The 40829-nt window shown below is 54.5% G+C and carries 42 protein-coding genes and 2 pseudogenes; 19 read left to right on the plus strand and 25 right to left on the minus strand.

The annotated features are described in order from the left end of the window. Positions 1 to 530, plus strand: a 530-nt coding sequence (locus M8010_RS19495; RefSeq protein WP_250094372.1) for a recombinase family protein, incomplete at its 5' end; no start/stop codon positions are given. 343 nt (positions 531 to 873) lie between these two features. Here M8010_RS19495 and M8010_RS19500 read toward each other — a convergent pair. From M8010_RS19500 to M8010_RS19555, 12 genes and pseudogenes are all read right to left on the minus strand, one after another. After that, positions 874 to 1317 carry a MerR family transcriptional regulator gene (locus M8010_RS19500; RefSeq protein WP_284048225.1) on the minus strand — a complete coding sequence of 148 codons (444 nt, stop codon included), beginning with the start codon at positions 1315 to 1317 and terminating at the stop codon, positions 874 to 876. Positions 1318 to 1321: 4 nt separating this feature from the next. Next, positions 1322 to 1543, minus strand: a pseudogene (locus tag M8010_RS19505) (electron transfer flavoprotein subunit beta/FixA family protein); the annotation flags it as partial. Positions 1544 to 2261: 718 nt separating this feature from the next. After that, positions 2262 to 2588, minus strand: a complete 327-nt coding sequence (locus tag M8010_RS19510) for a histidine triad nucleotide-binding protein (RefSeq protein ID WP_250094373.1) — start codon at positions 2586 to 2588, stop codon at positions 2262 to 2264. Between the two features lie 388 nt (positions 2589 to 2976). Continuing rightward, positions 2977 to 4161, minus strand: coding sequence for a phenylacetate--CoA ligase family protein (locus M8010_RS19515; RefSeq protein WP_250094374.1), 1185 nt, complete (start codon positions 4159 to 4161; stop codon positions 2977 to 2979). After that, positions 4158 to 4952, minus strand: a complete 795-nt coding sequence (locus M8010_RS19520; RefSeq protein WP_250094375.1) for an ABC transporter ATP-binding protein — start codon at positions 4950 to 4952, stop codon at positions 4158 to 4160. Before M8010_RS19520 ends, M8010_RS19515 begins: the two co-directional genes overlap by 4 nt. 7 nt (positions 4953 to 4959) lie before the next feature. Beyond that, complete coding sequence (locus M8010_RS19525; RefSeq protein WP_250094376.1) at positions 4960 to 6153, minus strand: ABC transporter substrate-binding protein; 1194 nt, start codon at positions 6151 to 6153, stop codon at positions 4960 to 4962. Positions 6154 to 6207: 54 nt separating this feature from the next. After that, complete coding sequence (locus M8010_RS19530) at positions 6208 to 7266, minus strand: branched-chain amino acid ABC transporter permease (protein ID WP_250094377.1); 1059 nt, start codon at positions 7264 to 7266, stop codon at positions 6208 to 6210. Position 7267: 1 nt separating this feature from the next. After that, complete coding sequence (locus M8010_RS19535) at positions 7268 to 8167, minus strand: branched-chain amino acid ABC transporter permease (protein ID WP_250094378.1); 900 nt, start codon at positions 8165 to 8167, stop codon at positions 7268 to 7270. Then, the gene (locus M8010_RS19540) at positions 8164 to 10113 is read right to left on the minus strand and encodes an AMP-dependent synthetase/ligase (RefSeq protein ID WP_250094379.1); all 1950 of its coding nucleotides are present in this window, start codon (positions 10111 to 10113) and stop codon (positions 8164 to 8166) included. Before M8010_RS19540 ends, M8010_RS19535 begins: the two co-directional genes overlap by 4 nt. Then, positions 10110 to 10898 (minus strand): ABC transporter ATP-binding protein, encoded by a 789-nt coding sequence (locus M8010_RS19545; RefSeq protein ID WP_250094380.1) that lies wholly within the window; start codon positions 10896 to 10898, stop codon positions 10110 to 10112. The genes M8010_RS19540 and M8010_RS19545 overlap by 4 nt, the downstream gene beginning before the upstream one ends. Positions 10899 to 10948: 50 nt before the next feature. Next, positions 10949 to 12112 carry an acyl-CoA dehydrogenase family protein gene (locus M8010_RS19550; RefSeq protein WP_250094381.1) on the minus strand — a complete coding sequence of 388 codons (1164 nt, stop codon included), beginning with the start codon at positions 12110 to 12112 and terminating at the stop codon, positions 10949 to 10951. 294 nt (positions 12113 to 12406) lie between these two features. Continuing rightward, positions 12407 to 13264 (minus strand): PaaI family thioesterase, encoded by an 858-nt coding sequence (locus tag M8010_RS19555; protein WP_250094382.1) that lies wholly within the window; start codon positions 13262 to 13264, stop codon positions 12407 to 12409. A gap of 491 nt (positions 13265 to 13755) precedes the next feature. Between M8010_RS19555 and M8010_RS19560 the strand changes: the two genes are divergently transcribed. The 6 genes from M8010_RS19560 to M8010_RS19585 all read left to right on the plus strand — a co-directional run bounded on the left by M8010_RS19560 (position 13756) and on the right by M8010_RS19585 (position 20102). Then, positions 13756 to 15357 carry an acyl-CoA carboxylase subunit beta gene (locus M8010_RS19560; RefSeq protein ID WP_250094383.1) on the plus strand — a complete coding sequence of 534 codons (1602 nt, stop codon included), beginning with the start codon at positions 13756 to 13758 and terminating at the stop codon, positions 15355 to 15357. A gap of 3 nt (positions 15358 to 15360) precedes the next feature. Further along, positions 15361 to 17310: an acetyl/propionyl/methylcrotonyl-CoA carboxylase subunit alpha gene (locus tag M8010_RS19565; RefSeq protein WP_250094384.1), complete on the plus strand. Its 1950-nt coding sequence runs from the start codon at positions 15361 to 15363 to the stop codon at positions 17308 to 17310. Next, positions 17310 to 17771, plus strand: coding sequence for a MaoC family dehydratase (locus M8010_RS19570; RefSeq protein WP_250094385.1), 462 nt, complete (start codon positions 17310 to 17312; stop codon positions 17769 to 17771). The genes M8010_RS19565 and M8010_RS19570 overlap by 1 nt, the downstream gene beginning before the upstream one ends. Then, the gene (locus M8010_RS19575) at positions 17771 to 18523 is read left to right on the plus strand and encodes an SDR family NAD(P)-dependent oxidoreductase (protein ID WP_250094386.1); all 753 of its coding nucleotides are present in this window, start codon (positions 17771 to 17773) and stop codon (positions 18521 to 18523) included. Before M8010_RS19570 ends, M8010_RS19575 begins: the two co-directional genes overlap by 1 nt. A 92-nt stretch (positions 18524 to 18615) precedes the next feature. Next, complete coding sequence (locus M8010_RS19580) at positions 18616 to 19233, plus strand: TetR/AcrR family transcriptional regulator (RefSeq protein ID WP_250094387.1); 618 nt, start codon at positions 18616 to 18618, stop codon at positions 19231 to 19233. Continuing rightward, a complete protein-coding gene (locus tag M8010_RS19585; RefSeq protein ID WP_250094388.1) occupies positions 19230 to 20102 on the plus strand; it encodes an HpcH/HpaI aldolase/citrate lyase family protein in 873 nt (290 codons plus the stop codon). Before M8010_RS19580 ends, M8010_RS19585 begins: the two co-directional genes overlap by 4 nt. Positions 20103 to 20513: 411 nt before the next feature. Here the strand turns inward: M8010_RS19585 and M8010_RS20170 are convergent, their stop codons facing one another. From M8010_RS20170 to M8010_RS19615, 7 genes are all read right to left on the minus strand, one after another. Next, on the minus strand, positions 20514 to 20792 hold the full coding sequence (locus M8010_RS20170; RefSeq protein WP_502846237.1) for a RepB family plasmid replication initiator protein: 279 nt from the start codon (positions 20790 to 20792) through the stop codon (positions 20514 to 20516). A gap of 172 nt (positions 20793 to 20964) precedes the next feature. After that, positions 20965 to 22134 (minus strand): acyl-CoA dehydrogenase family protein, encoded by a 1170-nt coding sequence (locus M8010_RS19590; RefSeq protein WP_250094389.1) that lies wholly within the window; start codon positions 22132 to 22134, stop codon positions 20965 to 20967. Then, positions 22131 to 22427, minus strand: a complete 297-nt coding sequence (locus M8010_RS19595) for a hypothetical protein (RefSeq protein ID WP_250094390.1) — start codon at positions 22425 to 22427, stop codon at positions 22131 to 22133. The genes M8010_RS19590 and M8010_RS19595 overlap by 4 nt, the downstream gene beginning before the upstream one ends. 1486 nt (positions 22428 to 23913) lie before the next feature. Further along, entirely contained in the window at positions 23914 to 24810 is an 897-nt protein-coding gene (locus tag M8010_RS19600) for a recombination directionality factor (RefSeq protein ID WP_250094391.1), read from the minus strand. A gap of 63 nt (positions 24811 to 24873) precedes the next feature. Beyond that, the gene (locus tag M8010_RS19605; RefSeq protein ID WP_250094392.1) at positions 24874 to 25875 is read right to left on the minus strand and encodes a YqaJ viral recombinase family nuclease; all 1002 of its coding nucleotides are present in this window, start codon (positions 25873 to 25875) and stop codon (positions 24874 to 24876) included. An 86-nt stretch (positions 25876 to 25961) separates the two neighbouring features. Then, positions 25962 to 26924, minus strand: a complete 963-nt coding sequence (locus M8010_RS19610; protein ID WP_250094393.1) for a DUF932 domain-containing protein — start codon at positions 26922 to 26924, stop codon at positions 25962 to 25964. Positions 26925 to 26955: 31 nt separating this feature from the next. Continuing rightward, positions 26956 to 27306: a hypothetical protein gene (locus M8010_RS19615; protein ID WP_250094394.1), complete on the minus strand. Its 351-nt coding sequence runs from the start codon at positions 27304 to 27306 to the stop codon at positions 26956 to 26958. Positions 27307 to 27896: 590 nt separating this feature from the next. Here M8010_RS19615 and M8010_RS19620 point away from each other — a divergent pair. The 3 genes from M8010_RS19620 (at position 27897) to M8010_RS19625 (ending at position 31444) form a co-directional block, all read left to right on the plus strand. Next, on the plus strand, positions 27897 to 29042 hold the full coding sequence (locus tag M8010_RS19620; RefSeq protein WP_250094395.1) for a YagK/YfjJ domain-containing protein: 1146 nt from the start codon (positions 27897 to 27899) through the stop codon (positions 29040 to 29042). A gap of 454 nt (positions 29043 to 29496) precedes the next feature. Next, a complete protein-coding gene (locus M8010_RS20005) occupies positions 29497 to 29622 on the plus strand; it encodes a hypothetical protein (RefSeq protein WP_284048226.1) in 126 nt (41 codons plus the stop codon). Positions 29623 to 29794: 172 nt separating this feature from the next. Next, a complete protein-coding gene (locus M8010_RS19625; protein ID WP_250094396.1) occupies positions 29795 to 31444 on the plus strand; it encodes a YfjI family protein in 1650 nt (549 codons plus the stop codon). Between the two features lie 125 nt (positions 31445 to 31569). Here M8010_RS19625 and M8010_RS20175 read toward each other — a convergent pair whose 3' ends face one another. The 3 genes from M8010_RS20175 to M8010_RS20180 form a co-directional block, all read right to left on the minus strand. After that, a complete protein-coding gene (locus M8010_RS20175; protein ID WP_502846238.1) occupies positions 31570 to 31794 on the minus strand; it encodes a WGR domain-containing protein in 225 nt (74 codons plus the stop codon). 39 nt (positions 31795 to 31833) lie between these two features. Beyond that, positions 31834 to 32781: a DNA-binding protein gene (locus M8010_RS19630; RefSeq protein WP_250094397.1), complete on the minus strand. Its 948-nt coding sequence runs from the start codon at positions 32779 to 32781 to the stop codon at positions 31834 to 31836. A gap of 713 nt (positions 32782 to 33494) precedes the next feature. Then, on the minus strand, positions 33495 to 33749 hold the full coding sequence (locus M8010_RS20180; protein WP_502846239.1) for a replication initiation protein: 255 nt from the start codon (positions 33747 to 33749) through the stop codon (positions 33495 to 33497). Between the two features lie 577 nt (positions 33750 to 34326). On the opposite strand from M8010_RS20180, the gene M8010_RS19635 reads away from it, so the two are divergent. The 5 genes from M8010_RS19635 (at position 34327) to M8010_RS19655 (ending at position 37136) form a co-directional block, all read left to right on the plus strand. Next, a complete protein-coding gene (locus tag M8010_RS19635) occupies positions 34327 to 35145 on the plus strand; it encodes a RepB family plasmid replication initiator protein (RefSeq protein ID WP_250094398.1) in 819 nt (272 codons plus the stop codon). A 206-nt stretch (positions 35146 to 35351) separates the two neighbouring features. Continuing rightward, positions 35352 to 35984, plus strand: a complete 633-nt coding sequence (parA, locus tag M8010_RS19640) for a ParA family partition ATPase (RefSeq protein ID WP_250094399.1) — start codon at positions 35352 to 35354, stop codon at positions 35982 to 35984. Next, positions 35977 to 36183 (plus strand): hypothetical protein, encoded by a 207-nt coding sequence (locus tag M8010_RS19645; RefSeq protein ID WP_250094400.1) that lies wholly within the window; start codon positions 35977 to 35979, stop codon positions 36181 to 36183. The genes parA and M8010_RS19645 overlap by 8 nt, the downstream gene beginning before the upstream one ends. Positions 36184 to 36568: 385 nt before the next feature. After that, positions 36569 to 36859: a type II toxin-antitoxin system RelB family antitoxin gene (relB, locus tag M8010_RS19650; RefSeq protein WP_250094401.1), complete on the plus strand. Its 291-nt coding sequence runs from the start codon at positions 36569 to 36571 to the stop codon at positions 36857 to 36859. Next, complete coding sequence (locus M8010_RS19655) at positions 36852 to 37136, plus strand: type II toxin-antitoxin system RelE/ParE family toxin (protein WP_250094402.1); 285 nt, start codon at positions 36852 to 36854, stop codon at positions 37134 to 37136. Before relB ends, M8010_RS19655 begins: the two co-directional genes overlap by 8 nt. Positions 37137 to 37599: 463 nt before the next feature. Here M8010_RS19655 and M8010_RS19660 read toward each other — a convergent pair whose 3' ends face one another. Continuing rightward, positions 37600 to 37857 carry a hypothetical protein gene (locus tag M8010_RS19660; protein ID WP_250094403.1) on the minus strand — a complete coding sequence of 86 codons (258 nt, stop codon included), beginning with the start codon at positions 37855 to 37857 and terminating at the stop codon, positions 37600 to 37602. A 404-nt stretch (positions 37858 to 38261) separates the two neighbouring features. Here M8010_RS19660 and M8010_RS19665 point away from each other — a divergent pair, with 404 nt between their 5' ends. Further along, positions 38262 to 38753, plus strand: a complete 492-nt coding sequence (locus M8010_RS19665) for a DUF2780 domain-containing protein (RefSeq protein WP_250094404.1) — start codon at positions 38262 to 38264, stop codon at positions 38751 to 38753. A 156-nt stretch (positions 38754 to 38909) separates the two neighbouring features. On the opposite strand, the gene M8010_RS19670 is transcribed toward M8010_RS19665, so the two are convergent. After that, positions 38910 to 39200 (minus strand): DUF1499 domain-containing protein, encoded by a 291-nt coding sequence (locus M8010_RS19670; RefSeq protein ID WP_250094405.1) that lies wholly within the window; start codon positions 39198 to 39200, stop codon positions 38910 to 38912. Then, a pseudogene (locus tag M8010_RS19675) lies at positions 39191 to 39700 on the minus strand (Tn3 family transposase); the annotation flags it as partial. The pseudogene M8010_RS19675 and the gene M8010_RS19670, both read right to left, overlap by 10 nt. Before the next feature lie 52 nt (positions 39701 to 39752). On the opposite strand from M8010_RS19675, the gene M8010_RS19680 reads away from it, so the two are divergent. From M8010_RS19680 to M8010_RS19690, 3 genes are all read left to right on the plus strand, one after another. Next, complete coding sequence (locus tag M8010_RS19680) at positions 39753 to 40043, plus strand: type II toxin-antitoxin system RelB/DinJ family antitoxin (protein ID WP_250094406.1); 291 nt, start codon at positions 39753 to 39755, stop codon at positions 40041 to 40043. Next, positions 40036 to 40320 carry a type II toxin-antitoxin system RelE/ParE family toxin gene (locus tag M8010_RS19685; protein ID WP_250094407.1) on the plus strand — a complete coding sequence of 95 codons (285 nt, stop codon included), beginning with the start codon at positions 40036 to 40038 and terminating at the stop codon, positions 40318 to 40320. The genes M8010_RS19680 and M8010_RS19685 overlap by 8 nt, the downstream gene beginning before the upstream one ends. 316 nt (positions 40321 to 40636) lie before the next feature. Then, positions 40637 to 40829: recombinase family protein (locus M8010_RS19690; RefSeq protein ID WP_250094408.1), on the plus strand; the 193-nt coding region annotated here is incomplete at its 3' end.

Consider the following 40829-nt stretch of genomic DNA (forward strand, 5'->3'; position numbering starts at 1 on the left):
AAAAAGCAGGGTGCGAACAGGTTTTCCAGGAAAAATTTACCGGCAAGCTACGAGAACGACCTGAGTTGTCGCAGTGCCTCCGTACGCTGCGGAAGGACGATGTTCTGGTTGTCTGGAAACTGGATCGACTTGCCCGCTCGCTGAAAGACCTGGTTGAGATTGTCCAGGATCTTCATGATCGGGAAATCGGCTTCAAGTCACTGACGGAATCCATCGATACCACCAGTTCAGGCGGTCGCCTGGTGTTCCATATATTTGGTGCCTTGGCTGAGTTTGAGCATGACCTGATTCGAGAGCGAACCATCGCTGGACTGACGGCAGCTCGGGCCCGGGGCCGAAAAGGCGGCCGAAAGACAGCCATGTCAGATGCTGATGTAAAGAAGGCGGCAGCCATGCTTTTAGACCCAAACATCACGAAAAAAGAGGTGGCTGAACACTTTGGCGTAGTCAGAACCACCCTCAACGCTTCGCTCAAACGGCTTCAAACAGATAACATTGCCCGACAAGATGCTGGACTAAAGAGTAGTTAGCTTGGAAGCCATCGCAGATGGAAGGGCGGGAGGGAACCGTGCTGGGGATCGTCACCAAGATCAACCGCAAAAGTGTGATCGTGCTGGATGATGGCAGGAAGCAGTACAAGGTGTCGCCGGTATTACTCAGACCACTTCGTGACGTGAAGTAAGTCAACTACGTCTTGGAATGACCGGTTACAACGCGTCAGCTATTTTGTTCGGTTCGCTGATCTGCTCGCGGAGTATATCGATGGACTCACTGTGATTTCATTGTTGGCTACCTTTTACTCTCTAATTTGGAGTTGGTCGCGAACTCCGCACGGTTTCGGACACCGATATCCACTCGCTCCGGTGTCCACCTCTATTTCTGGTCTACGAATTCGGGCTCTTTTTTTAGTCTTTGCCTGTGGGCGCTTTTCTTCAAAAGATCAGCGAGAGCTTCTCGACACCGGGCTTCTGCCGTATCCATTTCCATTTCCGCCTGGGCGATGTCGTTTTTCTGTTGTTCCAGCTGTTCGCGTTTGCGAGCCAGGGTGTCGACCATTAACAGAAGCTGTTTTTCGTTACCGCTGAGGGTTTCGTCCCACAGGTCGAACAGTTCCTTGGTTTCCGCCAGGGAGAAGCCCATGCGCTTTCCCCGCAGGATCAGTTTCAGGCGGACTCGGTCTTTTGAGCTGAAGATGCGGGTCTGGCCGCGCCTGGTCGGGTGGAGAAGGCCCTGGTCTTCGTAAAAACGTACGCTTCGGGTAGTAACGTCGAACTCTTTGGCCAGCTCGCTGATGCTGTAAGTTTTCTTGATGTCCATGACGGTTTCCTTTCTCGATCAGTACCGCGCGATCCCGCCCCATGGCAAGCGGCGTGCGCAGCCCCCCCTGACAGGCGTTGCCGACGAGCGAGACTGCCACGACTTCGCTTGCCTGACGGGCCTCCTTCAAACGTACCGCCCACTCGACGGCGATCTCATCGAACGGGTTCATCGACATTTTGACGTTGGCGGTTTCCACGCCGATGCCGTCGGCATTCACCCACACCTTGACGTTTTAGTCGACGTCCAGTTTTGTCGGTTCCAAAATGTTCATAGCTGATAATTCCTCACGCTCTTAAGGTTCGCCTCGCGCAGCATTTGCACGTAGCGGACCGCGACCGACGGGTTGGGCGGGAGGGCATCGATTACTTCCAGCAATACCGCCTTGTATCTGTCTCGGCCTCGCACCAGGCTGCCTCGCAGGTCCGGGCGCTCCGCAGGAATTGTACGCGCGAACATGGCCGCAAAAGAGTTCGCTTCCGGCAGCGTGTGCAGATGAGCGGTACAGGCGGGCGTTTAAGGGGTCGAATGGCCCTTAAATCGCCACCTGTCCGTTACGCTTGATTCGCGCGATCCCTTCACTGCAGACGTCCGCTAGTAGATCTTATTTGAGGGCGAAAGATAGTAAACAGGTCCAGTCAGGATACCTACGCCACCGACAATGTCCCGCCTCGTGGTGCCGTTGTTGCGCTCGACCAAAATATCGGCGGCCTTTAGCATTATTTCGTCGCGTTTATTTGGCAACCGAGCATTTAGGCTCTGCTCACTGTGGTCGGTTTGGGCGGACATCTCAGCTTTGTTGTTACGCAAGCATCGGACATGATGCATTGTGGTAACCATACAAACGTTTGGCTAATGGCGCCAACTCTTAAGATGCCCGCCCTACCTGCCGATTGCGGCGTCTACCCGATTTAGCATGGGCGTACCTTGGAGCAACTCCAGCACTAACTTGGCGGCCAGCCTAGCAAGTGCATGTGAAGATGAAACACCTCTTGGCCACCGTCCCTGCCGCAGTTGATCGTAGTGCGGAAGTTTCCCGACACGCCTTCCCGCTCAGCGACCTTACGCGCCGCCAGACAAAGGTCACCCATTAACTTGGCATCTTCCGGCTCCAGATCGTTCATGGTAGGAATATGTCGCTTGGGAATGATCAAGACATGGGTGGGCGCCTGCGGATTAATGTCATGAAAAACTAAAACGCTGTCGGTCTCGAGTACGATATCAGGCTTGATCTCGCCGTCGATCATCTTGCAAAAGATACAATCGCTCATAAATTTCTCTCCTCTTAAATGATGCCTACAAAAACACCGCGCAGGGGATTCGGGTGACACCGGCTGCCGAGAAAAAAGATAGCAGAAGCGCGGAGGCAGCGTTGCCTTCCGCAAACAAGCTTCCCCAGCAACTCTCCTTATGACTTTTCGCACAACCACCATCGTGCATGGAATAGTAGCGGGTAGAACAGTATCCGCTTGGGGGATGCATCATGCCGGTGATGGTTATGATCCTGTCTGTCACGGCCCGTGGCCAGCCCCACGTCCAGCCAATTGGACACCTAGATCGTCGATCATTGAGTCATAGGCGCTGGCCCTATCGCGGAAGGTATCGGGGGTCGGATCGATGGAGGAAGTCAGTTTAGCCACGGTTCAGCCTCGTCTAGGATCAGAAAACACGGGAATCTTCCAATAGGGTGGGATTGGTCAGGCGTTTTTGGCGACGGATGTAATCAACGCGCAGCCGGGTAAGCTGATGAAAGATATCGCGCACCTCGGCGTCCGGAGGCGCAGCGCCGCTGAGTTCAATCGTGATCCTGTCCACGCCGTCTTCGCGCCAGACACGGAAGCTGGCTTCGACGTCAGTGCCAAGGGATTGAGCCAGTGCAGTGGCATGGGAGGCGTAGAGAAAAATTTCACGCACCTTCACGCCGTCGCCCACCCGCCCGGTCACACCGGACATGCGGCTGACGAACCCGTCGTCAGATAGGGCAAGAGCCTGCGCGAGATCGCCTGTACCAAAGCGCACCATCGGCCAGCCACGTGCGAGTGTAGTCACCACTATCTGACCCTCGACCCCGATGGGCAGCGGCGCGCCTGTCGCGGGGTCGCAGATTTGTACCAGCCGATATGGGTGGCAGAGGTAGCCGGGCTGTCCGTCTTCCTCGTACCCCACCAAGCCGAGATCCGCAGTGCCGTAGGCTCCATATGTTTTAATTCCATGTTCTGCCTCAAGCCGTGCTCGCTTGCCCATCCAATCACCGGGTTCACCACCAAGAAACGCCCGCGTGATGGTCCATCGTCCTTTGGTACTGCCATAGGTCGCAGCGTAAACCTTGGCCACCTTTTCGAAATAGGCGGTCGAGCCGAGGAAGGCTGTCACACCAAGGTTTTCGATCAACGTTACTTGCAATTCGGTTTGCCCCGGACCCGAAGGAATGACGGTCGCCCCGGTCGCCCGAGCGCCCGTGTCAAATATTAATCCTGCTGGCACCAGGTGATAGGACCATGTGTTCAGCGCCACATCCCCTGACCCCAAGCCGCTAGCTTGAAACATCAGCTCAAAGCCATGTGCGCCGTGGCCCCGAAGTACGGGTTCAAAGACTGGGCCGGGCGAGGCAAAAACATGCGCAACCTCATCCAATGGAACGGATAGATAACCTGCAAACGGTGGATTGGCAGCCTGTTGCGCGATAAGGTCAGTTTTTTGCATAACCGGAAGCGTATCGAGCACTCCGGCACGGGCCAGGTCACCCGCCGCTATTCCCGCTGCAGACAATCGGGCGGCGAGGGCGGGGGCTTGTCCGATTGCCTCTGCGGTGACTTGAGCAAGGGTGGTCAGGCGCTCCATCATCCCAACCACCTCTTGCGGCGGCGATAATGCTTCACGTCACGGTAACTTGTGCGATCCGCTGCGTTTGAGGTGCCAAGATAGAACTCCTGCACATCTTGGTTGCTGGTCAACTCGTTGCGGCTGCCATGCAGCACGATCCGGCCGCCCTCCATGATGTAGCCGTAGTCGCATTGTGCAATGGCCGAGCGGGCGTTCTGTTCGACAAGTAGCACAGTCAAACCTTCCTCTCGTTTGATCTGCTCAATGGTTCTGAAAAGTTGTTGGCTCAGGTTCGGGGCGAGACCCATCGATGGCTCGTCAAGGATCAAAAGCTTGGGTTGCGCCATCAGTGCCCGCCCAATCAGAACCATCTGCATCTCACCACCTGACAGGTAGCCGGCGGTGCGGTGTAAGAGGTTTGGAAGTGCCGGGAAGTAGTGGTAAACCTTCTCCAGATCCTCGCGCACCCCAGCGCGATCCTTGCGAAGGTGGGCGCCGACCATCAGATTTTGGAGCACGCTCAGATGTTCAAGAACCTTTCGACCTTCCAGCACCTGCACAATTCCAGACTTCACAATGGTGGTCGGGTCCGCGTGGGTGATATCTCTATCTTCAAACGTAATCCGGCCGGCCGTGACCGCTCCTTGGTCGGCATGAAGAAGTGCGGAAATTGCTTTCAGGGTGGTGGTCTTCCCGGCACCATTTGCCCCGAGAAGCACCACCATTTGTCCCTGCCGCACCTCAATGTTGGTCGAGCGGAGCACTTGGATGACACCGTCATAAACGACATCGATATTGGCAAGGGTCAGCATGGTCAGATCACCATTTATCCAAAACAGGAACAGCGAACCAATCGCCCTGCACCGGAACGACCTGACCATCCTTCACGACCTCGGCACTTGATTTGATCTCGCCAGTGGGGAAGGGGGCGGTTGTGTCGTAGCTAAGTGTTGGAAGCGCGCCGAGTAGCCTCTCTTCGGAGTATGTGTGTCCGATTAATGCGTCATACATCGCCTGTCCGGTCACATTGTCCGCGCCCACCTCGGCCACCGCTTGCTCCAATACGCGCAGCGCGAGGATGGCTTGGGCAGCCGATTGCTCCGCCATCGTTCCCCAGTTGCCATCGGGCGCGTAGGTTTCAAAAACGTCGCGGATTGGCAGGTTCTCCTTTCCAGGTGGTGCAAAGCTGAACGTGGAATAGGATCCTTCAATTCTATCGAGGGGGAGACCCTTCGACACTTCGGCCAGCCCGTTATGGGTGGACATGACAATTGGCACATTGGCCCCCAGTTCTTCCATCGCCTTGGCGGTTTCAATTACCTGCGCGGTGGTGCCGCCAACAAGTATAACGTCCGGATCGTCCGCTAGTGCCTTCCGCATTTGGGGAGCCAGCGACACGGGGGCGGTATCCGCCCATTGTGTCGACGTCAGGGTATAGCTGTCGGGGTATTGCGTGGCCAATTGTTTGACACCTTCGACCTGATCGACAAAACCCGCCTGCGTTTGCGTCGAAATTGCTGCGATTTTCAAAGGGCCATCATGCCCCGCCGCGAGGTAACTAAATAGCCCCGCAAATTCGTGGCTATAGGTTGGACGGGTCGAAAAATGCCATCCATTCTCAGTCCACCCCTGTCCGCCCATGGCGGTGCCTAGAAGCAGAGGCACTTTGTCATTGGGTAAGCGCCCCATAAGTGTAACCAGATCGGGCGAGCCCCAGCCCAGATGGATGATTGGCGCATCAGACCTGAGGATCGATGGCCATGTCCTAGCAATTTGTGCTGAATTATAGCGCATGTCGTATATCTTCAAGTCCACATCGACGCCCAGGCCCTCGCCCACCTCGGCATTCCAGTAGTCAACAATGGCTTCCAGCCCGGACATCGAGTCCGGCATCACATCAGCGAAGGGCCCAGAATAGTCCGCGCTCGCGGTGAAAGTATATGTTTCGGCTTGGGCGAACGAGGCGAGACTGATCGCCGCGGCCCCTGCCAGAACCAGCTTCATAGCCTTCATAGTCTTTTCCTTCTTTTTAGTGTGGTGCAGAGCACCGTTTATATCCAGCCATGTTCAGTTCCGGGGGAACGGCCAGAGACGGAAATTCGTCTTAATCGTGTGCCAAAGGTGGGCAAGCCCGCGTGGCTCAAAGATCAGTGCAATAAGAATGCACAGAGCGAGTACGATGGAGCTAAGGGCAAATACCGCCCCGCCATCAAAACTACCCCCCGATTCCGATTGCAATAGCATATTAGACATCGTGTGCAGCCCTTCTTGAATGAACGTTATGAAAGCGACGCCTAGGATCGGGCCGAGTGGCGAATTGATGCCGCCTACAATCAACATTCCCAGATACCAGACCGAGGCGAAAATTGTGAAGCTCGACACCGTCACGAACTGAAGGTAATAGGCGGTTAGCGCTCCGGCAACTCCGGCAAAGAGAGCACCTGCAAAGAATGCTTCGATTTTGATTCGGGCTACGGGGATTCCCATCACGCCCGCTGCCGTGTCGTTGTCATGTACTGCCCGCAAAGCCCGCCCCAACCGTGACCGAGGCAAGTTAAAGGCGCAGAACATGGCCACGGCGGCGAAAACCAAAGCCAGCCAGTAGAGTCCATGTGGCGTTCCAAGTGACAGGCCGAAAAGCTCGGGGGATACTACCGGCAATCCGACCAAACCGCCGAGCCAGGACATTGGTAAGGCGAGGATCACAATTGGGAACATGATTTGCGCGGCGAGCGTCGTGAGCGCGAGGTAGAAGCCCTTAACCCGCGACGCCGGCAACGCGAATAGCACTGAGACAGCCCCAGTGACCAGCGCCGCCGCCGGGATGACCAGCCAGAACGGCACACCCAGCCCCGACAGCTTAGCCGCCGTGAACGCGCCCACCCCGACAAAGGCGGACTGCGCGATGTTGATCTGCCCAGCCATGCCAACCGTTACAAAGAGGCCATAGACCGCAATCAAGGTGATGAAGGCATAAGTGAGCTGGCCCAACAGCCACGGCCCGGAAAAAAGCGGCAATGCGACAAGCATCACGCCCAGCGCCAAGAGCCAAAGGCGCGAGCGCCGCGTTTCGAGGACGCGGGCTTCTGCCGCGTAGGTTTTAAAGAATATGCCGGTGGGTCGCATGTTAGAGCCTCTCGATTCGGCGCCAGCCGAATAAACCATAGGGACGAATGAAGAGAACGCCGATCATCACGACATAGGGCAATAAGCCAGAGGCTGCGCCACTGGTAATTGGGTCGAGATACATTGACGCCAGCGCCTCAGCTATTCCGATGATCAGACCGGCGAGCAGGGCACCCCGGATGCTTTCCAACCCACCCAAGAGCGCGATGGGCAGCGCCTTGAATCCGATGACTGCGACCTCCAACGATAGGATGGAGCCTGACAGAAGCACCACCGCCGCGGTCGCCGCCAAGACAGTCGCCGTGATCCAAGATACCGCGATAGCCTGGCGCACCGAAATACCCAGTGACAGGGCCGTGGTGTGATTTTCAGCCACTGCAGCGAGCCGCAGTCCCAAGCGCGCACGGGTAAAAAAGAGGTGCAGCGCTTGAGCCAGCACAATGGTGAAAATCGCGCCGATCAAAAGCCCGGTGTTTATTAGGAAAGGTCCCAGATCAATCGCTCCCTCGGGCAAGATTGCTGGGGCCGACCTCGTCTGAGCGCCCCAGATAAGCTGCGCCAAGCCACGCAGAAGGATAAGTAGCGCAATGCCGGCCATAAATATTGTAAAGGCCGACTGTCCAATCAGGGGGCGGAACACCGTGCGTTCAATTACCGCGCCAAAGATCACGCAGGCGATCAATGTCAGCACCAACGCAATGGGCAAGGGAATGTCGATCCCGACGTTGCGCGCCCCCTCCGTAAAGGTCCAGAGCAGAAAGGCTCCAATCACCAAGACTTCCCCTTGGGCGAGGTTAATTATCTTGGAACCCCGGTAGATCACGACAAAAGAGATCGCGACGAGACCATAGACCAGTCCTACCAGCGCGCCGTCAATCAGGGCTTGAAGCAGATTTATCATTCCGCAGTCTCCATCCGGTTCATCTCGACAACCGCGCTCAGTTGGCTTTTGCGGCCGTCCTGATAGGTCACGTCGATGGTAATTGGCACGTTGTCAACGCCCTCGAAGAGCCCCTCGATCAGTACGGCATATTTGGTCTCGATCGCGCCTCGGCGCAGCTTGCGCGAACGGGTCAATTCATCTTCATCCGCGTCCAGTTCTTTTGGTAAGTTGGCAAAGGCGGTGATGCGACCGCCTGGATCCACGTTGGTATTTGTTGCTGCGACTGCACGGGCGATCTCGGACCGCACAGGGGCAAGTTGGCTAAGTTCAGCGAAGGTGCCAAAGGCGAGCCCGCTGCGTTCTGCAAACCGCCCAGCAATTTCCATATCGATGTTAATCAGCGCCACAACGCAGTCGCGGCTTTCATCACCGATTACGATGGCGTCGCGCACCATCGCGGCAGAGCGAAGGTGGTTTTCCAGGAACTGGGGCGGATAGGTGTGGCCTGTGGAGAGGCGCCGAAGGTCCTTGGCCCGGTCTAGGAATATCAACGCTCCACTCTCGTCCAACCGCACGGAATCGCCGGTTTTAAACCCTGTCTCCCGCGCGCCCATCTCGTCGCTCGCTTTGGCGTTTTTGAGGTAGCCGGAGAAGGCCAGCACGTTGAGCCGAAGCTCGCCGCCTTCAATCCACGCCTCCATCGGCGGCGAAATGGCGGGGTCAGAGGGCATCAGACTGCCCATTGTTTCAGGTCGCGTGTCATCGGGGCGATGGGTGGAAATCAGGCCTAGCTCAGAGCTGCCATAGAGGTTGCCGAGAGGCACTCCGAAGGCGCGGTACCGGGCAAATAGGTCAGCTGAAAGACCAGAGCCGCCAGACAAAACCGCTTGCACTTGCGTGAGCCCCAGAAAATCGCGCACACCTTTAAGTATCAGTTGATCGGCCAAAGGCCAGACGATCCAACGCTCAAGCATACTGCCCCTGCGCCGCACCCGATCGTGGCCGCGCGCGAGGCTCCAATGGTAAAGGCGTTGCCGCCACGCGGGAGCATCCATCATCCGGGCTTCCACGTCCGATGCCTGCATCTCCCATTGGCGGGGCGTGAACATCAGGAAATCAGGGCCGATTTCGCGCAGGTCTCCTTGTACGGTTTCAGGCTTCTCCGCAAAATGTAGAATGAGGGGCGCGAGGATTGGCAGGGCTACGCCCATGAATTGCTCAGCCGCCCAAGCCGGGGAGATATAAGACAGGTATTTGCCTCCCGCTCGAATTTCGAGCCCGCCCATCAGCCGATAGGCGTTGTCGAGGATAAAGTCGTGGTTCATCATCGCCGCCTTGGGCTTGCCGGTCGTGCCAGATGTATAGCAATAAACCGCCACATCTGATGGCCCGGCGGCTGCGATCCGCGCGGGAATGTCCAAGTCTTTCGGGGCGGCGCTCTGCGCATCCGACAGTGCCATCAAGCGCGGATCCTCATAATCCCACAACCCACGTGGGTCGATATAAAGAATCCGGGTCAGGCATGCCAGTTGGTCGCTACAATCGAGGATTTTGTCGATCTGTTCCTGATCTTCTCCCAGTGCGAAAACAGCATCCGAATGAGAAAGCACATCTGCCAGTTCGTCGGATGGGGCATCGGGATAGACATTGGTGGCTATTGCCCCAAGACTGATTGCCGCCATTTGGGTAATCCACGCCTCTTCGCGGTTCTCGGAAATCAGGCAAATAACCTGTCCGGGCTGCAGCCCCAGATGATCCAGCGCAGCAGCAGTATTGCAAACCTGTGCGTAGAGTTCGGCCCAATTCAAACTTTGCCAAAGTCCAAATCGTTTGGATCGGATTGCAATCTTGTCCCCCATATCGCGTGCGTTGTCACGCAGAAGTTGGGGTAGGGTTCGTCCCTTTGAAGACCTGGACAGGGCGATCTCTGGGGCGCGCAGGTGCTTGACGGCGGTGCTGTTCATGCAGCCACCTCGGCTTGCCCAAGATAGGCCGCAATCACCCGCTCATCCGATCTAATTTGATCTGGCGTGCCATCGGCGATGACTTGACCGAACTCCAAAACGGTGATCCGGTCGCTGATGTCCATAACCACATCCATGTCATGTTCCACCAGCACGACCGGTATGCCGAAATGATCTCGGATATCCAGGATAAAACGCGCTAGGTCTCCTTTTTCTTCGGGGCTCATGCCGGCCATGGGTTCGTCCATGATCAGAACCTTAGGCCCGGTCGCGAGCGCACGTCCAAGGTCCACTCGCTTGCGCAAACCATAGGACATATCCCCAACCGCGAGGTGGCGGCTCTGTTCCAGTTCTAGAAATTCGATAATCTCTTCTGCTTTTGCGGAAAAAACCTCTTCCTGACGCACATGCGCCGGGGTGCGGAGCAGACCCGCAAACACGCCGCCGGTCATTTGGGAGTGAAACCCGGTCAGGATGTTGTCGCGTGCTGTCATTGATGGATAGGTCTGGATGCCCTGAAAGGTGCGACCAAGCCCCATAGCCGACCGCACCGGAGGGTGGGCGGCTGAGATGTCCTGACCGTTAAACACGACGGCGCCGGACCAAGGGTGATAAAATCCCGATAGGCAGTTCAGCAAGCTGGATTTCCCGGCCCCATTCGGTCCAATCACCGCATGGATGCTGCCCGCTTCAACGGCGACCGAAACCGACTTAAGCGCTTCGATCGCGCCGAAACGCAGGCTGAGGTTGCGTGCCTCCAGTGTGATCCCTAAAGTTGGGGTCATGTGCTCCCTCCCAAATTATTGTTTTTCTTCGTCCACTCTTTTTGAAAAAGTTAAGTAAAGTTGACGTCGAGTCCGCAGGAGCGCGCGATCAGCATGGTCTGAATCTGGCTGGAGCCATCGCCGATTGTGCAAATGCGGTTGTCGCGCAGGTAACGCGAAGCTGGGCAATCATCCATAAAGCCCCAACCACCACTGACTTGAACCGCCAGATTGGCAACCTCAGTGCCAATCTCAGTCGCGCCCATTTTAGCCATGGAAAGTGCGCCAAGGTCATCGATGCCTTGGTCGATCTGCCAAGCCGCACGGTAGGTGAGAAGTCGGGCGGTATCCACCTTGATCGCCATCTGCGCAATCATTTGCTGGACCATCTGCAGCCTGCCGATCGACCCACCAAAAGCTTGGCGTTCAGTGGCATAGGCGACTGCATGCTTAAGGCTCGCTTGTGCCAGCCCCAGTGAACATGCGGCTAGCCAAATTCGCGCGGCTTGATAACCTTTGTGGAGCAGATGCCTACCCCCATCTAGATCGCCAACGATGGCATCATCGCCCAGTTGACAGTCATCCAGATAAAGCGGCCGGGTGTCAGAGCTACGCCAACCCATTTTGTTGTAGCTCTTGCCACGAGTGTATCCTGGCGCATCATTCGGCGTGAGGAACAACGAGAATTTCTTGCGCTCATCTTCCTTGGGTGAAGTGATCGCAAGGATCAGCGTGAACAGTGAAATTGGTGTACCGGGGTTGGTGATGTACGCCTTTTCGCCCGACAGCGACCATTGACCATTGCCCAATTGCTTCGCGCGAGTGGTAAAGCCACCGGTATCGGACCCCGCGTCGGGTTCCGTCCCGGCAATTGCGCAGATTTTTTGACCAGAAATGATGTCCGGCAACCACTTTTTCTTCTGTTCTTCGGAGCCAAAGCGCGACACAGTCAGACCAGCTGCCATTGACACCATCGCGGACACGGCAATGGATTGATCCGCCTCCGCGAGGGCCTCGATCGCTAGAACAGCGTCAAATACACCAAGCCCCATACCGCCGAGTTCCTCGGGGAAGGGGATGGACATGACACCCATCTCGCCCACACGCTGAAACAAATCAACGGGAAACTCGGCCTTGCGGTCCAGTTCTTCGGCCCGTGGCGCAATTTCGCCCTGCGCAAAGCGGTGAATTTGGCTTTGCAACTCTTTTTGCTGTTCGGTTAGTGCGAAATGCATAGTCGTCCTCTACGTGTCGGCTGTCGGTGTAAACCAACGGTTGTCCATCTGTATGATCCTGCATGTCAACTAGTGGTGGATCACATGCCCCACCTCAAGCCACAGGCTTGCCATCAAACGTGCGTTTAGGGATAGCAGCCCCTCCGTATCGTTACAATCTAAAACGTGAACCGTTATAAATTGTAATTGTTTTTCTCCCGTTAATGGAAAAGGTGCCGCAGATGCAATGTGAATTATAACTATCGGTTGTTAGATTTAATATACATAATTTTCTCCTTTGGTCAAGTAATATTTTTAGCCGTCCGCGGACTGCGCGGACACGAAGGTGACAGTCGCCTCGGCTATGGGCCCTCCGCTAGTGCCACCTTGATGGGCCACGATGTTCAATGTTGCGGTGCTGCGCCCGAGCTGGACCAGGCGGGGGACGGCGATCAGATCCTCGGGGCGACCGAGCTTCAAGAACGAGACGTGCACCGAGGCGATTTCGAGCGGACGCTCAACGGCTCGGCATACGTAGCGGAAGGCGCAGTCCTGCAGCAGGGACACGATCACCCCACCGTGGAGCGAGGGCAGGGTGCCGTTGCCGATTAGTCCAGCCCTAAACGGTAGCACGAGGTGTTGTCCCTCGGCCGCGGCCATACCCATCAGCTCGGCGTAGCTCGGGGCGCGGGATGGCCGGCGCGGCGGCGGCAAATCGCCTGGGGGTTTTGGGGGGCTGGCGTGCGCAAGCATAAAGAATCTGCCGACGGATACCGCGAATGGCCCATCGCCTGTGGGTGTTCCCACCTCGCTCTTGGCTACCATCGAGCGCGCCCTGCGAGGATCGACCGCCCCCACGGGCGTCGCGTATGCGATAAAACCTCGCCCTGCCGGCATAGGACGTAGATAGTCTATCCGCAGGTTCAGCGTGACACATGTTCTTGCAAAATCCATGCAGGCCATGCTGGCGATGCCGCTGATCGTATCCATCACCGTTGCCAGTGCTCCCTGCGCCACATAGTTATTGCCGTCTTCGATGGCAGGGAGCGGATGGACGGTCCCCGTCACCGCGCCGTCCGGCGCGATTCCGTAGCGAATCCCAAGTTCTTCATCATGGGCGATGGGGCCGCCAAAGTGCCGCGCCATACCCTCTCTCAGTTCGGATGCATACAAGATCATTCCTCCATACCCCTTTCGTCCGGTTTAGGCACAAACACTTGTCAAAGCTGGACATCCATGATTAGAATAACTAACATTTGGTAGAAAACAAGTCGAGGAGGGATGCCTGTGAGGCTGACTTACGAGGAGTTCAAAAACAATTCGCAGTAGGTGACGCAGGCCCCGGACCGTAACCGAGGCTGATGTTCCACTTTTGTGTGGCTTGTCCGGCGACTTCAATCCCCCCCCTGCACTCGGACGCGGAATTCAGCGCCGGCAGCAGCTTCGGCGGGCTGATTGCTCACGGACCGCTTGTCCAGTCAATGGCGATCGGCCTCATGTCGCAACTCAACCTGATAATGGAACAGTGCGGGTATCGTGACCTTACGCCCACTGGTGTTGAATCAGACCGGTGTCACTGTTCAGGATGGAACCATGACGCTACTGACGGAATCAGCGTCAAGCAAACGGGAGCTGGTGAAAGTTCGATTCGCGGAGAAACAATAATGAAACGTTTAGACACGACGGTTGATGCGAAAAGCGATGGGTTCCGCCAGCGGAGCGAAGAATATCAGGTCCTGCTAGACCAGCTGGACGAAAAGCTGAACTGGTCACTCGGCGGCGGTGGTGAAAAGATGGTCAACCGCCATCATGAGCGTGGCAAGATCCTTGTGCGCGACAGGATCGATCTTCTGGTTGATCCGGGCACCGCGTTCATGGAGTTGACCCCCCTGGCGGGATACGGGCTTTACGAAAACCAGCTACCCGCAGCCGGGATTGTGACCGGAGTTGGCATGGTGCGCGGCACGAGCTGCATGATCATCGCCAACGATGCGACGGTGAAAGGCGGCAGTTTCTACCGAGAGACCGTCAAGAAGCACATCCGTGCGCAGGATATCGCCTTTGAGAACCGTCTGCCGGTGCTCTATCTCGTGGACTGCGGCGGAGCGAATCTCAACCAGATGGAAGAGGTGTTCTACGACGAGAACCATTTCGGCGGTACCTTCCATCGCCAATGTCAGATGTCGGCGCAGGGTATCCCGCAGCTTGCCATCGTCTTTGGGGAATGTACGGCGGGCGGCGCGTATATCCCCGCGCTCTGTGACGAATTCATCATGGTCGACGGGCAGGCGTCGATCCATCTCGGCGGCCCTCAAATCGTGAAGGCCGCGATCTCGGAAACTGTCGGTCGCATGGAGCTGGGCGGCGCCGAGATGCACTCGCTCACCTCGGGGGTCAGCGACCATCTCGCCGCCGATGAGGCCAGCGCTATCGGACGCCTGCGCGATATGGTCGAGGCGCTGAACTATCAGCAGCCCTATTCGATCGAGCGCAAGCCGACCGTTGATCCGCTTTACGACATCGACGAGCTGCCCGGCATCGTCGGCACCGACCTGAGTCGTCTTTTTGACCCGCGCGAAGTCATCGCGCGCCTCGTAGACGGCAGCGAGTTCCACGAGTTCAAGCCCGCATGGGGCGAAACGCTGGTCTGCGGTTTCGCGCATCTCGAAGGCTTCCCCGTTGGTATCGTGGCCAACAACGGCGTGCTCTTTGCCGAGGCGTGCTTGAAGGGTGCACATTTCATCGAGCTGTGCGACCAGCGCGGTATTCCGCTGATCTTCCTGCAGAATACCACCGGCTTCATGGTTGGTAAGGAAGCGGAGCGCAACGGCATATCGAAGCACTCGGCCAAGCTGGTCTATGCAATGTCGAACACGCATGTCCCGCGCTACACCGTGATCATTGGCAGCTCTTACGGTGCCGGCAATTACGGCATGTCCGGTCGCGGATTCCGCCCGCGGTTCTTGTTCACTTGGCCAAACGGGCGAGTAGGGGGCATGAACCCTGATATCGGCAGCGCGGTTCTCATGAACCTACGGCGTGGCTCGATCTCTCGCGAGGCTGACAGCGAGGCTTCCCACGCGGAACACGAGGCCACGGTGCGTAAGATGTTCGAGGAGAAATCGGATCCCTATTTCTGCACCGCTCGTCTGTTCGATGACGGGATTATCGATCCGCGGGACACCCGTCGGATCCTGGGTCTGTGCATCGCGCTTGGTTTCACCCGACCGGAAATTCAGAGTCATCGGCCCGTGTATAGGATGTAAAAAATGATGGAGTTTCTTACTGCCCCCAACCCAATCCGGACCGTTTTGATCGCCAACCGTGGCGAGATCGCCTGCAGGATCATGCGTACTTGTCATCGGCTCGGCTTGCGAACTGTCGCAATCCATTCCAAAGTGGACAGCGAAGCGCTGCACGTGCAACTGGCAAGCACGTCCGTCTGTATCGGCCCGGCCGCGTCTTCGGAGAGCTATCTCAAGATCCCAGCGGTTATCGAGGCGGCGAAGGCGAGCGGCGCGGATGCGGTTCACCCTGGCTATGGTTTCCTGTCGGAGAACGCGGATTTCGTGAAGGCCTGCGACGAGGCGGGACTGCTCTTCATCGGCCCGTCCGCCCATGCAGTGGCCGAGATGGGATCAAAGATCCAGGCCCGGCGCATCGCCAAAAAGGCCGGAGTGCCGACCGTGCCTGGTTTCGAAGGCGTGAACGCTAGCTATGAAGAACTGTCGGAAGCAGCTGTCAAGCTGGGCTACCCAGTCATGATCAAGGCTAACTCGGGCGGCGGCGGACGCGGGATGCGTCGGGTAACCTGCGCCGATGCACTGAAGGCGGCGATCGATTCAGCCCGGCAGGAGGCTGGGGCATCCTTTGGGGACGACTCGGTGTTCATCGAGAAGCTGATTGAATCGACCCGGCACCTCGAGGTGCAAGTCTTTGGCGACGGTCGAGGCGGCGCACTGCATTTCTACGAGCGCGACTGCTCGGTGCAGCGTAACCACCAAAAGGTGATTGAAGAGGCGCCCGCGCCGAACCTACCCGAGGTGGTGCGCGAGAAGCTGCTGGAAAGCGCGCTCAAATTGACCAGCGCGATAAAATATGCCGGAGTCGGCACCGTTGAGTTCATCATGGAGGCCAGCGGTGACAGCCCGTATTTTCTCGAGATGAACACGCGCTTGCAGGTCGAGCATCCGGTGACCGAGGAAATCTGCGGCGTTGACCTTGTGGAGTTTCAGCTTCGTTTGGCTGCCGGACTGTCCTTGCCGCTGACGCAGGAGCAGATTGTGCCGAAGGGCCATTCGATCGAGGTGCGAATCAACGCCGAGCGTCCCGAGAGTGCATTCATTCCCGGCACCGGCACGTTCCTTGATGTTGACGGGCCGGCGGGACTCCGGTTCGAGACCGGTGTGGCGACGGGCTCCGCCGTCGGGACCAACTATGACTCTATGATGGCCAAGCTGATAAGCTACGGGCCGGATCGAGAAAGTGCGCGGCGCCAGCTGGTCGGCGGGCTTAAGTCGCTATCGATGATCGGGGTACCGACGAACCAGGCCTTCCTGATCGACTGTTTGGAAGCAAAAGCCTTTGCGGATGGCAGGGGCACGACCGATTTCCTAACCGAGACCTTCCCAGACGGATGGTTGCCGGACGCGGACGAGCTGACGCGGCTGCGAGGTGCGGCGGCAAGGGCGTTCTGCGAAACGGGCGAGGCCGATCCGCGCCAGCGTCGCGACTGGTTCCGCACAGTCAAGAGCCGCCGGGGCGCGCGCGCCGACTTCGTCGTCCAGGACGATTTCGGCAACGCGGAGCTGACGCTCTGGACCGGCGGCCGCAACGCGGTGGAGGCGGACGGGAAGAGCCTTGACATGACGGATGTCGAGGCGACCGTCTTCGAGGCCCCCGATGCACTCTACGCGATGCGCAACGGGCTGACGATCGCCGCGAACATCATGATCGCGTCCGATGCGAAACTCGGCGGGGCTGGCGTGGGGCTGGCTGAAGGCGATATCGCCGCTCAGCTGACTGGCCTTGTCACCAAAGTCTTTGTGACCGAAGGCGAAGAAGTCGAGGCCGGAACCCCGCTTCTGGAAATGGAAGCAATGAAGCTCGTGCACACTTTGACCGCGCCGTTTGGCGGCAAGGTAACCAACGTTTCGTGCACGGACGGTGCAACAGTACAGGTCAAGACGGTCTTGATGTCGATTGAGGGGGAAGAATAATGGCTGGGCTTTACTTTGAAGAGTTCGAAATTGGTATGGTCTTCGACCACGAGTGGACGCGGACCCTAACCGAAACCGACAACAAGTGGTTTTCGCTGCTGACGATGAACACACAGCCCGTGCATATCGATAGCCATGCCGCAGCCAAATCGGTCTGGAAGAAACCGCTGATCAATTCGCTGTTCACTCTCGGCTGCATGGTGGGTATGTCGGTGAATGATACTACCTTCGGAACGACGATCGCCAATTTGGGCATGACCGACGTGAAGTTCCCGTATCCGCTGTTCGAAGGCGATACCATTCACATCCGGACGACGGTTCTGGGCAAGCGGGAGAGCAAATCACGCCCCGGCGAAGGCATTGTTACCTTCCGCCACGAATGCTTCAACCAAGATGACAAGCTGTGCGGGAGCTGCGACCGCGCCGCACTAATGAACATGCGCTCGAAGGAAACTGCGTGATGATCAGCACACGACGAGTTCTGATCAGTGGCGGCACTGCTGGCATTGGTCTTGCCACCGCCCGCCTGCTGCTCGAGCAGGGCGACCGGGTGGTCATCTCTGGTCGCTCGCCCGAACGCGGAGAGGCTGCGCTGCGCAGCCTTAACCATCACGAAGCCTCGTTCATTGCCTGCGATGCTTCAGACCCAGCGCAGTGCGTCGCGATGGTTGACGTGGCAGCCGAACGCCTTGGCGGCATCGACGCACTCGTGAGCTCCGCAGGGGGCAATCCGCGCCCCCGGCTGCTAAAGGATACTCCCTGCGAGGACCTGCTTCCGAGCATTAACCGCTCGCTGGCTCCGACGATTATGCCCGCTCGCGCTATTTTGCCCCTCATGACAGGCCAGGGCGGGGGTTCCATCATCTGTTTTGCTTCGGACGCTGGGAAACTCTCGACGCCCGGAGAAGTCGCCATCGGCACGGCGATGGCGGGTATCATCATGTTCTGCCGCGCCATGGCGGAAGAGACTAAGCGAAACGGAATTCGCGTTAATTGTATCACGCCATCAATTGTTGAGGGCACCGAGCTGCATGATGACCTGATGGCCGACACCTTTGCCGGGAAACTCTTCACCAAGGCAAAGCTACGTGCCGAGCTTGGAGTGGTGCAAGCATCGGAAGTCGCCGCGCTGGCAAACTTCCTGATCAGCGCGGAGGCCATGCGTATTACCGGTCAAACAATCTCCATTACCGGCGGTATCTCAACTATATGACAGCACCGGTACCATTCAGGAATAGCGAATGCCTGATAGCTCGATTCGCTTTGGACCCGCCTGAAGGTAATCTTGAACGGGGTAACTGTGAATTGGAAGAGATACTACATCATACTCAGAAAACCAATGGACGAAGTGCGAAGGCAGAGACTTCGCGCAATGAAATTCTAGAAGCCGCGGCAAATATTATGCGCCGTCATGGCTACGCGGAGATGTCGCTGCGCAAAGTGGCAGCCAAGGTGAACATGAAAGCGGGCTCGCTCTATTATCATTTCTCGTCGAAAGATGAGCTTGCCAGTGAGGTCATGCGGATCGGTGTGGAAGCTGTGGAGCGGGAGGTGCGCGAAGCGCTGGGCCAGCTCGGACCGGCCGACAGTGAACAGCGACTGATTACTGCGATCCGAATCCACCTAGATACACTCTTGCGGCGCAGCGAATTCGTCTCGTCACACATTAGGTGCTATCCCTTCGTGCCCGATAGGGTGCGGATACAGCTTCGCGAGGTCCGGCGCAACTATGACCTTCTGTGGCTCGAGCTGATCGGAGAGTTCATGAATCTGCCTGCGCAGAGAGAGGAAGTGAGCTACGTCCGACACATCCTGATCGGTGCGCTAAACCAATCACTTGAATGGTTCAACCCGAATCGCCATTCGATCGACGATTATGCCCGGCAGATCGAAATGATGCTGGGACAGTTCCGGAGGCAATGACCACCATGACCTATCGGTCCTATCTTTTCGTCCCGGCAGACAGTCCGAAGAAAATGTCGAAAGCTGGAGGGGGCGAGGCGGACGCCTTGATCCTCGACCTCGAAGACGCGGTCGCCGATGACGCTAAGGCAGAGGCCCGGGTCATGCTGGCCGAGTTCCTCGCCGAGCCTATCGCGCCGGCCCGCTTCGTGCGGGTCAACGCAATGGATACCGGGCTGACGGAGGCCGACGTCGTGGCCACTGCCGCCCTGCGTCCAGATGGCTATGTCCTCCCTAAGTGTCAAGGGCCCGACGACATCGAGACGCTGTCCCGGCTGATTGACAAGCACAACGGTCCGCGCGAGACGCAGATCATGGCGATTGCCACGGAAACGGTTCGCGCAGTACGCCGCCTCATGCGAGAGGACTGGTCGCATCGGCGCCTGTCCGCAATCACCTGGGGTGGCGAGGATCTCGCGGCTGACATGGGTGCCTATTCTAACCGGACGGCGGATGGCGGCTATGCTTCGGCTTTCGTGCTGGTCCGAGATTTAACCCTATTCGCTGCACTCGAAGCTGCAGTGGCGCCGGTGGATGCGGTCTTTACTAACTTCAAGGATAACGAGGGACTGGCGCGCGAAACTGAGGCGGCCAGCGCAATGGGTTTCACCGGCAAGATGGCCATCCACCCTGCTCAAGTGCCCATCATCAATACGGCCTTCACTCCAAGCCAGACTCAGGTCGATTGGGCAAACAGGGTACTTGAGGCCTTCGCCAGGGCCGGTATCGGCGTCGCGCGTCTCGGGAACGAAATGCTCGACGCGCCGCATCGAAAGCGGGCAGAGGCAATTCTTGCGACCGTGCGGCGAATCGGAACAGTTAGGCACTGAGGTTACGGCGGCACGGTTCGCTAGTGAGCACTTTCGAGTGCGGCATGAACTGCCTCGTATGTTGCCCACTTAAATAGCGACCAGAAACCCAAGTCTTCAGCCATCGCGAATCAGAGACCACATACCTAATTGACGGATGTCATCGTCGTTATGCTTCTCCGCACGGCCCTCTGGGTAGCATACATAATGATGGATGATGAAAGGCTCTGAGTATTATCTGCTCGCTGTCTACACTGCCCAAGTTTTTCCGAGATGTGTTTCCACAAGCTGAGGCGCCGCCGCACTGTGTAGGCCATCTACAACGAGTTGAACCTTTCCGAAACCATATTCGTGGGCCAGGAGTTATACAATCAAATCTGATGTTCGGCGGTCAGGTGGCTGTCCTATCTGACTGATCGGTCAACGGGCCCCTCAACTCTCATGATATATGATGCTTTGAACCAAACGACTAAGCAAAACACGGGACGGCTGTCTCTCGCCATTAGGATACTCGATGATACGTATCGTTTGATCCCAGAGACGCTTAATCGTAGATTTGAAGGTTCTGTATCCCCTCATATCGATCATTGTATTGGCCGACTTAACCCTATCGATCTCATCCGCGCTCGACTCATCACGGCGTACCTCGGCGATTGCAGCAAGGATCAGTTTCGGCTCCGAGAGAAATAGGTTGTGAGCCGTGTCCATCATTGTCTCGTTTGGCTAATTCATGCGTATAACGCAACTATTGCAAAATCAGGCTCGCGAATTAACCGGACGGAACGCTAATATAGGATCAGCGCATTCGCATCTGACCCAAATGCTTTCCTCATCATACGGACATTGTCTCCCGGTACGAATAGCCATGGTCGCGGTGTTTTCATCACATTCTCTTGGCGACTTCTTCCAGCATTACTTCGGTTGCACCGCCCCCGATGGACTGTACCCGCGCATCACGGGCCATGCGTTCGATCGTGCTTTCGCACATGAACCCCATGCCGCCATGAAACTGCACGCAGTCATACATGACCTCGTTTACCAATTCGCCGGCCAGCGCCTTTATCATCGACACGTCGCGGGCCAGTTCCTCGCCGCCAGCAAGTCGCGCAGCGGTGGCATAGACCATCTGGCGACAGCACTCGACGCGCGACTGTAGCATTGCGAGCCGCTGACGAATGGCCTGTTTGTCCCATAGCGGCGCGCCGAAGGCTTGTCGGTCACGGAGGTAAGCGACGGTCAGGTTGAGCGCCGCCTGCGCCTCGCCCATCGCCATAGCGCCCAAAACCATACGCTCGTTCTGGAAGTTCTTCATGATCTCGTAAAACCCTTGCCCACGCGCGCCGAGCATACTAGTCGCTGGCACGCGGACCTCGTCAAATGACAGCTCCGCCGTATCTGATGACCTCCAGCCATGTTTGTCGAGCGCACGCGAGACCGTAAAGCCAGACGTTTCCTTTTCGACCAGAAACATCGTCATCGATTGGCTGAGGGGGGCGTCCGGCTCAGTCTTGACCGCCACGCAATAAACATCGGCGTTCACCCCGTTGGTGATGAACATCTTAGTCCCATTGATGACCCAGTGGTTGCCGTCAAGCCGCGCGTTGGTGCGGATGCCCTTTACATCCGACCCGGCTCCCGGTTCAGTCACGGCGACGGCGGTAATCGTCTCACCACTCACACAGCGCGGGATCCATTCGGCGCGTTGCTCGTCATTGCCAGCGTTGAAAATGTGGACGGACGCCATATCGGTGTGCACCAACGCCGTGATAGCCACACCAGAGAAGGTGGACATCCCCAGCTCCTCTGCCCAGACCACGGTTGCGCGTTCGTCGAGCTCCGATCCGCCCAGCGCCTCGGGGTAGCGGATACCAAAAAAGCCCAATTCCCCCATCTTGCGCAGCACATTGCGCGGCGTGGAGCCCTCTCGTTCCCATAAGTCGGCGTTAGGTTTAATCTCAGTTTCAACAAAACGGCGCACTTGGGTGCGAAGCATTCGGTGAGTTTCGTCAAAGAACACCGGGCTGTCGTGGGCTGTCGAGAATTGTGTTGTCATAATGGTCCTTTCGAATGGCTGTTATGCCACCAGTCACGAAAATGGATTGCCCGGAGATCTGGGCTGGCCAGAAATATGGCCAATCCAGCGATGTTATGAACTTCCGTCACGTCAAGATGCGCGATGGCTTCGGCTTTGCCAAAGAGTTTTGAGGCAAAGGGATCCTGCATAACTTTGTCATAAAGCGCGTGTCGCGCACGATCCACGATCAAGGGGGTCAGCGTATTGACCCGGATACCCTGGTGTTTTGCATCAGTTGCCATGGCGCAGGAAAAGATTGCGACCCCGGCCACGCGCGCACTTCTGTCACGAGTCCAACGAGTGGCGCAAAGATTGCTCCCTCGGAGGCCGTATCTTGTTGGGCGTCCATCCGCGCTTCGGCTAGTGGGTGAGCTGCCAAGGACGCTTGCAGTCCCTCTGCAACTCTGAGCTTATCAAGTGTGGCAAGGCACCAGCTATCTGTCAAATACTGACAACCAGAAGCCAGAAACTTGCCAGTTGGTTCTGCACCAAGGGAAACGCTGATCAATTCAGCTTGAGTCTCTGATTTGGTAAAAACAAATTTCCGATAATCGAATCGACTAGGAACGATCATGGAGCAGACGAGTCGATAAAATTGAACTATTAGATGCTGAGCGAGAAAATAGATGATAACGCAAAGCGAATTCCATAGGTTTGCGATTAGTTGCCGTCTTTTTTAATTAATCAGCGCTTCCTTAGCTGCGCTAACACAAGGCGGGCCGTGTCAAATATTCCTCTTCAATGAGTTAGCTTTAAACGTGGCTTGGACCTCTGCCGCCACGGATGCCTGTGCGCAGTGAGGATGATGTTGGAGGGCATTCATTACCACTGGGCCAGTGGATGATACGGTGATCAAAACGGGTGTTTCAGTTATTCTCGATAGGCCACACCACGAGGGGCAATCGCATTCCGATTTTCTCGTGATAAATCTGCCCACTACCGCTTCTTGGAGTAGCTTTTCAAATCAGTATGTCACTGTCCAGGGTGTTGCCACCCCTGTTGATCTATTTGATTCCAACGAAGGAGCGCAGCAAGAACACCTCGCAATCTGGCTTACGGACAGCTTACACCCTTTGGGTGCTCATCGTTCTCCACAGGTGCCGAAAGGAAAAGGCTACCGAGAGCTAACGGATGTCATTATAAATCACGAATTCGGCGCCGTTTTGATGGAGTCGAAGGCGCTTACGGTTTTCGGGTGCGCGAGCCTTCCTAATAATCGGATTGCCACATTCTTCACAGTGATGTTCTGCAATGACTGGAATCTCTGTGATCGTTATGTGCCCCACAGCAAGGGCGCCTTCCTGTGATTTCAAGGTCTTCTGCGGGAAACGGAACATAACCGAGTTGGGAACATAACATGGATAACCTCTTCGCGGGCATCTGGCCTTCGCCGGATGAAAAGGATCAGAGTACCGTTAAGTTATCCCGCGTCACGCGGCTTTGATGAGGAGAGTCAGGCAGCCTGCCAGGGTGGCAGCTTTGCCGTGGAATCAGTGGCAGCTTTCGCGTGGAATGGGTGGCAGGCTTCGTCTGGAATCAGTGGCAACCTTGGTCCGGAATACGCATGGTAAAAAAGTAATCGCCCGATTCTTGACGGATTTCAAAGGTTCTATTATTCAGCAAGTTAGATCAAACCATAGTTCGTTACCAGCTGAACGGACCAGAGTCTACCTTTTACTTCAGGGCACCCCCTCGCAACCAAAAAATAAACACACATCGATCCAGACGAGTGGCCCATGCAGGACCACTCGTTAAATTTCATCTGGAAGCTGATGTGGCGGGTGCGAGGTTGCTTTGTAGCTTTGATACAACAGAGGAACTGTTCACCGTCCCCTCGTCTTCATTTTTCGTCGGTGGATAAAACTCCTCAACCACCTGACTCGCCTCATCCTCATCGTATTCAAACAGCGCATTGCCAAATCCCTTGGCCGCCGCCGCATCCAGCGCAGCCTGATCAACGCCCTCCTCCTTTACCTGCGTAGCCTTTTCCCTCGCCTCGGCTACCGCTTCCTGCAGTGACAGTCCCTCCTTGATCACCAAGTCCACATAGTAGATCGGCGTTCGGTGGCTCTGTGCCGTGCTTTTACCCCTCAGCTTCAATTCCAACGGCATGTACGCCAGCAGACCACCAGAGACTGCCTGGTAGTAGCTCAGTCTGGCTGCTAGGGTTCGAATACTGTTGTAGCCGGTCGTGCGGAAGATGAAAGTGCCGAGATCATCATCGTCACCGACCTTGACGTTCAGACGGCCATAGGGCTTGCACAAACCACCCTTGCCGTATTCACACAACGTCGGCCCCGGGCATGGCAAAGACTGCACGCCTGATTGCGTCAGACGCTTACAGGTGTCGCCATTACCGACACATATGGGCCGCCCGCTTTTGCGGTCGAACATGGTGTACTCAGCCCGCAGATTCAGATCCGCATCGTTGAACAGCATGCGGACCGGTATGGTTCGCAGTTTGCCGTTTGGCGCGTCCTTCCGGAGCTCTTCATCCATGGGATGCAACAGCCACCCGGCGTCCTTCTCCTGGATCTGGGAGGTGATGGTGAATTGATCATCTTTCTGAGGTAATCGGATACCGTTCTTTTCAACTACCCGACCGATGCTGATACGCCCCAACACGGGAGGCGTGATGGCTAAACCTTTAATCATGATGTCTCTCCTGAGAAAAAGGACCACGGGGCACTCGTCACGCCCGCGTGGCCAATGGGGGTTTTATGCTTGAATGAGGAATCGCCGGCTCCCCGGCTTGGTGAGTGGGTATTGATCCAGAAGCCCTGGCTGATCTTTCAATAACTGCTTCACATTGAGCCCGACGGAATCCTTGCTGCGTTTCCAGCTCACGCTGCCACTGGGGAAGGTTGCCTTTGATGCCTCGCCCATCTGACTCTCGATTCGCTGTTTCAGGTGAGATTCGGTGGACTTGAGGCTTTCCATTTCCGAGCGGATGGCCAGTAGCTCGTCGAACGCATCCGACAGTTCCTTGCTTTGGCTGAAGTCCAGGGTCTCCCCTCTGTCCACCGGGTACAGGTGGCGCAAGGCACGCTCGGCAGAATCAGTACCGTCAACGGGTGGTGGCGTATCCGTTTCCACGAAATCCCAGAACTGGCGCTCCAGCACCATCAGAGATTCAATCAGCTCTTCATTGCGCTCGATGCGAAAGATCTTTAATGACTGACCGCACAGCAACACACAGACGTCTGCCGACTGTTTGCCGGTAACGGCCAGCTGGTGTTGAACCTGGCACTGGATGTAATCCGGCACGCCCTCTTTCCAGAGACGTGACCCGAACTCACCAGCGGTTTTGCACTCCAGAATCTGCACGTCGTCACCGGCCACCACGGAGTAATCCAGGTTGGCCAGCATCCAGTGCTTTTCGGGATCTGGGTGCTGCAATACCGCATTCACCCGGCGCACCTTGCGGCCCGTTTGCTGGCTGTACTGTTCGGCTACAATCGGTTCCAGGACTTGACCCCAGTAGACCGGTGAAGTCGGATCGTCGGAATCCGGTTTCGGCAAGCCCGAATCCCTGCCGGTTTTGACCATCCACAGTTCCAGTTGGGATTGATACGGGTTCAGACCCACCGCTGCTGCTGCATCACTGCTGCCAATGCCCTGCTTGCGGACTTTCAGCCATTCATCCCGGCTGAGGCCTTTGGTGGAGACCAGGCGCAAGGCCGGTCGTTGTTTTTGAAGGGTGTTTGCACTCATGCCCATGGTTTTTCCTCCAGACATAAAAAAAGCCCACCAGAGCATCAGGCTCCGGTGGGCTTTATGGCGGTTTTGAGATTTGTAGGGTTGGCTCAGGCCACAAGTGACATGGCCTGCTCTAATGCACGGTTCTTAACGGCGGCACCGGTTCCGAACCAGGCCGAATCCAGCCGGTGGTCCACGGTTTTGGCGCGGCGCTGGTGGTCGATGAATTCGGTCACAGCGTTAAGCAGGCCGTAGGCCGTGCCCTCTGAGGATGCCAGATTGGCACCTATGCCCTCGCCTTCATACAGACCCAGAGCCTTCGACATGGAGCGTTCGTTGGTTTTGCCGACCCCGGTACCGGAATCGTCAGTGAACACCTTGAGGAAGTAGTTTCTGGCTTCGGTGGTTTTCACTTTTCGTTCGCTCAGGGTCTTCAGCCGGTACATGAAGTCGTCCCAGGCGGAGACGGAAATGCCCAGTTGCTTCTTAACCAGGTCCGCATCGAACGCTGTGTTGTGCTTCACCTTGACGGCGTTGGCATTAGAGCCCTTCAGCGCAACAGCCAGCGTGTTATTACACACCACCCGGATACTGGTGAACTGAGCGGTGGTTGCCATGGTGCCATCACAGGCGGTGGCCAGCAGCACGTAGGCATTAGTCTGGTCATTGCCCTTGAGCATGCCAGACTGCCCGGTACGGGCCAGTGCCCACATCTTTCGACCGCCCTTAAGCACACCAGCGGTTTCCAGCTCAAAACCGGATACCTCCGTCAGATCCCGATAGAACTCCAGGATTTCTTCTGGTTGAACCACCTTGAAGCGGTTACCGACCACCGATAGCGGTGCCCGTGTATCCGAGCGGTAAAGCACCTTCGAATCCGGGTAGGACAGAATCTCACCCAGGGTGCCACCCGAATTGGTGACATAGCGGACCGGGCTTTCCTGAATCTGCCAGTCCAGACCGGCTTGCTTTGCCCATACTTCCAGCGGCTGATTTGAGGTCAGTTCATTCCCCAGGCCATGCCACGGGGTTTGGCCAACGTAGGCCATTTGCTCGATGAGATGAGCCATGGTTGTTCTCCTTTGAATAGCGCGGGGGGAATTAGCGGGTGTCGTCTGACGAGTCGGGGTCGACACTGAAGGCATAGCCGCAGTCGAGGCAGCGGTAGTTGTCGAGCACACGGTCATCCAGGACATCGCCCAGAATCACGCCAGCGGAAGCGCCGGTCGCACCACCCAGCAGCGCACCGATAACGGCACCACCAATACCGCCGACAGTCGCGCCTACTGGACCGCCGACGATTCCCAGGGCGGCACCGGCTTTCGCGCCAGCCGTTGCAGCGGCATAGCCGCCATAAGTCCCGGCCGACGCACCGACTACGCCCGCGGTTTTCTTGCCGTAGTTGTTCTTACCGATCCGGACGGACAGGCAGTTGGGGCATTTTTCAGACATTGGAATTACCTCTGTGAATGGGGAAAGGAAGGCACTGTCAGTGCCCTGGTTCACAGTGGTGATATAGGTTTGAAAATCGCTGGGATCGAATCGGTAAAACCGCCAAACAAGCCCGCAAGCAGACTGAGGCCATGAACACTAACTTTTTTGACCGCTAATGCCGCCTAACCAGCGATTCCCCTGGCCAATAAAAATCCATTGCCCAGGCTCGCCGGGAATGTGCGCGCCTGCGACTTTGGCTTTGTATGTTATTGGGTAGTCAGCCTCCTTTAGAGAGGCTGTAGAGTATCTATGTGATAGAGGGCTCACGAAGTGAAAGCCCAGACAGACTCTCATAAGCAGATAGGGAGATAGACTCGCCTTTACTATGTCATTGCCATTAGACATCAAAGAGTCAGAGGGGAGATCCCCCAAAGGATCTCCCCGTTCACCGGTACAAAGACAAAGCCCAGCATCAACCGGATCCATCAAGTGAGCGAATTCAGCGAACCTCACCAGAGGTCGGCATACCGGCAGTGACGTAATTTCTTACAGGCCCAGGAGATGGTACGAGCACAACGCTCAGTACCTTTCCTACCTGGAGAAATCTCATGAACCCATACACTTACGACGATACCCCGACCGACGAAGAGATGCTGGACTGGTTGGGCGGATTACATGGCGGTGAAATCATTACCAATGCCCTGGGTCAGCCCATTACGATGCCCTCAGATTACCACTGGCGCAACGACCTGATTTGGGTCGACCAACAATTGAAAGCTCTGGCTAATGCAAAGCCGGTTCTTGATCACCAGCGACTTATTAAGCCAGACGCCTTCGGCTCAGAGGCCGTTGTGTTAGCCCCAGATCCGTTGTTAGAGACACTGACCACACTTTTCACTGTATTAGTGACCATGTTTCATAAAACAGATATTGGTCAGCACTATCGACCCAGCCCCTACGCTACACGCTTCCTGTTGGCTTTTGGCGACTGTGCGTACCTGCACGAGGCGGGTTTTTATCAACCACCTGTGCTGAGCCGTGAAATTGCAGAACAGATGGTCTTGGACCTCAATCTCCGACTGGACGCTTGGTATCAGAGTCAGCAGCAACCGGACTTTACCGCCGAGTGTTATCGTAACCGGCGCAACAGCCGAAAGAACCACACGAGCCTGTGTGAGCTGATGGAGGCCCTCTTTGAGTGCTACAGCCGCTTAATGGTTGTTCGGATAGACTTGGGCTATAGCGAGTTCGACAGCCCCTACATCGATTACGAAACAGCCCGTTACCACCGAAAGCAGCTTTGCCACGCCTTTAACACCCATCCACTGTTCGATCACCTTTTGGGCTACGCCTGGAAACTGGAGTGGCAACCCAAGAAAGGGTTCCACTACCACTTCATCTTTTTCTTCGACGGTCATCAGTGCCGGGAGGACATTACTCAGGCTCGTCTCATTGGTGAAATGTGGACCAACGCAATGACCGGGGGGCAAGGCCGTTACTGGAACTGCAATCTTGATGCTCAGCAGAGCTATTGCGACAACGCCATGGGGTGCATTGACTACCATGATTTCGAAAAGAAGCGCGGACTTTACTGGCTGGCTAAGTACCTGACCAAGATCGACGAATACGCTGCCATGTTGGTTTACGGCAGGACTTTTCAGACCAGCCGTAAACCGGTCTTACCGCAGGGGCCTCGCATGGGTCGCCCTCGGCAATCGGCGATGGCCTGGCCTGATGGGAAAGTAGGGATTTGATCCTGGCAAACGATTCGTAATAAAGGCCAATAGTATGGAATGACCCCGCAGCCACGGAAAAAACCCGCCTAAATCGAGTCAGCGACACCAAACGCCGGGCCATTTCCCGCTGCGGGCATAACGGTCTGCCTGTTTCGGCAGGCCTTTGTTGATCCATCAGGAGCCTTATGATGAACCCTTTTAACTATGCTCGACACACCACGCCAAACGTTTCAGAAACGTCCACAGGATCCCCTTCCGCAAGACCCGGCCCATTGCCCTGGCAAAGGACAGGCAAACCTGAATCAGCCTCTCAAACGAACCAACCCGAAGACGATCCCCGACTGGTCGCCATGGAACGCTATGAGTCCAAACGTCGGTTGATCCGGGATGCCAAAGCTCTGAGCAAATTACGCAAAATTACTCAGGGACAAATGGCCGAAGAAATCGGAGTGCCGAGACGCACATTAGAAGAATGGCTGCAGTTTCGGCGGATGCCCGAAGCCCCAGGTACGACCTTGATTCGGCGGTGGGTGGCGACGCACTGGAACAAGATGTCGTGATATCAGCCTGCACCCGCACCGACGATAATGAAAACTGAATCAGCCAAAACCTTTCAGTCTCAGCAAAGTGGCATCGTTCAAAACGCCGGATGAAAGCTAGCCCTCAGTCCACCGGAACCAGCATCAATCCGTATTTTTAATATAAAGCATCTTAAAAACCTGCTAATCCTGCTAGTATTAGCAAAATTAGCAGGTTTTTATGGATACTAAATGATTAATTACGATGCAGGCACCGACGAAGCAACCGAAGGGCATAGCGATGATGAGCACGCCGACCAAAGATTTACACCGCCCTCTGGCGATGAGTCATGCCCGCACTATCGTGAAGGCAAGTTGTTCGAAAACGCGACTCTAGAGGCAAGTCGCTTCGTTCAAGTGGATTATGAAATGGCCGTGGCTTCTGCACTCGGCGTTGTCGCCGCATGCTGTCAAGGGCTTGTTGATGTGGCCTATCCAAACGGACACACGGTGCCGACCTCACTCATGATCATGACGCTGGCTGGTGTCAGTGAGGGCAAGACTTCCCTAGACAATGAGTTCAGTCGACCGATACGCGAGTTTGAGAAGCAAAAAGACAAGGATCGTCAGGAGGAGGTCAAGCGCTACCAGCGAAACCTGGACATCTGGAAACAAAAGGAAAAAACACTCAACAAGGCGCTAAGCAAACTCTACGCCGAAGGCGAAGAAACGGCGGCCACTGAACAGGCGCTCCACGACCTGGATAAAGAAAAGCCTGAGCGCCCTCTCAGTTACCGTTTCATTTACGAAAGAGCCACACCCAGTGCGCTTCTACACAGCCTGTATGAGAACCTTCCTCTTGGCTACTTTCTTTCAGACGAAGCCGGTTCTCTTTTGATGGGGCCTGCCTTTGATGACATTAACCAATTCAATTCTCTATGGAGCGGATCCGATATTCCGGTCGATCGACGAACAAGTGACAGCTTCTTGCTGACAAACGCACGCCTGTCCGTAAATCTCATGATGCAGCCTGCTATCTTTCAACGCTTCATGGAAAACAAGCGTGGCCAACACGCTTATGAGAGCGGATTTTTTGCCAGGTTTCTGATTTCCAACCCGATGCCCAGCAGTCAAACGACGTTAAGTGAACGCTCTCCAGGTGATGACATGAAGCAATTTCATGAAAGAGCCCTCAAACGACTAAGTGCGTCGATTTCTGCTTGCCAAGCAGGAGAGCCACGCACCGCATTAGAATTCAATGGGACCGCTACCGAAACCTGGAGAAAAATCTACCAAAAAATCAAGGAGGAAGAACAAAACGGACGTGCGTACATGCTTGAAAAGGGGCACGCCAAAAAGTTAATGGATAACATATCCCGCGTTGCCGCCCTTCTTCATACGTTTGAGAACGACAGCTACGAAGAGGTTAAAATTACAGAGAAAGACCTTGTGAACGCGACCTCGCTGGTGCGCCATTTTTCTGGGCACTACATGAGAGAATTAGCCCAAGAGCCAGAGATTGTCACGCTTGCCGATAAAATGATCTATACCATTCGTAACCGTGGGGACAAAAAAGAAGGTGACCTCAGCGCGGGGACAGGCGATGAATATACGTTCGTTATGTCAAAAATAAAGCAATATTCACATCCAGATATCCGAAGCACAGAGGGCTTTGATCGCGCTATATCCTTTCTAGAAGACCTTGGTCATGTACAAAAGAAAAGATATGGACGCGATTATGTCTTCAGGGAAACAATAGTGTTAGACGGGTACCTTAAGCCTGCGATAAAAAACGGTGAACTTTACTACGTCAAAACATTACCCAAGTTCGCTGATCAGGTCGTTCTCGATGAGGGTCGTGGTCCAAGCTATTACGCATACAAAAACACACGCGATCGCTGATACCCATCGTGATTACACGCTGCCCAGCCGTCGGCTGTGTGACAGGATCCATTCGCAGGATCAGACTGGAATCCACATTGTTCGTTTCCCGTTTTCGGCTACCTCGGCTACCTCGGCTACCTCGACTATTTCGAGGGGCAAAACTCATACTGGTGCCGTCGACGGAGTCGTGCAATTTTTCGGATGGCCACCTTCACGCTTTTGACATCTGAGCAAGGTATGAGCTTGGAACGACCGTGCCGACTGGTTTTGCTTCCCCAGACACACAGCACCGAAAGACCTCCAAACAGATCTTTTTGTACGGTAACCCGATAGAACCGAGTTGGCGTTTCCCACCGAAGCGCTGACATAACTTACTCAATCTCTCATTTACTCAAATGAGTTAATATTCACTTCTTCTTTTTCAAGTCTACCTCGGACTCAGAGATAGAAAACCTCCCCATTAAGCGGTCTAGCTGCTCCTTGTAATGCCCAGCCTGAACCTCAAACTCCAAGCTTTTCCTTGCCGCCTCTGCATGACTTTGTTTGGCCTCATCACTCTCGGCTTTAAGCCGATCAATTTGTTTCAGCGCCAAATCCAGTTGTTCGTTTTGAACTGCAAGCTGAGCCTGAGATTCATCTTGTTCTTTCACTAGGGTATCCCGCTCAGCCTCGACGCTGTCGACCCGTTTTTTGAGCTGTGACAATTCCTTTTTGAACTCATCGCGTTCCTGGCGAAGATCCTCTTTATCTCGCTGAAGATCTGCGTTCCGGCTATGGAGTTCTTTGAGAGAAGATTCGGCGGATTCTCGCTGCTCACGCTCTTTTGATAACTTTTCCTGACTAACCGCCAGGTCACGCTCCAATTCGGCTGCTTTACTCCGAAGCGCGTCCACTTCCTCCTGAGATTTTGTAAGTTCAGATCGAGACTTAATCCCCTCTGCTCTCACAAATCCCAGCTGTTCTTCCAGGTCTTCGACAGTAGCGGCCGCATCCACAAGCTCTGCTTCGGCATTTTCCTGCTGTTCTTTGGCAGAACGAATGACTTCTGCGACTCGGCGCTCCGCCGTTTTTACCGCGCGGGAGTTGAGGTTCTGAGCCAGACTCCGCACCTGCTCCAGGAAAGACCCTGTCATTTCATTGAGCGCTTCCTCCACTTCCATAGGGAGTTCCTGAACCGGCTCACTATCGACCACTTCCTGAGAGCGCTTGTAGTCCTCCCAAACTCGAACCAGGCGGCTGGGGTTCCCGCCGCCAATAATCTTTCTCAAGGCGAAGCCTGTTACTCGCCGGCTGTCTTCGAGCAGTTGCTTGCCCGCCTCGATGATCTTGTCGTCTTCTATCTCAGGTGGTCGCATCTCGAATCCTCAATCAATGTCTGTTAACACCATTATAGACCAAATAAAGAAACTAACAAACAAATAAACGAACTAATAAACAAATAAATCTGAAAGGTGCAGAGAAAATAAATTGATGCTGGCCTGTTCTACCTGGATGACTGGGGTATCAGATAGATCCCCCGTTTATTGCCTAATAGGTTTGGTTCTGAACGATATGTTTTAGAGGAAAGAAAATGCTAAGAGTAGAGGTTCGAGAAAATTCATTGCCCATAATGAGAAGTGGTTAGCCTGGACTGGCTCGTGCTCTTGATATCGGGGTTGCCATTAGGACGTTTCAAAGAGTAATCGTTATGGAATTTGAGAGACCTGCTCTGCCGACAGCTCTGTGGCGTTTCTGTCGGCAGAGCCAAGTTGGGACGGAGCTATTTGCAAGACCGGCGGTTTGAAGGATAATTTTAGCTAAAGTCGCCAGTTTGCAACCCCTTGAGAATCTGAAGAGCCTGCTCACAGCCTTCAGGAGTGACAGTTGACTTGGAACTTCCCCTCCACGCCTTAATTGGACTTTCTAACCATTTCATGGCCTATCCTCGAGATTTAAACACAGCCTTAGCCATCAGCAGAGCACTTATCGGCGTTCGTTGAGGATCTTTAAAATTACTCATTTACTCATACTCTCAATTGAGTGATTTCGCATTAATGATAACTTGGGCAGCTCAAGTCACCTTGATAGGTCATCGAAGCAGTACAGGCCACCCACAGAGTGCCAGAATGTTCGTACACGCTTTGTGCATTGGGTTTTTGGTAATCAGCCCGGAATAGCCGAATTCGGCTTCCAGCTTAGCCTGCATAGCCGTTTCGACAGCTGCAAGGTAGCGCATTGGCTTCTGGCAGTCGTGGTGCCCGATGAGAACAGGCGCATCGAGCCCATGACGTAGGTGAGTGTTGTCCCAGGCAAGAGCTGCTCCTGGACAATCAATATCAAAGATTAACCAACTTCTAAGTCATGGAGGATTAGCTTGTATATACCCCATACGGCTCGTTGTAGTACTGGGACAAATTATCAGCCCTGCCGTAAGGTCGTTAGAGCAATAAGGCTTTGAAGGCAGCCTGGATTGAAAAGATTGAGTTGGTCGGTTAACTCAGTCCTCTCTTTACTTAGAACCCACGTGAGAGATTGCCGCCTTGATAACCGCGGGTTTTGTTTTTGAGCTTACCAAGCATCTTTCCTTTTTTTTGCAGTAAAGGCGTGCTTTTCCGCTACTTTGACGTTCAAAATTATTTTCCGTTTTTTTCTGTTCGCAAGTTCTCAAAGATAGAAGAAATTATTTTCTTTTTAATCCTTTTATAACCTTTAAAGCCTTTACTACCTTTTCGTCTCTGTAAAAACCAATAAAAACAATATTCTACGGTTCTATATACGGACATAAACAGGGTGATATGCAGACAGAAACAGGGTGAAAAACGGACAAATTCGGGGTGGGACGCGGACATAAACAGGGTCTTTAAACGGACAGAAACAGGGTATATACTGACAAAAATATACTTGTCTGTATAAGGTTGATAATGAGCAAAGGATTGGTTGTAAAGTCTAACGCAGTTATCGAAGCAAGCTACAGGCTCTCGGTGATGGAGCAGCGCGTTATCTTGGCTGCCATTTCACAGATACGTCGAGACCAGGTTGTCAGCGACGATGTGATGTACGAGCTCAATGTAAACACGCTCCGGGAGCTCTCTGGAACTAAATCTAAAGCTATCTATACAGACCTGAAAGAAGCAGTGAATCATCTGTATGAACGCTCTATCGTCATAGAAAAGCCACCTAATGGTCGTGAAGGCTCGACTAAGAAACTGAAAACTCGATGGATCCAGTCTGCTATTTATTCAGATGATGAGGGAATCATCAAGCTCCGGTTTTCAAAGGACATCATCCCCTACCTCAACCAATTGAATTCCCATTTTACTAGCTATGCACTAGCTGAGGTCATTCAGCTCACTAGCGCCCATGCCTACCGTCTATACGAGCTCCTGATCCAGTATCGAGAGTTTGGAAAGCGCAACATAGCGATTGAGGATCTAAGGCGCTGGTTAGATTTGGGGGATAAATATGGAGCTCTTTACGATCTGAAAAAGCGTGTAATCGATCCTGCCGTACGCCAAATCAATGAGAAAACGCCCTATCAAGTCAAATACGCTCAGACAAAGTCCGGGAGGTCGATCACAAACCTGGTTTTCACGTTCCAGAAAAAAGATTCTGCTGGTGATTCAGAGGTTAAAAGAAACCGATATACTCAGGCTGACCTGAATAAGAATCCGAGTTTAGCTCGGCCCGGCGAGACGTACGAGATGGCGTTGAGCCGACTGAATCGAAGGTCGGTTGCTTAAGCTTTTTTTTCCTCGTCTGAGTAATACACGGACAAAAACAGGGTTAGGCGGCTAAAAGCCGGTTTTGTGAAAAAAATAGTGCCCGCACATCCAAGAACTCAAAAAACCGGCCAACCCTGTTTTTGTCCGTATAAGCGTTCTCCTATTTACTCAAATAATTTCTGAGTATAAGCTCAATTACTCAATTACTCATTTGAGGTTCTGAGATGCCAACTATCGCTGTATTGAACCAGAAAGGTGGCTCAGGCAAGACCACCATTGCTATTAACCTGGCGCACTCGCTCCAGCTTGAAGGCCATAAAGTTCTGCTCGTTGACTCGGATCCCCAGGGTTCTGCGAGAGATTGGAATGAGGAGAATGAGGGCGGGGTCATTCCTGTTGTAGGTCTCGACCGTGAGACACTGCCGAAAGACCTGGCTGCTATATCGTCCGGGTACGACTATGTGGTGATCGATGGCGCTCCCCAAATTGCCCGCCTAGCGGCTGCAGCTGTGAAAGCCGCTGATATGGTCATCATCCCTTGCCAACCCTCTCCTTATGATATCTGGGCTGCCGCAGATCTCGTTGATGTGATCAAGGCACGTCAGGATGTTACCGACGGCAAGCCTAAAGCAGCCTTTGTAGTCAGCCGTGCCATCAAAAATACGAAGCTTGGTAAAGAAATCCTGGATGCCCTGGATGGCTATGATCTGCCTGTATTCAAATCTTCGACGACACAGCGGGTCGCCTACCCAACGACAGCGGCTGAAGGGAAAACCGTTTTCATTGAGTCAGGAAGTGAGGCAGCTAGAGAAATTATGGCAATCCGCGATGAGATAAAGGAGTGTCTCAATGCTTAAGCCAAAAACTCGCCGGGATCGAGAGGACAGCCAAGGCAAAACAGCTGCCATTGATGATGTGCGTAAAGAGCCGGCAAAGCGCCTGAATGCTAACGTTCCCGCATCTGTTTACCACGAGCTTCAGGTGAAAGCAGCGCAAGAAGGTCGAAAAATTAACGACTTAGTGAATCAATGGGTAAATGAGTATTTGAGTAAATAGGTGAATGATTAAATTATATTGTTAGAAATTCTGTATGAATTTAGGTTTAAGCGCCTTGAAGAGAACGATCGCTAGATCTCAGTTTGAGTGGGCCAGGCTAATCAGTTTATTTCAGTCAACTCCGCTGGGACTCAGTCAGGATTGTATAAATTCAAGCAGAATCCGAAACGACCAGGCCGTTATCCGACCAAAACACTCAAAAACTCATATACTCTTTTACTCTTTTACTCATATACTCAAAAATATATTAACACTTTATGGCTAACGGTCACTTTTTAGTAACGAACATCTGACCAAACGCAGTGATCTTGCCAATGTCCATAACTTGACGGTATCTCATTTGAGATACAATATAGAGTCATACATGGCAATCGGAGAATTAATCATGGCTCATACTTCCATGTTGCACGTTCGTGTGGACGACAAGTTGAAGGCTGATGCGGCAGAAAAGCTCGCCGGCTTTGGCCTGACGGTGTCAGATGCTGTCCGCATCCTTCTAACCCGCGTAACCAAAGAGGGCGGATTACCTATTGGGTTAACTGCTGATCCGGAAGCCCATGACGCCTGGTTCCGCAACAAAGTGAAAGAGGCGTTGGCTGACACGAGACCTACGGTTCCTCATCAACAGGTAATGGATGAGGCGCAAGCGTTAATCGACAGGAAGCGTCGTGCCTGAATTAGAGTGGTTAGAACTGGCTCGTACCGATCTGTTAGGGATTGTCGATTACATCTCTGATGATAACCCTGATGCAGCACAGCGCGTAAAAGATGACATTGAGTCGAAAGCTGGAAAGTTGCCGGAGTTTCCCAAAATAGGGCGACTTGGCCGGATTGAAGGAACCCGTGAACTCGTCGCCTGGTCGAACTATATCCTCGTGTACCAGGAGGATGCCTTGACGGTACGAATATTGCGCGTGTTACATGCTGCGCAGCAGTGGCCGCCAACCGATTAGCAGAGCGTTTTGTCATTTTCAGGGGGCTTCGGGCCCCCTCTATTTCTTAGCGTGCGCTTTCGTACGATTGGGCTCCACACCCCAGCTCCCACCGTATTTGTGACGGCCTTAACGAAAAAAAACCGAACCTCGAAAGGCTCGGGTAAGCTGGAAAGTGACCCAGGAAACAAAACAACCAACCTAATGCTTGCCAGGATGGCAAGACTCTCAATGAGGATACCGGATATCAGGGGGAGTTCGAGCCTCAAAGACAAAAAGGCCGAAAAAGAAACCAGGAACTGAGAAAGCTGAAATCGCTGCTCAGTCTGCCGATTCATCAGACGCCATTACCCGAGGTGGGCAACTGGAGGGGCTACCAGGACGCGCGCACAAAGCCGGATTGATTGCCGCTGCACAGAGTGGTCGGAGACGAATTGCCGTTGTCCCATACCGGCACGCACGCAGACGTGTTCCAGGAATAGCCTCAGCTTTGATACGCGGTTACCGCTCGAAACCCCACCGCCTGGCACGCGGAAAAAGCCGCATCGAGACTGTTGAAGATCCGCACCTGATCCGAGCCCTGGCGTTTGCGGTTCAGGTCCAGGGTGACTTTGACCCCGTTTCGCCGGCGAAACTGGCAGCACCAGCGCGGGGAAGGCCCCGGCTCCAGGGGCGCGGTGACGATCTCGGCGCGGGTCAGATCCCCGGCCTCAAACAGCAGGCGTAGCTGATCCAGTCTCATTGTGGGGTTTTGTCCCTGCAAATAGGCGATTTGAGCGGGCAAGGGTAGCGCAAAGGGCGGGTTTTGTCGGGCTGGTTTTCCCAGGTGCGGACCCTGGTTTTACATAACACCTGTTATTCGCAAGTATATAAAAGTCCGCTCGAAATCAATCAACCACTACATTCCATTGTTCCTCCTGACGTTGAAGAATCATCCATGCATCTGGGGTGCCGTCACTGGCGCCTGACATAGACATTGGGGTCAGACCCCACCACGGAGTTCCGGATGTCTTTTTTGTCACTGTTATTGGGTCGAACGTTGACGCTAGACTGGCTCCAGCATTCACAACGTCACGGCTTTTCAGAGCATCGGACCCGGGAATCCGAATACACCGGGAACGATCATGATCCGGGGGGGAGTCTTCAATGAGCAGGTTCGTACGCCATTTCCTTATCGTGTCCAGCTTTTATCTGCTGGGCTCCGCTGCCCCTGCCCAGCAGCTGAATACCAACACCGAACGCGTCGAATCGATGCCGGAGGATGAGCTGGAAATAGCCGGCGAACCCTTCGATCTGGCCAGTGGTCTACAGCAGCAGTTGGGCGTTTCCCGTCAGGAGTCCGCCGGCGCAGTCGCCTCTTTACTCGGTTTCGGCAGAGGACAATTAAGCGCAGAAGATATGGCGTCAATTGAAAACATTTCGGACATCCGGAACCTGCTTCGAGACGGTGCAGCCGGCACTCGGGTTACCGCAATCGACTCATTGCAGGGCCTGCACCGTTCGTTTGAATCCACCGGCCTTAGCCGGTTGATCATTGAGCCGATGGCGGTAGTAATTCTCGATTTTCTCAAGGCCCAGGGCATCAACCCGGAACTCCGAAACGATCTGGCCGCCCTCTGGTTTAACCGGATGGTCTGACGTATGCACAAGTGCCGATACCAACGCTTAACAGTTCAGTCCCGGTTTCCGACATTTTTCCTCTGTACCTACCGCAACGCCACGTTCTGCGAGCCCTCGCCTCAAAGCCTCTATCCGACGGCGATTGACAAAGAAGTCAAAGAGGCCAATCTGGGATTAGGAACGAACATCCAGACTTCTTTGATCCTCGCGAACAAGAACCTCAAGGTAATCCGGAAAATGAAACACGGCACTGAAATAGGTTATATCCAGACAGCCAAATCGCGATTCGTTGAGCGAGGCACCCGGCATTTCCGCAGCCACTGACTTGATCGTCTCCCAGGAAGACTCATCCAGCGTAGTCTTCAACTGAATAGGATCTACTTTATAGAGAAAAATGCTGGAGGTACTGGATGCGCAATTAAGGGGTTTGAAGTCCAACGGAACGAAAACGTACGCTAAGGCCATTCGTCCAACTCCGATGGCTGCTTCAACGGTCTTAGCTGGCCATTCAGCACCTGCTCTGCCAGGGTAAACGAGTAGTGGCCCAGCATGTTCACATGTTTATGGCTGAGTGGCGACAATCTGGCTTCGTCTTCTTCTTTCGCGTCCTCGCCCTGTTGTCTCAGGTGATCCAGGGCGGCCTGCATGTAGATTGTGTTCCACAGCACCAGGGCGCTGGTCACCAAACCCAGCGCGCCAGGTTGATCTTTCTGGCCCTCCCGGTACCGTTTCCGAATTTCGCCACGTTGGCCCCGTGCGACCGCGTGACGGCTTTCCCTGCGATTCAACTGGGTCAGAATCCGGCGGCGGTAGTCTTCATCATCCACGTAGTTCAACAGGTACAGGGTTTTGTTAATCCGGCCCGCTTCTATGATAGCGTGTGCCAAGCTGGAAGGGCTGTCACTTTTCAGTAACGAGCATCTGACCAAACGCAGTGATTTTGCCAATGTCCACAGCTTGACTGTATCTCATTTGAGATACATAATAGAGTCATACATGACAATCGGAGAATTAATCATGGCTCATACTTCAATGCTGCACGTTCGTGTGGACGACGAGCTGAAGGCTGATGCAGCAGAAAAGCTCGCCAGCTTCGGCCTGACGGTATCAGATGCCGTCCGCATCCTTCTAACCCGCGTAACCAAAGAGGGCGGATTGCCCGTTGGGTTAACGGCTGATCCGGAAGTCCATGACGCCTGGTTCCGCGACAAAGTGAAAGAGGCCCTGGCTGACACGCGACCTACCGTTCCTCATCAACAGGTAATGGATGAGGCACAAGCGTTAATCGACAGGAAGCGTCGTGCCTGAACTGGAATGGCTGGAACTGGCTCGTACCGATCTGTTAGGGATTGTCGATTACATCTCTGATGACAACCCTGATGCAGCACAGCGCGTAAAAGATGACATTGAGATGAAAGCTGAAAAGCTGCCGGAGTTCCCCAAAATAGGCCGACATGGTCGGGTTGAAGGGACCCGGGAACTCGTCGCCTGGTCGAACTATATCCTCGTGTACCAAGAGGATGCCTTAACGGTACGAATACTGCGCGTGTTACATGCTGCGCAGCAGTGGCCGCCAACCGATTAACAGACCATCTTGTCATTTTGGGGAGCCTGCCTTCCCTCTATTTCTTAGCGTACGTTTTCGTACCGTTGGACTTCACACCCCTTTGATGGCACTCATAAGCTAAAGGTGTCCACTGCGCTATCTCTGACCTGTCCAAGGTTTGCCGATTTATTCATCAAAATTTAAGTCATCTACAACGGCTCTCGCCTACTTTTCATGGATGCAGAAAACGGTCGTTTGTTGGACGTCGTGGCTTTCCCCTAAAAAAACCCGATTTTGCCTTGTTTGATGATCAACAATCGCGTACAACAATCTATGACCAGAAATGGTACCTTTTATGATCATAGGTTATGCACGTGTCAGCACTCAGGATCAAAACGCAGAGCTCCAGGTGGATGCTCTAGAAAAAGCAGGGTGCGAACAGGTTTTCCAGGAAAAATTTACCGGCAAGCTACGAGAACGACCTGAGTTGTCGCAGTGCCTCCGTACGCTGCGGAAGGACGATGTTCTGGTTGTCTGGAAACTGGATC

Source organism: Marinobacter sp. ATCH36 (assembly GCF_023555055.1).
Lineage (GTDB): Bacteria > Pseudomonadota > Gammaproteobacteria > Pseudomonadales > Oleiphilaceae > Marinobacter.

Bases quoted from the DNA above. Each gene is read 5' to 3' on its own strand.
- M8010_RS19500 (WP_284048225.1), bottom strand. From the start codon at position 1,317: ATGGACATCAAGAAAACTTACAGCATCAGCGAGCTGGCCAAAGAGTTC.
- M8010_RS19510 (WP_250094373.1), bottom strand. From the start codon at position 2,588: ATGAGCGATTGTATCTTTTGCAAGATGATCGACGGCGAGATCAAGCCT.
- M8010_RS19515 (WP_250094374.1), bottom strand. From the start codon at position 4,161: ATGATGGAGCGCCTGACCACCCTTGCTCAAGTCACCGCAGAGGCAATC.
- M8010_RS19520 (WP_250094375.1), bottom strand. From the start codon at position 4,952: ATGCTGACCCTTGCCAATATCGATGTCGTTTATGACGGTGTCATCCAA.
- M8010_RS19525 (WP_250094376.1), bottom strand. From the start codon at position 6,153: ATGAAGGCTATGAAGCTGGTTCTGGCAGGGGCCGCGGCGATCAGTCTC.
- M8010_RS19530 (WP_250094377.1), bottom strand. From the start codon at position 7,266: ATGCGACCCACCGGCATATTCTTTAAAACCTACGCGGCAGAAGCCCGC.
- M8010_RS19535 (WP_250094378.1), bottom strand. From the start codon at position 8,167: ATGATAAATCTGCTTCAAGCCCTGATTGACGGCGCGCTGGTAGGACTG.
- M8010_RS19540 (WP_250094379.1), bottom strand. From the start codon at position 10,113: ATGAACAGCACCGCCGTCAAGCACCTGCGCGCCCCAGAGATCGCCCTG.
- M8010_RS19545 (WP_250094380.1), bottom strand. From the start codon at position 10,898: ATGACCCCAACTTTAGGGATCACACTGGAGGCACGCAACCTCAGCCTG.
- M8010_RS19550 (WP_250094381.1), bottom strand. From the start codon at position 12,112: ATGCATTTCGCACTAACCGAACAGCAAAAAGAGTTGCAAAGCCAAATT.
- M8010_RS19560 (WP_250094383.1), top strand. From the start codon at position 13,756: ATGAAACGTTTAGACACGACGGTTGATGCGAAAAGCGATGGGTTCCGC.
- M8010_RS19565 (WP_250094384.1), top strand. From the start codon at position 15,361: ATGATGGAGTTTCTTACTGCCCCCAACCCAATCCGGACCGTTTTGATC.
- M8010_RS19570 (WP_250094385.1), top strand. From the start codon at position 17,310: ATGGCTGGGCTTTACTTTGAAGAGTTCGAAATTGGTATGGTCTTCGAC.
- M8010_RS19575 (WP_250094386.1), top strand. From the start codon at position 17,771: ATGATCAGCACACGACGAGTTCTGATCAGTGGCGGCACTGCTGGCATT.
- M8010_RS19585 (WP_250094388.1), top strand. From the start codon at position 19,230: ATGACCACCATGACCTATCGGTCCTATCTTTTCGTCCCGGCAGACAGT.
- M8010_RS20170 (WP_502846237.1), bottom strand. From the start codon at position 20,792: ATGATGGACACGGCTCACAACCTATTTCTCTCGGAGCCGAAACTGATC.
- M8010_RS19590 (WP_250094389.1), bottom strand. From the start codon at position 22,134: ATGACAACACAATTCTCGACAGCCCACGACAGCCCGGTGTTCTTTGAC.
- M8010_RS19600 (WP_250094391.1), bottom strand. From the start codon at position 24,810: ATGATTAAAGGTTTAGCCATCACGCCTCCCGTGTTGGGGCGTATCAGC.
- M8010_RS19605 (WP_250094392.1), bottom strand. From the start codon at position 25,875: ATGGGCATGAGTGCAAACACCCTTCAAAAACAACGACCGGCCTTGCGC.
- M8010_RS19610 (WP_250094393.1), bottom strand. From the start codon at position 26,924: ATGGCTCATCTCATCGAGCAAATGGCCTACGTTGGCCAAACCCCGTGG.
- M8010_RS19615 (WP_250094394.1), bottom strand. From the start codon at position 27,306: ATGTCTGAAAAATGCCCCAACTGCCTGTCCGTCCGGATCGGTAAGAAC.
- M8010_RS19620 (WP_250094395.1), top strand. From the start codon at position 27,897: ATGAACCCATACACTTACGACGATACCCCGACCGACGAAGAGATGCTG.
- M8010_RS20005 (WP_284048226.1), top strand. From the start codon at position 29,497: ATGGCTGCAGTTTCGGCGGATGCCCGAAGCCCCAGGTACGACCTTGAT.
- M8010_RS19625 (WP_250094396.1), top strand. From the start codon at position 29,795: ATGATTAATTACGATGCAGGCACCGACGAAGCAACCGAAGGGCATAGC.
- M8010_RS20175 (WP_502846238.1), bottom strand. From the start codon at position 31,794: ATGTCAGCGCTTCGGTGGGAAACGCCAACTCGGTTCTATCGGGTTACC.
- M8010_RS19630 (WP_250094397.1), bottom strand. From the start codon at position 32,781: ATGCGACCACCTGAGATAGAAGACGACAAGATCATCGAGGCGGGCAAG.
- M8010_RS19635 (WP_250094398.1), top strand. From the start codon at position 34,327: ATGAGCAAAGGATTGGTTGTAAAGTCTAACGCAGTTATCGAAGCAAGC.
- parA (WP_250094399.1), top strand. From the start codon at position 35,352: ATGCCAACTATCGCTGTATTGAACCAGAAAGGTGGCTCAGGCAAGACC.
- M8010_RS19645 (WP_250094400.1), top strand. From the start codon at position 35,977: ATGCTTAAGCCAAAAACTCGCCGGGATCGAGAGGACAGCCAAGGCAAA.
- relB (WP_250094401.1), top strand. From the start codon at position 36,569: ATGGCTCATACTTCCATGTTGCACGTTCGTGTGGACGACAAGTTGAAG.
- M8010_RS19660 (WP_250094403.1), bottom strand. From the start codon at position 37,857: ATGAGACTGGATCAGCTACGCCTGCTGTTTGAGGCCGGGGATCTGACC.
- M8010_RS19665 (WP_250094404.1), top strand. From the start codon at position 38,262: ATGAGCAGGTTCGTACGCCATTTCCTTATCGTGTCCAGCTTTTATCTG.
- M8010_RS19670 (WP_250094405.1), bottom strand. From the start codon at position 39,200: ATGGCCTTAGCGTACGTTTTCGTTCCGTTGGACTTCAAACCCCTTAAT.
- M8010_RS19680 (WP_250094406.1), top strand. From the start codon at position 39,753: ATGGCTCATACTTCAATGCTGCACGTTCGTGTGGACGACGAGCTGAAG.